This is a genomic window from Streptococcaceae bacterium ESL0687, from assembly GCA_029392475.1.
Classification (GTDB): Bacteria; Bacillota; Bacilli; order Lactobacillales; family Streptococcaceae; genus Floricoccus.
The window spans coordinates 1,094,204-1,151,874 of sequence record CP113940.1 but is presented as its reverse complement, the minus strand read 5'-3'; the positions used below and the strand labels follow the sequence as shown (position 1 = coordinate 1,151,874).

The following is a 57,671-nucleotide window of genomic DNA, read 5'->3' as shown; positions in this document are numbered from 1 at the left end:
ATATACTCCTTATTTTTGAAAGTGCGGATTTTCTTGTTTTTCCCTACCGATGGTGGTTTTAGGACCATGGCCCGGGTAGACTTCATAATTTTCATCCAGGGTGAAGAGTTCTCTTTCAATTCCAGCGAGAAGTTCCTCGTAGTTACCAGTATAAAGGTTAGTAACTCCGACTGTTCCCTTGAAAAGAGCATCTCCTGTCAGGACAAGATTCTCATCCTCGAAGATTAAACTAACACCCCCAATTGAATGGCCTGGTGTGGCTACAACCTTGAATTTAAAACCATCTATATCATAGTAGCCATTAATTTCATACTCGTAATCAGCTGGATCGACAACCACATCCTCCAGATTATTTTTAAAGCCAAACTGACGGGATAGATTGTATTCAGGAGTATAAAGCCAAGTAACCTCAGGAGTTGCCACATAGACTGGAACTCCAGGATATTTTTCCTTAACAGCAGGGATTCCAATGATGTGATCGTAGTGGGCATGGGTTAAAAGAATTCCCTTAAGAGGAAGATTAAGTTGGGCAAGTTTCTCTAGTATTTTGGGAGTATCGCTCCCCGGATCAACAAGAAGTAGACCCTGGTCATTGATCAGAAAATAGGTATTTTCACTCATGACCTCATTGATAATTTTTTCTATTTTCATGACTATATTCTAGCAGAAAAAATGGATTAGCCCAATAAATTAAATTAGTAATTTATGCTATAATTGGTAGAACAAATACAAATGTTACGGAGAAAGAAAGTGACCAAGTTTGCGATTGTGGATTTGGAGGCAACAGATGCCCACCTTTCACAGAATAAAATAATTCAAATTGGCCTTGTCATTTTAGAAGATGGTCAAATTAAAAAAAGTTACTCACAAAATATAAATCCCCATGAAAAATTAACCTCACATATCAGCAGTTTAACAGGGCTTACTGATGAAATTTTAAGCCAGGCTGTCGATTTTTCAGAGGTTGCTGAAGAAGTTTATGACCTTCTAGAAGGTTCGATTTTTGTTGCCCACAATGTAAAATTTGACTATAGCCTTATGAAAAAATCTTTCAGGGAACTAGGGATTGATTTTGAATTACCAAGTGTCGACACTGTCGAACTTTCCAGGGTCTTTTTCCCAGATTTTGAAAAGTATTCTCTTGAGTATTTGGGACAAAAATTAAATTTATCCCATGATAATCCTCATAATGCCCTAAGTGACGCCCTTGCCACTGCAAATCTACTTAAGCTTATCCAGGATAAGATTAAGGGTTTGCCAAAAGCTGTAGTTGCTGAGATTTTAAGGCATTCGGGTAATTTAATATATGAAAGTCAGCTGGTTATTAAGGATGCCTTTAATGAAATGACAGATAGTCCTTCTATAAAAGATAGTCATTTTATGGTTGAAGACCTTATAGCTACAAGGATTTTTCCCTTGACCAAGGAAAACTTGCAGCTGGAAGCTAGCTTTGATAAAAATATGGCAAAACTTGGCTTGAAAACAAGGAAAAACCAGGAAGAATTTTCTATAGTAGTTGAAAATAGATTAGCCCAAGATGAACCGTCCTTTATCCAAGCACAAACTGGAATGGGAAAAACTTACAGCTACCTGCTGCCCATCTTATCAAAAGGTGAAAAAATAATTGTTGCGACACCGACAAAGAACCTTCAAGAGCAGTTGGTAGCCGACTACCAGGAGGAGTTTAAAGACCGCCTTGGGGTAAATATTTCAAAACTACTAGGTCACAGAAATTATATAAAGCTTGAAAAATTCCGTAAGCTCTTGAAGGAGGTAAATTCAGGGGCCAACCATGAAATCTTCAAGATGAAGGTTTTGGTTTGGTTGTGCCAAACTGAAACCGGAGAGCTTGACGAATTAAGCCAGGTTATGACCAGCGAAGACTACTTAAGGGAAATAGCCCATGATGGAAATCTAGATCAAAAGTCAATTTTCTATCAGCAGGACTTTTTAAGAAGGGCCTATGAAAAAATCGAATTTTCATCTGTCCTAGTAATTAATCAGTCGCTTATGATTGAAAAACTAAAGACCAACCAAGGATTTTTTAAGGGGCGCGTTTTAGTGGTTGATGAGGCCCAGGAACTTTTTAAAAATCTAGAAAATTCTCAAAGGGCCAGTTTTGATTGGACAAGTGTAGGTGAGGAGTTAAAACTTCATAAGAATAAGTTGAACGGAGATCCTAATCTACTTAGGCGAGTTACTTCCAGCCTGAATTTTCATATCAATCACCTGCCTCAATCAAGGGAGAAAATTTTAGTTGATGCCCAGGAATTTGGCCTAAAAGACCTACTTGAATTTTTAGGTCAAACAGATGATTCCTATATTTGGAAGCAGGGAGACTACCTCTACAAGAGTCCCAAAGATTTTCTTGATTTCAAAGGGCTTCTACCGGACAAGCTAAAGGTTTACCTAATAGGCGCAACCCTAAGTGTTAGTGAAAAGAATCATAGGCTACCTGAACTTTTAGGTTTTACAGATTACACCTATGATGAGTTGGCAGCGCAAAGGGCTAAGAATCAGGAAGTGTATATGGTAACTGACGGTCCTAATATTGGTAACCTTTCTAATGCTAATCTGGCAGCTTATACCTTTGAAAATATTTCACAGCTGGTGCGTCTTGATCAGCCCATCCTTGTCCTTCTGACCTCAAAGGATTTACTAAATTCTCTTTCAGACCTCCTAGCCCAGGAAGATTATTCCTTCTTGGCTCAGGGTCTTCATGGAAGTCCCATGCAGATAAAAAAACGTTTTGACGAAGGTCGTGCTCAGATTTTACTAGGGCTTGCAAGCTTTTGGGAGGGGATTGATTTTTCTGAGCAGGATAAAATCATCCTCTTGATCCCAAGACTTCCCTTTTCAACTCCAGAAGATATTCTCATGAAAAAATATGCCGAGAAATTTGCTAATCCCTTTTATGATTTTAACTTGCCTTTGACTACTTTAAGACTAAGACAGGCTCTTGGCCGGGTTAATAGAAGGGCTGACCAAAAATCAGCTGTTGTTATTTTGGACAGGCGGCTTGCTGGGAAAAATTATGGTAAAAAGATGTGTGCTAATTTAAGTGAACTTGCACCCATTAATTTTGAGGAAATTGCGGGATTAGAGGGTAAAATCAAAAAAAATCTGTTATAATTTGATTAGAAAGTTTTGAAAATAATAGATTAATTTCAGGTAAATTTTATGAAAAAAAGTAATGAGTCTCTGGGTATTCAATTAACAATTGGTATCCTATCTCTTATAGCTGTCTCAATGCTAGCTGTAATCATTTTTACTAAGACATCCATGAGCCCCTATGACCAGGCCAGAAAGGAAGCAATTTCTCTTGCCAAGGCAAATTCATCAATGAAGGAAGCTACGGTTTTTGATATTGTGAATACTGATCAGACTGTTTATTCAGTCCGAGGAAAGACAGCTTCTAATGAGGATGTGGCTGTTCTAATAGCAGGTGGTGAGAAGAAGGATTCTCCCCTTGATATTCGGACAATCAATCTTTCTGAAGGCTTTAATCTGGATAATCTTCCTGATGCTTCCAATGCTAAATATATTAGACTAGGTTTATACAAGAATAAGGAAGTTTGGGAACTTATGGATTCACTTAATAACTATAAGGTGTATGATTTTAAAACAGGAGAAGAAGTATGATTTTGTCAAATTTTGTAAATGAGATCGAAGAGAGCGTGACCCTGGCTTCTGCTGCAAAGGCTAAGAAGTTAAAAGATGAGGGTCGGGATATCTTGACTCTAACGGTAGGTCAACCAGACTTTACCACCCCTGAAAATATTGACAAAAAGGCTAAGGAAGCTATTGATAATGGATCAGCAAGTTTTTATACCCCAGCTGGTGGTACCTTGGAGCTTAAATCAGCCATTGCTTCATATTTCAAAAAGTACTATGGTTACGAGCCACAAAATAACCATATAGTAGCTACCTCAGGAGCAAAATTTGCTATCTATGCCTTCTTTATGAGTGTTTTAAATCCTGGTGATCAAGTGATAATTCCTACTCCTTACTGGGTGAGCTATGCTGACCAAGTTAAGATGGCAGGAGGAGTTCCAATTTTTGTTGAGGGGCGTCAGGAAAATGATTTTAAAATCACTTTGGAGCAAGTAGCTGCTGCAAAAACTGATAGGACAAAGGTTCTTCTTTTAAATTCACCTTCCAATCCAACAGGAATGATTTACTCTAGGGATGAATTAGAGGCCCTTGGAAACTGGGCTATTGAGAATGATGTTCTTATTTTATCTGACGATATTTACCACCGTCTTGTTTACAATGGTAATGAAACAACTATGATTTCTAGTATTTCAGACCGTATTCGTGAGCAAACCGTTGTGATTAATGGAGTAAGTAAGACTTATTCAATGACCGGTTGGCGCCTAGGATTTGCCGTTGGAAATTCAGAGATAATCTCTGCCATGGCAAAAATTGCCAGTCAGACAACCTCTAACCCAGCAGCAATTTCTCAATATGCAGCTATTGAAGCCCTCACTGGTAGCCAAGATGCCGTTGAGGAAATGCGCCTAGAATTTGAAAAACGCCTTAATAGGGTTTACCCACTTTTAGCAGAAGTACCAGGCTTTAAGCTTGTAAAACCTAATGGTGCCTTCTATCTTTTCCCAAATGTTAGAGAAGCCATGGATTTAACTGGTTTTGAGGACGTTACGGAATTTACTGACGCTATCCTCAAGGAAGAAGGTGTTGCTCTGGTAACTGGAGCAGGATTTGGAGCACCGGATAACCTAAGGTTGAGCTATGCAACAGATATGGAGACCCTTCTTGGTGCTGTTGAAAGAATTAAAAGATTTATAAAAAATAATACTAAATAAGAAAGGTAGAAAATGAAAGACTTAATTTCTATTATTGATGTACCCAAGCATGTTGGGGAGACTGTAAGAATTGCTGCTTGGGTGGCAAACAAATCAGGTAAGGGGAAAATCGCCTTCCTACAACTTCGTGACGGATCAGCCCGTTTCCAAGCTGTTGCCTTCAAACCTAATTTCCTAGAAAAATACGGCGAAGAGCTTGGACTTGAAAAATTTGATACAATCAAACGTCTGACTCAAGAAACTTCAGTTATCGTAACTGGTGTGGTTAAAGAAGACGAGCGTTCTAAGTTTGGTTACGAGCTTGATCTTACTGATATTGAAGTTGTTGGTGAGTCAACTGACTACCCAATCACTCCAAAAGAGCACGGGACTGACTTTTTGATGGATAACCGTCACCTATGGCTTCGTTCATCTAAACAACATGCTATCATGCAGGTTCGTAATGCCTTAACTTATGGAACTTACGACTTCTTCCAAAAGAATGGTTTCATTAAATTTGATTCACCAATCCTTTCAGGAAATGCGGCTGAAAACACAACTGACCTATTTGAAACTGATTACTTCGGTCAACCTGCCTATCTTTCTCAATCAGGACAACTTTATCTTGAGGCTGGAGCTATGGCCTTTGGTCGTGTCTTTGACTTCGGACCAGTTTTCCGTGCCGAAAAATCTAAGACCCGCCGTCACTTAACTGAGTTCTGGATGATGGACGCTGAGTATACTAACATGACTCACGACCAGTCTTTAGATTTACAGGAAGCTTATATCAAACATCTAATCCAGTATGTTCTTGATACAGCAGACTACGCCCTTCAAACACTTGAACGTGATACTGACCTGCTTAAAAAATACGTGGCTGAGCCTTTCAAACGTATTTCTTACGATGAAGCCATTGACCTTCTTCAAGCCAACGAAGGAAAAGAAGGAGCTGACTACGAGCACCTTAACCACGGAGATGACTTTGGGTCACCTCATGAAACTTGGATTTCTAACTACTACGGTCTTCCAACTTTCATCATGAACTACCCAACAAGCTTCAAGGCCTTCTACATGAAAGAAGTGCCAGGAAACCCTGACCGCGTACTTTGTGCCGACCTTCTTGCGCCAGAAGGATACGGGGAAATTGTCGGAGGATCTGAACGTGAAACAGACTACGACAAACTAACTCAAAAAATCATCGACTTCGGTCTTGATCCAAAAGACTACGACTGGTATCTAGATCTTCGTAAATTCGGTTCAGTGCCACACGCTGGATTCGGACTTGGTCTAGAACGTATGGTAACCTTCGTTGCGGGAACTGCCCACATCCGCGAAGCCATTCCATTCCCACGTATGCTTCACCGTATCAAACCATAAAAAAGAATAAATTAAAGGAACTCCCACTTGAAAAAGTGGGTTTTTTTGTAGGTAAAAGGCTTGTTAAATATTTTAGTCGACTTGTCACAAAAGTTCATTTTCATATCACAAGTGAAAATGCTATGAAAATTTCATGAAATATGTTAGCGTTTAGATGTTATATTAATTTATCCTTTTAATTTTAATATAACATATCGGAGTTTCGTAACCATTGTTAAAAGTTAGGAGCGTGTTATTATGGTAAACGAAGAGAAAGATTTTAGAAAGCTAAAGCATGTAGTATGGAAAACAGCTGCAGCTGGCTTATTGGCCGCATCTTTTACACTAGCAACAGAGGTTAGTGCAAATGAATATGATGGTATTTGGCAGGCAAGGACGGTTGATCAAATTCAAAATGATTTGCATAGAGAACTTGCTAACGGAGGTACTGTTTATCTGATTGTTTGGGGAGATACCTTAGGAAATATTTCTCAAGCCACCAATATTACAGTTGAAAAGTTAGCCTCGATTAACAATATTAAAAATGTAAATCTGATTTATGCCGGTAATACCCTTGTATTTTGCGGGGATTCTGTCCAAGTTTATGGTCAAAACCAAGAAAAACTTGCTGATGTACCCATTGATAAGACAGATAAGATTAATCCCCAAGCACCAGTTGGAGCTAGTCCGAAGGCTGAAAATAAGGGTACAACAAATTCGGCAGATTCAAAAAATTCGACAGAATTATCGACTTCAACAAGTTCAAACTTAAATTCAAAAGATGCTAACAAATCAGAAGTTCCTACTAGTTCAAGTTCTGATGTATCTTCAGGGAAAAATGATACTTCAACAAGTTCAAGCTCTGAGGATCCTACAGATACCTTTAGTAACAATCCAAAACCTGCAGCCGACGGTTCAGATCCAGAGGGTCGTTACACAGTTTGGTATCAGGGTTACGGAAATAGTTCATATGATTTAGGTGCAAGGTCCCACCGTTTTACAAGTGCAAATGCTGCCTTAAATTGGATTAGAAACTATCATCTTGAAATTAAAAATGATCATTCAATTGATGGGGCTTACGGAACAATTGATTTAGGATCAGGAGTTGATTCTTCAGTACCTACAAGTTCTAGTGATTCAACTAGTAAGGATTCTTCAAATACTGGCTCTTCAACAAGTCCGTCAAGTGAAGATAACACCTCTACATCGACCCAGCCAGAAACTCCTAAAGCTTCTACAGCTGATAGATGGACTGTTTGGTGGTGGATTAGATGGGATGGAAGTAATGGAGATAAGGTCGGAAATGCCATAGTTCCAGGTAGTCATGTATTTGCAAGCTTTGAAGAAGCTCAAGCCTGGCTAAATGCTAATGGAAATCTTGCAGGAACTCCAGGTATAGGAGCTACTGCCAAATGGCCATCAGAAGCTACTGGTGAAAGTAGTCAAACACTTTATGCTCCCTTCTGGGTTGGTGACGTTAATCATTCACAAGATATGTTCCCGGGAAATGCTAGTGCCCGTTATTTCAACAGCCGTCAAGAGGCTCAAGACTATATAAATAATACCCTTTGGCCTTCGCTAAAAAGTCAGCAAGGTCAGGCAGGGATACTAACCTGGCAAGGTGGTGTAATCTATTAAAGTCAATTTGACATTATTTATTATTTTGTTAACATTGACTTTGTTTTCAAAAAAGACAAGTCTCAGATAAGATTTTTTGGATAACGATTAGTTGAAAGGACGAAAAATAATGGAGCAAAGCCAAAGTAAAGAAGGTAAAGAAAATAAAATAAGTTTAAAATTAGTATTTGCAGGACTTGCCGTCCTAGTTGCCCTCTTTTTCCTAACCAATAATTTTTTAGAAAAAATATCTTCTGGAAATCAGGAAGTTAAGAGTGGTCAGGTAGGTGAAATAGTAGCTGCAGGAAGTCCTGAGGGAGTCACTGACTACACTGGAAATCCAGCACAATCAGATACTGAAAGTAATTAGGAGCAGGTAATTTTTTTAAAAATTTACTTGCCAGTAAAAAATTAAAGGAGTTTCCACTTGAAAAAGTGGGGCTTTTTTTCTAGAATGAACCAACAGAAAAGGGAGGGAATAAATGAAAATTATAGAAACAGACCAAGCTCCAAAGGCAATCGGGCCTTATGTCCAAGGAAGAATTGCAGGCGATTTATTATTTGCCTCAGGTCAAATTCCACTTGACCCGCAAAGTGGCCAGATAGTTGGTGCTACTATTGAAGAGCAGACTGAACAAGTTCTAAAAAATATTGCAGGTCTTTTAAAGGCTGCCTCAAGTGACTTTAGTCAAGTAGTCAAAACAACCTGTTTTTTAAAGAATATGGACGATTTCCTTGCCTTTAACGAGGTATATGCTAAAGCCTTTAAGGATTCTTTACCTGCCCGTAGTGCAGTGGAGGTAGCAAGGTTACCTAAGGACGTTTTAGTTGAGATTGAAGTCATTGCCTATTTGGGTTAATTTTTAAATTGATATAGCTATATTTTTGTAAAGGCTTTAAATAAGAGGTATAATAAAGCCATAAAAAGAAAAGAGGTACTCATTATGATTAGTTTTAACATTCGTGGTGAAAACAGTGAAGTAACGACAGCTCTTCGTGAATATGTAGAAAATAAAATCGGTAAGATTGAAAAATATTTTAAAGACAGTGAAGATTTTACAGCTCACGTTAACCTAAAGGTATACCCTAATAAAAATGCCAAGGTTGAGGTTACTATTCCTATGAAACATCTGACTTTAAGAGCAGAAGATACCTCTCAGGACATGTACGGCTCAATTGATTTGGTTGTAGATAAACTAGAGCGCCAAATTAGAAAGTATAAAACAAAAACTAACCGTAGAAAAAATGTTAAGGGTCTAAAAGATTTACCACTCGAAGACTTTTCAGATTTTACTGTGACTGAAGATGATGAAGTTCCAACAAAAATCGTTAGAACAAAAGAAGTTGGACTTAAGCCAATGGACGCAGAAGAAGCAGTTTTACAGATGGAAATGTTGGGTCATGACTTCTACCTCTTTACAGACGCAGATACAAATTCAGCAAGTATCGTTTACCGTCGTGAGAGTGGGGATTACGGTTTAATTGAGTCTAAATAAGTGGCCGTTTTGTATACGTTTTCATTCCAGATTATAAGTATTAGTTCTTGAAAATAATCAATAATTGCGTTATGATTATACTATTCACAAACAGTGCTTCGGCACTTTAAAAATAAAGGAGAATTCTCAAATGTCATTAATTACTGATGTTTACGCTCGCGAAGTCTTAGACTCACGCGGTAACCCAACTCTTGAAGTTGAAATTTACACTGAATCAGGTGCTTTCGGTCGTGGTATGGTTCCTTCAGGAGCTTCTACTGGTGAACACGAAGCAGTTGAACTTCGTGATGGAGACAAGTCTCGCTACAACGGTCTTGGAACTCAAAAAGCTGTTGACAACGTAAACAATGTTATTGCTGATGCTATCATCGGAATGGACGTTCGTGACCAACTTGGAATCGACCGTGCTATGATCGCTCTTGATGGTACTCCAAACAAAGGTAAATTAGGAGCTAACGCTATTCTTGGTGTTTCTATCGCTGCTGCTCGTGCTGCTGCTGACTTCCTAGAAGTTCCTCTTTACAACTACCTTGGCGGATTCAACGCTAAAGTTCTTCCAACTCCAATGATGAACATCATCAACGGTGGATCTCACTCTGATGCTCCAATCGCATTCCAAGAGTTCATGATCATCCCTGTTGGAGCTCCAACTTTCAAAGAAGCTCTTCGTTACGGTGCTGAAATCTTCCACGCTCTTAAGAAAATCCTTAAAGACCGTGGTCTTGAAACAGCTGTAGGTGATGAAGGTGGATTCGCACCTAAATTTACTGGTACTGAAGACGGTGTTGAAACTATCCTTAAAGCTATCGAAGCTGCTGGATATGTTCCAGGTAAAGACGTATTCATCGGATTTGACTGTGCATCATCAGAATTCTACGAAAACGGAATCTACGATTACTCTAAATTCGAAGGTGAAGGTGGAGCTAAACGTACAGCTGCTGAGCAAGTTGACTACCTTGAAGAACTTGTTAACAAATACCCAATCATCACTATCGAAGATGGTATGGATGAAAACGACTGGGACGGTTGGAAAGCTCTTACTGAACGTCTAGGTGAACGCGTACAGCTTGTTGGTGACGACTTCTTCGTTACAAACACTGACTACCTAGCTCGTGGTATCAAAGAAGGTGCTGCTAACTCAATCCTTATCAAAGTTAACCAAATCGGTACTCTTACTGAAACTTTCGAAGCTATCGAAATGGCTAAAGAAGCTGGTTACACTGCAGTTGTATCTCACCGTTCAGGTGAAACAGAAGATTCAACAATCTCTGATATCGCTGTTGCAACTAACGCTGGACAAATCAAAACTGGTTCACTTAGCCGTACTGACCGTATTGCTAAATACAACCAACTTCTTCGTATCGAAGATCAACTTGGTGAAGCAGCAGTTTACGAAGGACTTAACAGCTTCTACAACCTTAAAAACAAATAATTTTTAAGACCATGTCTTGGTTTAAGTTTATTCTTAAACTAAAGATATAAAAAAGCCTCTCCATTAGGAGGGGCTTTTTTTGTTTTGCTTTCAGTCATGAATTTGTTCAAATCTGAGGCAAATTGGTTTGCCGTCCACCGGGTCTTGTCCCAGATGAACTTTGACATTGAAAAGTTCTTTTAAAATTTCTTCGGTCATCAGCTGCTGGGGACTGCCTTCATACATAATTTGCCCATCCTTCATACCAATCATGTGGTCTGCATATCTAGCTGCAAGATTTAAATCATGGAGAACCATGATGACTGTTAAATCATTTTTTTCCTTTAAATCATGGATTAAATTTAAAAGTTCAATTTGATGTCCCATATCAAGGTAGGTGGTCGGTTCATCAAGAAGGATAAGGGGTGTTTTTTGGGCTAAGGCCATAGCAATCCACACCCTCTGTTTTTGGCCGCCTGAAAGAAAATTAATATTTTCATGGGCAAGTTCAGTAAGGCCAGTATCAGCTAAGACCTCATCAATTATCCTTTCATCCTCAGGACTACTTTTTTGGAAAATGCCCTGGTGGGGATAGCGTCCGACAGAAACAAGCTCCCTGACCGTAACATCTTCAGGACAATTACTCTCTTGAGATAAGAAAGCCAGTTCCCTGGCAATCTCCTTGCTGGTCATAGCTGCTAAATTTTGCTTATTTAAGTAGATGTGTCCTTTTTTATGGTCGATAATTCGGCCAAGTCCCTTTAACAGAGTTGATTTTCCGCAGCCATTTGGTCCAACAATCACGGTGATTTTATTTTTTAAAAAATTTACATCAAGGGAATTAATAATTTTTTTCTTTTGATAGCTTAGGTCAAGATTCTGAGCCTTTAAAATTTCATCTTTCAAGTTATTAACCTCTTTAATGTTCATTTTTTAGGGGGCTATTTGAAAACCATCTGAGGCAGCGACTCATGACTGTAAAAACAACTGACATGTGGTTTTCATCAGGAGCAAGATAGTAGTCGCATGATTCAAGATCTTTTGAGTCTTTAAAAAAGTAATATGCCCTTTGAGATAGGGGAACCATCTCGCCCTCAAGGCCACCAATAGTAATGATAAGCCTTGGTTTTTTATGGATAGAATTATCAGCCTGCTGCTTATTACTGGCTAAGCGGTCATAATAAGATTCCTTATCCCACCAAAGAGAGGGACTGAGTGCTAGAAAGTTATTGATAAAGCTTAAATCAGGCCTTAAAAGTGCTTCAAGGACACAGAGACCTCCTAAGGAGTGACCAAAGAGTCCGATTTTTTCCTGGTCCAGAGGTAAGCTTTGAGCTAGGTCTTGGTGGATTTCCTTGAGTCTTTCAAAAAAGCTATCTATCTGTCCCCCTTGGGGCATATCAAATCTTTTGTCATTTGGATCTTTGGGATGAATCCTAGCTGGAGTGAAATCCTTAAATCTTTCCTCCCGGTTGAAGGGGGTGCGAGCATGATAGGATATGCCAACGATAATCATAGGAAGGACCTCCGTTTTAGGGGAATTTCTTGCCTGTAGTTTTACAGCCTGGGCCAGGCTAGATGCGAAGGCATCACCATCTAAAACGTAAAGTAGGGGTAAGGCTTCATCTGGATTAAGATTTTCCGGCTGGTAGATATCAAGATAGTACTTACCTACTTTTTTGTAGCTTACTTTCAAATTTTTCTCCTTTATTTTTGTTTGTTTTTTTGGAGGAACATTACTAAAAGGTTGGGTATTCCAAGAAGGCCCATCATGGCATTTAAAGGTAGTTCATTGGGGATAAAGGCAGTCTTTGCGAAGGTATCGCACAGGATAACTAGACTTCCACCATTAATGATGATTCCTGGCAGTAAGAACTTTGAATCATTTTTAAAAAGTTTACTCGTCAAATGGGGCACCAGAAGTCCTACAAAGGCAATATTTCCTGCAATAAGGACACTTGAACAGACCAGGCATGCTGCTAGGAGGATGAAGAACATTCTCCAGTAGCCAGTGGGAAAGCCAATATTTTTAAGCTGTAAATCAGAGTATTTAAGAAGCTTTAGCTGATTTTGAAAAAGCAAAATTACTGGTAGGATGATTAGAATAAAAGGTGCTACCTGTTTAATCAAGATCCAATTTCCCTGGCTGATTGAGCCTTCCAGCAGATTATTTATCCGGGAGTAGTCCTCACTATTAATTTTTAGGGAAAAGTAGGCAGTAAGGGCAGAAAAGCCAGTATTTAGGGCAATTCCATTAAGGATAAATCTAGGCATATTGACCCCACCAAAGCTTGATGAAAGAAGGAGGTTGGCCAAAAGGGCTAGGAGGGCTCCCGCCAGTCCAAATAATACTAAGGACAGGGACTGGATTTGACTGATATTTGTTAAATAACTTCCGATTAAAAAGTAGTAGAGGACACTTCCAAAAGATGCCCCGGCGCTAACTCCTAAAAGTCCAGAATCAGCCACTGGATTTCTTGTAATGGTCTGGAGGATATATCCTGCAAGGGCAAGACTTGCTCCTGCAAGAGCTCCTAAGATAAGTCGTGGAAGTCTAAATTCCCAAAGAATCAAGGCCGCCTGGCTATCTCTTGTGGGATCAATTAGAAGATCTAGTAATTTCTTCCCACTAATAAAGTAGGTTCCTGAAAGAAGGGAGTAAAAAATAGCTAGGAAGAAAATGAGGAGGATGATAAAAGTGGAGAGATGTTTTTTCATTGGTAGCTAGTCCTCCTGCGAATTAGATATAAAAAGACAGGGACCCCAGCCAAGGCTAGGACTAAGCCAATGGGAGTTTCAAAGGGGTAGTTAATGTAGCGGGATAGGTAGTCGCAGGCCATAAGAAATATCCCTCCTGTGGCGGGAATAAAGAGCACGGCCTGACTGTATTTTTGCCCGGTGACAAGTTTGACCATGTGGGGGATGATGAGTCCTACAAAGGCAATCCGCCCAACAATGGCTATACTTACACCTGTCAAAAGGACTACTAGAAGGGAGAAGAAGTTGTCCCAAAGTTTTCGGTTCATCCCAAGGCTTCTTGCCTTGTCTGGTCCAAAGGCATAGAGATCTATTTGCCTTCTGAAGAGGATGACTAGGATAAGGGCTAGTAAGAGGACCGGTAAAAAGTATATAACATCGAAAAATGATACCCTATAGAGCCTGCTGGTATACCAGGAGCTGACTGACTGGGCGATATGAAAGTAGGAGACAAGAAAGCTTGTTAGGCTACTTAAAAGCATGCTGGTAGCAATCCCAATCAGGGGTAGATTAAGTCTTGATTTTCCTGAGAATAAAACCTTGTAGAGGTAGGATATGAGCAGGTAGCTTAAAAGAGATCCTAGAATGGAAAAAATGATGCGCGTTAGGGTTGGCTGCTGGGGAAAGAGAATCATACCCATAACGATAGCTAGGGCTGATCCGTCACTTACACCCATTAAACTTGGATCAGCCAGATCATTTTGATACTGGACCTGCATGATGAAACCAGCCAGGGCAAGACTTGCTCCGACTAGAAAGCCAACAAGAATTCTTGCAATCCTCCCAAGAAGGATTAGATGATTTTGGTTTTGAGGATTATAGTCAAAAATCATACCCCTTAAAGTTTCCAGGGTATGATTCATTTCAAAGCTTAGGGAAAGGAGTGAGAAGATTAAAAATAAACCAAGTATTAGAAAGCTTCCCGCCACGTATTTAGCCTTCATTTAAGCCTTCCTAACCGATGTTATTTTCGTTAAGGGCCTTAAGCATAACTTCCTTACTTAGGTAAGTTCCCCCTTGGTAGCCGCCGTCAACGATATTGTAAAATACTTGTTTGTTTGAAACAGCAGGAACACTCTTCCAGATGGCATCTTCTTTCAGGTCATCTAAAGCATTAGGGAAGCTTTTATTTTCTGAGGGCATGAATTGAACCAGGATGATATCTGCATCAACCTTTGCCAGCTGCTCCTTAGAGATTGTTGTTTGCCCCTTAATGGCTGAAACCTCACTTGGAATTTGGAAGCCAAGATCCTTGTAAAGCATTGGATTATAGTAGAAATCAGGCCCGTAAATACATAATTCTCCCTCACGGATGCGGACAATTAAGATTTTTTTACTTGTTAAATCACTCTTGTCCTTTTTAAAGCTTTCAAGGTCATTTTGGTAGTCTGCAATTAACTTTTTAGCCTGATCTTCTTTGCCAGAGGCTGTTCCCATTAGGGTTAGGTTGTTGGCCCAGTCGTCAGATTTATGGGAAACATTAATTGTTGGTGCAATCTTAGTTAGGTTGTTTGTAACGTCCTTATCAAACTTGGTAGACCCTAAAATCAAATCTGGTTGAAGGGCAGCCACAGCTTCGACATTTGGCCCAAATTTATCACCAACATTGACCATCTTGTCGCCTAATTTTCCTTTTAGGTAGTCAGGCATCTCACCTCCGATTGTAACCCCACCAATGGGTTCAACAGAAAGGGCAGCCGCATCTTCCATGGACTCAAAGCTTGCTGTTACAATTTTTGAGGTAGGAAACTTAAGGGTATAGTCCTGTCCTAGGTAGGTGATTGTGCCTTCCTTGGCCTGAACTTCACTTTGTTGGGTAGAAGTACTTTCTTCACTAGAGGAAGTAGTTTTGTTTTGACTACATCCAACAAGAAGGATGCTAAGACTTAGGGCACTAAGGGTAAATAATTTTTTCATGGAATCTCCTAAAATATAGTTTTATATGTAAATTTTTCGTTAAAAGCTTAACTTAACTACCTAAGTATATCTATTTGCTCATAAAATGTAAATAGTTTTTTACATTTTATGAAAGATTTAAAAATAAATCATCTTTTGATAAAAAAAAGTTTATTGAATATTAATGTAATAAAAATGTAAATTCAAAGTATCTAGTAATTATATGTTGTCTGTGATATTATTAAGAAAGTGCTTGAATATGCAATGTATATTTTCATTTTTATGTACAAACTGATGTTTTATTTAATAATTAAATCACTAACTTTGTTAAAGAATACCGGAATTATTATATAAAAATGTGAATTAATTTCACTTATAAATTAAATGTCAAAAATCCATTTTTATGAAGATATAGGGCAGGCAAGCAGACGAATAAAAGTAAAGGAGAATACAATGAAAGGTTCAACTTTTATGAAGTGGGCAATGCTTCTAATATGCCTATTTACAAATGTGTTGACAGATGGTGCAGTCCTGGCAGAAAGTACGTCAACAGAAGCTTCAACGCAAGATCTAACAAGTCTTGTCAGCTCTAACAATCTAACAAGCGACACTTTAAGTTCATCAAATTTGGGCCAGGTCAGCTCATCTAGTAGCAGCAGTGAATCAACCAGCAGCACATCGAGCTCGTCTACAACAAGCTCTGAGAGCACTGTTAGTACAAGTAGCTCAGAAGACTCAAACTCAAGTTCAGATTCTGGGGAAGAGGTCTCAGAAGACGATTCAGACATCTCAACTAGGGCGAGTACGCAGGCAGATGCTCAAGCAAGTGTGGTTGATATATATACGTTTGATAGTCTAAAAACTACCTTGGAAGGGCGTAATCCTCCGACAAACGTAAGATTGATGTTTGATTTAAATTTTAAAACAGGCCAAAAAATATATATCGTAGCCAATAAAACTAAGACAGTTGAAATTGATGGAAATGGACATACTATTACCTATGACATGGGTCCGCTTAAAAACAATACTGATAAGGACAATGAAAAGTTAGATAATCAGGATAAAGCGGCAGCTGGTGAAACTGGTTTTGGATTTGGTGCAGATGGACTTAAAATTACTTTTAAGAATGTAACCTTTGGTAATAAGGATGCTTATTATTCTGCTAGTGGCGATACTAAGGCTAATAATTTTTATGGAATCATTAATCCTGGAAGGACAGTAGGAAGTAATGGTACTTCTTTGACTGTTGAGAATGTTAAATATTATTCTAAAAAAGGTGCTCAACCTTTTCATGTGTACGGGGGGGATACTAAATTAATCTTTTCTGGAACTAATGAGTTTTATATGAAGGGTAGTGATAGGCAGACTCAAGAATTTATTGAGGGTGGGAATATTGTCTTTGACGATAATAGTGTTACTAAAATTGTTGATGAAAAGACGGGAACCTATCAAACGGGTTTGATATGGGCTCTCTTTGATCCATTAAATTTAGTTGTGGGTAAAAATGCTACAGTAGATATAACTACTACGCATGATATTTTTAATGTTTACCCACCAGCGGTGGAAGACCCATCTGATGATGAAGCTGATTATACAGTGCCTACTATCAGTATAAAGGAGGGAGGCTCACTTAAAATTACTCAGAGTAAAGCTGCTTATAAAGGTGCGGGTAAAATTATGAATTCATATCCTCATACGAAAGGTTATCCGGATGGAGGTCTGTATGATTTAAATATTTCGTTAAATAAATCGGCAAATATTGAAATTAATACTCTGATACCTTCATCTTTTCCTACGGGAGAATACGCAGGGGAACATGGTCTTACTGTTACTCAAGCAAAAGATTCAAAAGCTACTTTCTCGACAGCTAGCGGAACATTCTTAGACAGTAAATCACCATCGATTTTCACGATTACTGATGCAGCACTACTTTCATTTGAATCCTTGGATAAAAATGTAAATGGGAAGACAGGCCCTCTTGGAGGAAGTACATCAAAAATAAACTTTAACCAGGGTACTTATGATTATGACGCTCTGACTAATGCTTCTAAGACTGATCGCAATTTAAAATACCTTTTGACCCAGCAGAATGGATCTAATACCTGGACTATTAATTCAAGTGGTTTTTCAAGAAAACCATCTTTTACTAGCAATGAAGCTTCAACACTTAATGCAAGTTCTAGGCTTGTAATTGTTAAAGGTATGATAACAGCCCTATCTTGGGATCAAGATAAATCAACTTCTAGCAAAATTGAAACCATAAATTCTAGCTCTACAGGAGCTGGGTATGATGGTAAATTTTATTGGACAGATATATATCCTGAAAATGATATAAAATTTGAGCTTTCAATGGGAGGTACTTCTGTGAGTATTCCAAAAGTATTAAACGCGACAGGAACTCAAGATACCTATGAGTTAGGTTTTACTATCCCAAAAGAGTATTTGCCAACTAAGAGCAGCGAGCCTAAAAATTATACTATTAAGGCCTATAAAAATAGGGGTAAGGGATATGTTGAACAAAGTTCCATTAACCTGACTATCAACTTAAAAGAAGATAATACCCTTGAACTCGTGACAGTACCTGAGTCCTTTAACTGGACCAACCGTCTTACATCCCAATCTAAAGGTATCCTTTCAAGAGATGCTGACAACAGTATGTCATTTAAGGTAATAGCAAGTGATAGTATTAAATGGAAACTTACTGGATACTCTCAATTGAAGTCCGGTGGTACAAAACGTCCTTACTCCTTCGTTTGGAAAGATAATGACAACAGTGATAAACTTCTTGACTTTGCTGGTGGTGTTGATGTTTTGACTAATGAAAATGCTAATAAAAATGGAAATGTTTATGAGAAAACTTGGGCAAACAACCAAGGGGTTCTTCTTAAAAGTGATAATTATTTAAATATCGGTGATTACACTGATTATATAATCGAATGGAATTTGACTAGAGTACCAACATTTTAATTAACTGAAAAAGAGAGCTGAGCTCTCTTTTTTTGAAATTATTTGTGAAATTTATTAAAAAAGGATTTAAATATTAGGAGGATTTAAGGTCGAGGTGATATAATGACAATACAAAATAATTTATTTTTTATAAAATCAATTACAACATAAGAATAGAGATTCTTGTGAAAAGAAAATTTATTGAGAGGTTTGCTTTGAGAGCTTGTGGTTGATAGAAGGGAGTTTTATTGTGAAAAAGGTTAATTTTGTAGGAAAAATCTGGCTAATTTTTTATGTCTTCACCCTCTTTCTAACAGTTGTTGGCGCCCAGGCTGAATCATCATCAACTAGCACCCAAACAACTAGCGAATCAACTACCACAAGTTCAAGTAGTCAATCAATTAGCCAGTCATCAGCAGATTCCACTAGTTCAAGCCAGTCAGAAGATCAGTCGACAAGTGGGACTGAAACGGATTCTTCAGAAATCGAAGAATCTAGTGATGAATCTGAAAATCCATCGGAGGAAAATCAAAATCCCACTACCTTTGCAGGACCACTTGAGGACGTAAGTGTCGCAACAATGGACGAGCTTAAGACAGCACTTGCTGACACTAATGTTGAAAACATAACTTTGACAGATGATATAAGTCTTGGTACTAATACCCTCCCAGTTAACCATAGCGTGGTAATTGATGGTGATAAGGGGAATGGTGATAGGTATACTATAACTTATGGTTCTACTTTATCTAGATTTAATGGAATTAGCTATGGTACTGATGGTATCACTATCCACTATAAAAATTTGAATTTCGGTAAAAAATCATCTCTTGGATCGCATGATTCTACTAACGCTGGGAATTATTTTGGTATTGCCCCACCGGGTGCAACAACTCGTACTAATAGAACCTTGATAATTGAGAATGTTGGTTATTATTCTGATTATGCTGCTCAGCCACTGTATTTAGATGGTTCCAATGACCAAATCATTTTCCGCGGGGATAATGAATTCATAATGGGAGGTGGATCCAGTTCGCAAGAATTTGCACAGGCCAATAATATTACCTTTGATGATGATAGTACAACGAATATAACTGACAGCAATACACTTCAGACCGGTTTTATTTCGTCCGGCACAGTTTCTCCGCAGTTAAAGGTTGGGAAAAGTGCAAAAGTAAATATAAGCACGTCGCATAACATATTTGCAACGTCAAATAGCACTGGATCCATTAGTGTAGCAGAAGATGGTGAATTACTTATTAAGCAAACAAATAGTAGTAGGGGGGCATACTTTGCTGCTAATAATAAAAATTTAAATATAGACTTACAGGCAGGGGCAAATTTTGAAGTCGAAAATGCCAGCCCGGCGGGTAACCGAAGTGTTAATATTACTGCTAATTTAGCAGAAAATTCCTCAGCTTTATTTAAGGCAACAAGCGGTACCACTTTGATGAATGGATCTTCCGGGACTTTTAACGTAGATAATACAGCAAAACTTGTATTTGAAGGAACTTTTGCAGGTGTTGTCAGAGGAACTGCTACTATAAACTTTTCATCTTTTTCAGCTGATACGACAAATTATGGAGTTTATACCGGTAGTCCAAGTACCCTCCTTTTAACACAAACAAGTAGTAGTGACAGTCCATGGACTGTTAATAATCGTACATTTTCAAGATCAGGTGATGATTTTTCATCTACGGATAAGACAACTCTAAGAAATACCACTAGGCTTGCTATTGAAAGGGAAACACCCGTTAACCTTTCTTGGTTATCAGGTAGTGCTCAACTTTCTAAGGATGAGCCTTCAATTGGGGGAGACTTTAGTGATGAATTCTATTATAAGGATCCAAATGATGGTGATGCCTTGACCTTTAGGATTTTTGACTCTAGTGATAATCAAGTAGGTTCAGACATAACTACAACAACTCCTGGAGATAGTGATTATCACCAAATGGTTTACAGTATTCCTGGTGCTAATCTTTCTACTGGTACCAATAATTTTACAATTAAAGCCTACAGGACAAGAGATGATGGCTCTAAACCGCAAGTTGGTGATACTCTTAATCTTACGATTACAGTTACTCCTCCAGCTTTGACGCTTGAGAGTGTGAGCAGTAATTTAAAGTGGACCAACCGGACAATGACAGAAACTCAAGGTATCCTTACAAGAGATTCGGGTAATATTCTTGAGGTGAAGATTAGTGATACAAGGATAGATGCGACTGATTGGTACCTCTATGCCAGTGTATCTGGATCTGCCCCATTCTCTCTTGTATGGAAAAAAGATGCCTCAATAACTACCCCTGTCGACCTTACTTCATCCAATAGTGAAATTTTAAGAAATACTGACGTCACAAAGGATGAAGATAACGTCTATACTAAGACCTGGAATGAAGATTTAGGGGTTCTTTTGAAGAGTTCTAACTACTTACCGATAAACGATTATACAGGTTTGTTAACAATTAGTTGGAATCTTTACAATGTACCCGTTTCCAATTAACAAACTTGAAATAATTTTAATCACATGTAACTCTATAAAAATGTAAAAATTGTTGAAACTTATATAATTTAGTGTTAATATATATTCAGTGCTAAAAATTAATTAAAATTCTCTAAAAAATTTATTTATTCAAAAATATTCGAAAATATGTAAAAATATACACAGGATATACATTTTAGAGAACAACATTCATATGGTATCTTAGTAATTTGATTTTTATCGGGTTACTAGTGGCTATGATAGTGATTAAAAGATCAATTTTTAGTGAATTATTTTATTTTTCATAATATTTATTTAACAAAATTTAGGAGGAGAATTCATAATGAATTTTAAAAAATTAGCCGGACTAGCCCTAGCTAGCTCAATCTTACTTTCTTCAGGAGCTGCAATCGTATCAGCTGACGAAATAAAAGAAAAAGAAACAGCAATCTCTAGTACAGCGGATGGTAATAAAACTACTACGACAAATATTGAGATTACAGACGACAATACAGATAAACCAGATCCAATTGATCCAACCGATCCAACAAACCCAATAACACCTGATCCAGGCCAAGAACACCTACTATTACAACACGTTCCGGAAGCTTATAACTTCAGTACTCAGATTAAAAACAAAAAATATATTTTAACTACTGGAAAAGTTGAAAAACCTTCAATTGAAGTTTTCAATGATAGAAGTACTCGTAATTGGAGAGTTAAGGCTTCACTTGGAAAAGATGTACTAGAACGTACAGTTGAGAATGGTGGGGAAGCTACATTCCCAATCGATTCATTCAGTATTACTACAGGTACTCATGCTGTTGATTTTGGTACTGGAAAAGAAGCAACAGTTTTTGAAAATCTTACAAATGACCTTTCTAATACAGGAACAGTTTCTACAGACGTTAAAAATATTGGTATTAGCTTCAATGACTCAGACAACAAACTTAAAGCTGGTCAACTTATCACAGGTACTATAAGCTATCAACTTTACCTTGTAACTAATGTATGATATAATAACATTAAAATAAAATAAAAACCTTAAGTAGGGAGAAGTAAGTGCTTCTCTTTACTTTTTTTAGGAGGAGTAGGTATGAAAAAAAGGATAATGTTGCTTGCAATTTTTATTTTCTCTATAATTGTAAGCCCTTTAACAAGCTTAGCTGAGACAGCGGAAAATAATGTTGGTTTTACCATCAACGCTGTTATTCCATCGAATCAGGTGGACCGTGAACAGTCATATTTTGACCTCAGGATGACTCCAGGTCAGGAACAAGAGATTGTTGTTCAGATTATCAACACCTCAACAGAAGAAAGCAAGTTTAAAGTTAATGTCAACCAGGCTTATACTAATAAATCAGGTTTCATCGACTATGCAGACTCTACTGTGACACCAGATTCAAGTATGGTTTACAAAATTTCTGATATCGCAAGTTACGAGCATGAGGTTACAGTTGCAGCCAATACAACTTTAAATCTTCCAATTACACTTAAGATGCCAGCTGAGCAGTATGATGGTACTATCCTTGCTGGAATCCAAGTTATTAAGGAAAAAACGGAAGCTGAAGAAGAAGAGAGTAAGGGCGGAATCACCAACCAATATGGTTATATCCTAGGTCTTAAACTAACTGAGACTGATACTGAAATTAAAAGGGAATTAAATCTTTTAAGCGTTCACGCAGCTGACTCTTTTAATAAGACAAGTGTTGTAGCTCAACTTCAAAATCCTACTATGGACCCTTATGGTCATCTTAAATACCAAGCTAAGGTAACCAATAAAAAAGATGGATCTATTGCCAAGGAAGTTTCTTACGATAACAACATGCAGATTGCACCAAACTCAACTTATGACTTTGCTATCGACTGGGATGGTAAAGCGCTAGTTGCTGGTGACTACAATCTTGATTTAGTAGTATCTGATGATAGAGGCAATGAATGGAAGTTTAACAAAGACTTTACCATTACTAAACAAGAAGCTAAGAAAATCAATGATAAGGTAATTATCAAAGGGAAACAGGAAAATCCTTATATCAAGTACTTCCTAATTCTTTTAGCCCTAGTTGTTATTCTAACTATTATCATGTTTGTTATTAAAAAGAGAAACAAAGATAAAGAAGAAGATGAAGAAAAATAAGCCTTAAATAATCCAAAATGGTATAATAGATTTATTCTAAAAAGCCATTTTGGTTATTTTTTTAAGTATATTAATCGTTTTTATTTTCCTCGTAGGATAAGTAGATAGGAGAGCTTGATGAATTTTTACGGGATAAATTTTTTAGAATCACAATCTAATATTAATTATTATTTGAAGTATTTTTTGGTTTTTGGTTCCTTGTTTTTAATGGTCTTGGTATTCATTCTTTACATGCGTCACCGGATGCAGACCAAGTACCGGGATTTGGGGATTATTTTCTTTTTAGTCTTGTTATTTTCTCTGGGAGTCCAGTATTCTGACTACCAGTCTAATCAACTGAAACACACCCAGTATCCTCAGATGATGAAATTTGTTCAGGATGTATCTAAAAATGAAAATGTTGATCAGAGTAAAATCTATGTTAATTCAACTCAGCTTGTAGACGGAATTATTATAAGAATTAAAGATACTTATTATAAGGTGAGTTTGACGACTAATCAGAAATTTTACAGTCTGACTGAGGTTCAGGTGACTGGAACCAACATTATAATTAAGGATTAGGGAGGGAATTATGCAAATCTATACTCCAATTATTATTAAACTTGCCCTGGGTATCTTGTGTTTAGTAGCTCAGATGAATCTTATGGGTAAGGGAAACCTTGCACCATCATCTGCCCTTGACCAGGTTCAGAACTATGTCCTGGGGGGGATCATCGGGGGAGTTATCTATAATGAGTCGATAACTGTTCTACAGTTTGTTATGGTACTAATTATCTGGACTCTTTTGGTTTTTATCCTAAAGTTTGCCAAGGAGTACAACCGCTACATTAAATATATCATTGACGGAAGACCAGTGAGCCTGATTCACAATGGTAAGGTTGATGTGACAGAGTGCTTGAAAAAGGGAATTTCAGCCAATGAACTTATGTTTAAATTAAGATCTAACGGAATATATGAGGTTGAAAGTGTTAAGCGGGCGGTTCTTGAGCAAAATGGTCAATTAACCATAACAGAGATTGGGGATGACAATGTTCGTTACCCAATAATTGTCGATGGTCAAGCCAATTTTGACGTTTTAGAGCTTATTCACCAGGACCAGGACTGGCTTGAGGAAGAGGTTAAGAAGCAAGGCTTTAATAAAATTAATGATATTTACTTGGGTGAATATGTTTCCAAGAAGCTTAATCTTATTGCCTATGAAGATTAATTTATGAGAGAAGGGACTTAATGTCTCTTCTTTTTTTGGTTCACAAACATTAACAAGCATATTTCTTGACAAATGTAAAATCATATTTACATTTTTTGTTAAATATGATTTACTTATTATAGAATGAAGGACGAAAATATGAAAACTTTAGATAATTGTATAGTCGGTCAAACTTATTATATTGACCATTTAAAAACTAGCAGTCAGGAGAAGCAGCTCCAAAATCTGGGTCTTGTTAAGGACAAGCAGATTATGCTTTCAAAGATTGAGGGTGAAAATGCTATTGTGCTCTTGCAAAATCACAGGTTGGCCCTTGATAAGAAGATTTTAAGTCAGATTGTTGTTAGTGATAGTTTGAATAAGGATTATGAGCTTGCGACTTTGGATGAGTTAGAGCCTGGTATGCAGGGGATAGTTGAACGGGTTGATTCAATCGGAGAGCTTAGAAGAAGGCTTATGGATATGGGGATAACTAGAGGGGTTAAGATCTATGTCAGAAAGGTCGCTCCCTTGGGAGATCCAATTGAAGTTCATTTAAGGGGTTATGCCCTAAGTCTTAGAAAGGCAGAGGCTCATTTGGTAAGAGTAAAGGTTCTTGATGAAGCTAGTGAGGTAAAATAATGACAACCATAGCACTTGCTGGAAATCCCAATAGCGGAAAGACGAGCGTTTTTAATATTTTAACTGGTTCAAGTCAAAGGGTGGGAAACTGGCCTGGAGTTACAGTTGATAAGAAGAGCGGAACCTATAAAAAGGACAAGGTAACGCAAATTCAAGATTTACCGGGGATTTATTCCCTAAGTCCTTATACGGCTGAGGAGATTGTTTCAAGGGATTATCTTCTAAAGGATAGACCGGATGCTATCTTAAATATTGTTGATGCAACTAATTTGGAGCGGAACCTTTATTTAACCCTCCAACTTTTAGAAACAGAAATTCCTTTGGTTCTTGGTCTTAATATGATGGACGCTCTTAAAAGGGAGAAAAAGGAAATTGACCTTGAAAAATTATCTTATGGTCTTGGGGTCAAGGTTGTTCCCATGACAGCCATTAAGGGGCGCGGGGTATTTGAGGCTCTTGAGGTGAGTAAGAAGGCTGAGGTCAGTGACAGTACTTTAAGTTATGATGCAAGGCTTGAGACCTCTCTTGCTGAAATTGATCAGATTCTTGGTGATTTACTACCGCCTAAGGGACGCAAGTGGTATTTAATCAAGATTTTTGAGGGAGACCAGGAGCTTTTAGAGTCTTTAAATCTTTCAAGTAATCAAAAGAAGGAAATTGCTGAAATTGTTGCAATAACAGAGAAGATTTTCCAAGAAGATGCTGAAAGTATTATCATTAATGAACGATATGCCCTTATCAATCAAATAACAGGGCTTGCTATGACCAGTAAGTCTAGTGACATTCGTTTTAATCTATCTGATAAAATTGACAAGTTTGTAACCAACCGTTTCCTAGGTCTTCCAATCTTTGCTCTAGTCATGTGGGGTGTTTACTACCTTTCCATCCAGACAGTGGGAACTATGGGGACGGACTGGATAAATGATAATTTATTTGGTGAAATTATTCCCAGTCATTTAGAAGCCTTCATGGGTTACCTGCAAATTGCTGACTGGCTTCAGGATTTAGTCCTAAATGGAATTGTGGCAGGTATTGGGGCTGTTCTTGGTTTCTTGCCCCAGATTGCAGTTCTTTTCTTGTGCTTGGGACTACTTGAAGATTGCGGATATATGTCGCGCGTGGCCTTTGTTATGGACCGGATTTTTAGAAATTTTGGACTCTCAGGAAAATCTTTTATTCCCATGCTTATTTCTACAGGCTGCGGAGTTCCTGGGATTATGGCTTCAAGAACCATTGAAAGTGAAAGTGACCGCAGAATTACCATTATGGTCACAACCTTCATGCCCTGTTCAGCTAAGCTTCCAATCATAGCCTTGATTGCTGGGGCCTTTTTCCCAAATGCTTCTTGGGTTGCACCAAGTGCCTACTTCTTAGGAATGCTGATGATTATTCTGTCAGGTATTCTCCTTAAGAAAACCAAGATGCTTTCAGGAAAATCTGCTCCCTTTATCATGGAGCTTCCAAACTATCATTTCCCAAGGATTAAGTCAGTCCTTCAATATAGTTTTGAAAGATCTCTAAGCTTTGTTAAGCGGGCTGGTACCATTATCTTTGTTATGAATATTATCATCTGGTTTACCTCAAGCTATAATTGGCATTTTGAGGCCAGTGAAGAAAATGAGTCAATCCTTGCTAGTCTTGGAAGTATCTTCTCCCCTCTTTTTGCACCACTAGGTTGGGGTAACTGGCAGGCGACTGTGGCTACTATTACAGGGCTTGTTGCCAAGGAAACGGTTGTTGGGACCCTTGGAGTCCTTTATACAGGGGCCAAGGAAACCAGTGAAAATGGTCAGGAGTACTGGATGGCTATGAGGGAGCAGTTTACTCCTCTTGCAGCTTATTCCTTCCTTGCCTTTAACCTTCTTTGTGCTCCGTGTTTTGCAGCCATTGGAGCTATTTACAGGGAGATGGGTGATATGAAATGGACCCTTAGAGCTATTTTCTACCAAACAACCCTTGCCTATCTAACAAGTTTTGTAATCTACCAGCTGGGAACATGCCTACTTGTAGGTCATGTAACTGCTGGAGCAGTTCTATCCTTCCTAATAATTTTAGCCTTTATTTACCTTTTGGTACGTAAGCCTAAATATTTAAACAATTCACCAAGTCTGGAGGTAGTATGATGAATATATCAACTTTAATTTTGCTTTTGATAATCCTATCTGTTTTTGCCTATGCCCTTAGAAAAATTATCAAATCAAAGGGTGCATGTGAAGACTGTAAATGTTCTTGCCCAACTAAAGTTACTCCAATGAATGCAGCAAAAAAACCGGGGAAATAATCCTCGGTTTTTTATTTTATTTTATTTACCTAGGCAGAATTGACTGAAGAGGGCTGTGATTAGTTCATCAGGAGCTGAATCTCCTGTGATTTCTCCCAGGATTTCCCAGGTTCTAGTCATATCAACTTGAACTAAATCTACAGGAAGTCCCATATCAAGTCCCTCATTTACAGCTTGAAGGGCTTCAAGGGCCTGTTCAATTAGTGAAATATGACGGGTATTTGATAGGTAGGTTGAATCGTATTCAGCAAGTCCTGAGTTTTCAAAGAAGAGTTGATTAATCTTGTCTTCAATCTTATCAATATTTTCATCCTTAAGGACTGAAATTTCAATGAAATCTTGTGGCAATTGATCCTTTTCAATCTTTCCTGGAAGGTCAGTCTTGTTTAAGATGATAATCCGGCTGGTATTTTGACTCAAATCAAGGAGTTGCTTGTCCTGCTCACTTAAGGGCTCACTGGCATTTAAAATCAGAAGGACTAAATCAGCTTCTTCTAGAGCTTTTTTCGATTTTTCAACACCGATTTTTTCTACCAAATCTTCAGTTTCCCTAATACCTGCTGTATCAATAAGTTTTAGCGGTACTCCGTTGATGTTGGCATATTCTTCGATTACATCCCGGGTGGTCCCTGCGATATCTGTAACGATAGCCTTTTCCTCTTGGAGGAGGTGGTTTAGAAGGCTTGATTTTCCAACATTAGGGCGACCGATGATGGCTGTTTTTATTCCTTCACGGAGGATTTTACCTCTTTTGGCTGTTTTTAGAAGATTATTTAAGAGACTTTCAAATTCCAGAGTTTTTTCTCGGAGCATTTTTGAGGTTAGTTCCTCAACATCATCATATTCAGGGTAGTCAATGTTAACCTCAACCTGAGCTAGGACTTCAAGAATTTCCTGGCGGGTATTATTGATTAAATTTGACAGGCTTCCGTCCAGCTGTCTGATGGCAAGATCCATAGCCTTATCAGTCTTGGCCCTGATAACATCCATAACAGCTTCAGCTTGGGACAAGTCCACACGACCATTCAAGAAGGCTCTTTTAGTAAACTCACCAGGTTCAGCCATGCGGGCTCCGTTTCTTAAGAGAGCTTGAAGGATTTCGTTAACGACTGCAATCCCCCCGTGGGTGTTAATCTCAACAACATCTTCTCTAGTGAAGGTTCTTGGAGCCTTCATAAGTCCAACGATAACCTCATCAAGAACCCTGTCCTTTTCTACAATATGGCCGTAGTTGAGGGTGTGACTATTAGCCTGTTTAAGGTCATTTCCTTTAAAAACCTTACTTATGATGTCTAGGGCATCAGACCCTGACATTCTTACAATCCCAATAGCACCTTCTCCCATGGGAGTAGAAATTGCTGCTATGGTATCAAATTCTTTTGTTAGCATATATTTTTACCTTTTCCTATTTTTATATTAGGATTTACCTTTAAGAACTATTATTTTATAACTTGCTTTAAAAAATCCACAGTACACCAATTGTACCCTCTTTTGAATAATTTTTCTATATACTTGCTTAGGATACTTTATTAAGTGTATATTAAAACCGTAACCAAATAGTTACGGCATATGATAGTAGTTTCCAGCGAGAATTTATTATCTTGCTTACCCCTAATTCGAACCATTACAAAGATAATGGAACCCCATCCATAAGTTAATAAATTAATAAAAATTGCTAGAATACTGATATTATAAGTTAATGCATTAACAAAGTCAATTACCTTTTTGTTCAAAATATGCTTATTTTGCGAAAAAATTGTGTTAAGATTTGAGATAGATTTTTAGATAGATAAAAGGAGATAGGATGAATAAAAAAGATACCCTAGCCGTTAATACTGGTCTTATAGCCGGGAGGATTTTAATTGAGGGTGGCTCTGAAATGGAGCGAATCAATAAGACCATTAAAGAAATTGTTAATAAGGCAAGTGACAAGGAAAGTCAAGTTTTCACAAGTCTTACAGCCATTATGGTTGGAGTCCAGGATTCTTCAACTATGATGTTTGAACAGGTTGAGGGCCGGGGGATTAATCTGGAAAAAATATACCAGGTGGATATCCTAGTCAAGATGTATCTCAATGATGAAATAAGCCTTGATGACCTGTATAAAAAGTTAAAATATTTGGAGAAAAATGTTATTGATTTTCCCTTTTTTACTAAGGTTCTTGCGGCAGCAGCAGAAAGTGCCTTTCTAATGATTATCTTTACTCAGTCAACAGCTTATTTAGATATGTTTTGGACGGCTTTGACAGGGGCAGCAGGTTACGCTCTTGCAATCTTTCTCCATAAGTATACAAATATTCCCTTCATCAGGGAGTTTTTGGGCTCTTTAATCCTTGGCTGGATTGCTCTTATAGGGGTCAGATTTAATCTGGCTTCCAACATTAATGATGTAATCATCGGAGCAGTGATGCCTCTTGTCCCTGGAGTTTCGATCACAAATTCAATCAGGGATTTGATAGAGGGAAATCTCATGTCAGGAATTGAAAGGGGAGTAGAAGCTACCTTGACTATTTTTGCTATCGTTTCAGCCCTAGCCCTCGTCTTACAGCACGTTCATTTTTAAGGAGAACCGGATGACTACTACTATCGCAATTCAAATTTTAGTTCAAATTGTTTTTTCATATATCGCAACCTTCAGTGCAGCCTTTGTGTTAAATGTTCCCAGAAAGATGCTTAATCTGACTTCCATTACTGGGATGATAGGCTGGCTTTCCTTTTGGTTGGTAAAATTAGTCCTTGATAATGGCCTTCTAGCTAATTTTACAGGGGGCCTTGTAGTTGGAATAATTGCCCTGATTTTTTCAAGAAAAACTAATATTTCTTCTATTATATTTGCAATTCCTGCCCTCATTCCTCTGGTTCCAGGTGCTGTAGCCTACCAGGCTCTTATGTTTCAAATATCTGGTCAAACCATCGCAGCTCTTAATAAGCTGTTCTTGGTTATTATGTATGCCGGATCAATTGCGCTGGGTTATATTTTATCTCAGTTTGTGACTGAACAATACATTAGGATTGTTGACGGGGTGACCATGACCGTTAACAATAAGTTCAAAAAGTAAATTTTTCACATAAAAAGAACAGTTTAAATCAAATTTTTAAAGCTATTGTATGATAAAATATTTTTATGGATGAATTAAAAAGAAAAGTCGGTATTGAGGCCGCAAAATTTGTTGAATCGGATATGGTTGTAGGCCTTGGGACAGGTAGTACAGCAAAATTTTTTGTGGAAGAACTTGGACGTAGGGTCAAGGAAGAAGGGCTTGATATTATTGGTGTCACAACGTCACATGTAACCCATGAACTTGCTAAAAGCTTAGGCATCCCTTTAAGATCAATTGATGATGTTGAATATGTCGACTTGACAGTTGACGGGGCTGATGAGGTTGATAGCAATTTTAATGGTATTAAAGGTGGCGGGGCTGCCCTTTTAATGGAGAAGATTGTGGCCAGCTATTCAAAAAAATGCCTGTGGATTGTTGATGAGAACAAACTTGTTGATAAACTAGGTAAATTTCCCCTACCAGTTGAAGTCATTCCCTATGGTCATGATCAGCTACTAAGAAAATTTGGTGAACTTGATCTTAATCCTAAGATTAGATTAAATATGGACGGTGAATTTTTACTTACAGACACCGGCCACTATATAATTGATCTTTTCCTAGAGGAGATTCCAAATCCTCATGAACTTGCGGCCTTTTTAGATTCCACAGTGGGAGTCGTTGAACACGGACTATTTATTGGCATGATCGATAAGGTAATTATCGGTACAAAAGAAGGAGTAAAAATCCTAGAAGCTTAACTCAAAGGCTTCTAATGTCGCTGTTTTTCTAGTGCTTGTATTTTCCCCAGTAGGAAAATAAGAAAGAGGTTGAAGGATGAAATCCCCTGAAGAAATTTTAGGATACATGGCAGATTTATCGGTGAAAAAGGTTGAAAAATCACTTATTTCAAAATTTATTTTATCTTTTATGGGTGGTGTAATGATTGCCCTAGGCTATATGGCTTATGTTAAGATTGAATCTTTGGTTGACGGAGGAGCAGGAGTTCTGCTTGGTTCCCTATTCTTCCCAGTTGGTTTGATTGTCATTTTATTAGGTGGTCTAGAACTTGCGACCAGTAATATTATGGTTGTAGCCTATGGCTTTATCAAAAAAAGAGTCCGTCTTAAGGAGCTCCTTGATAACTGGTTGATTATAACCTTGGGTAATATTTTAGGAGCAATCTTTGTCGCAGGTATTTTTGGAGTTGGAGCAAGAGTTATGATGGGTGGTAAGATTTATGATATGGCCATTCATGTAGCTGATGCAAAACTTTCTGCCTCTTTTATGACAGCTTTTCTTTCGGGTATCGGATGTAATATATTAGTTGGAATGGCAGCTCTTATTTCTTATGGAATCAAAGAAGCCAGCGGGAAGATATTAGCCATTTGGTTTATCATCTCAACCTTTGTAATCTTAGGTTTCCAACACAGTATCGCTAATTCCTTTATCATTCCTTTTGCAATTATGACTAAAGAAGCCAGCTGGCTTGATTTTATAAATAATTTTATTCCTGTCTATTTAGGAAATATTGTAGGTGGAGGGGTCTTTGTTGCCTTCTTCTACAGTTTGGGATATAAGAAAAAATAAAAGAGCCTGCGGGCTCTTTTTTACATGATTTTTTCTTGGTTACGCTCTCTCCATTCATACAGGCCCCACTTGTGGCTGCCCCTTTTTAATTTTTCAATGGCTGTATCAATAGGAAACCAGTAAATTTTATTAAAATCTTCTAGGGGATCACCGATAATTTCAAAGTTTGAAATATCATAAATATAGGCAGGATTATAGTAGTAAGTATCCCTGTGCCTAGAATAAAAGTATTCATCTGCCTGACCTAGATACTCACCTAGGTGTGCCTTGCCGCCAAGTTCTTCGTGAAGTTCCCTAAGTAGGGCCTCCTTGTGATCTTCTCCGGCCTCAATCTCACCTCCGGGTAAAAAAAATGCCCCATTCGGCGCCTGAACTAAACAAATTTCTTCCTGGCCCTTAAAGCGACTCACAATCCCGTAAACTCCTAAACGGGTCTCGTAAACCTTGCCAGGTAATTTATCTCCAAAAGTTGGGTTCATAAACTCTCTCCTTATATATAGTAAGTCATATATTATTTACTATAATTTTAGCAAAATTATCAAATAAATACCCAAATAAACACTATAAATTGCATATAAAATTTGATAAAATAATGAACAGATGCGGAGAGAATAGATGAAAAAATTAAATGTAAGTAAGTTAATAATTGTAACCCTTTTAATTGTTATTATCGCTATGGGTTCGATAATAATATCTGCGAAAAATTATAAGAATAATGTTAGACCAAGTCAGATGACTCAGGTTATTAATGATACAACTAGTGAGTTTGACATGCTCCTGTCCTCACCTGGTAAATTTTTAAGAGACCAGTATGTCAAACTACAAAGTTTTCTAGCAACCTACGAGGAAAATCAGGAGCTTAAGAAGGAAAACTATAGTCTTAACACCAAGGCTTCTGAAAATGAAAGCTTGTTGGCTGAAAATAAGGCCCTAAGAGAGGCTCTAGATCTTAAAACAAGTCTAGTTGGCTACCAGGAAACAACAGCCAATGTTATTAACCGTAATCCATCATCTTGGAATGATACTTTGATTGTTAATGTCGGAGAAAAAGACGGAATCAAAGAAAACATGGTTGTTATGGCCAACAGGACGGTTATAGGACGTGTCAGTCAGGTTAATGACAACAGCTCAAAAGTTTCCCTTTTAATCAGTAAGCAAGGTCTTGAAAATAAAATTCCTGTGCGGGTTGGAAGTGAAGACAAGGCTTCTTATGGTTTGATTTCATCATATGATGATAAGAAGAAGGTCTATATCATGAGCCAGGTGACAGGAAATAATGAAATCAAGGATGGTGATTTAGTTGTTACCAGTGGTTTAGGAGGAGATTCACCGCAGGATCTACCAATTGGTAAGGTGAGCGGTAGAAGAAATAGCTCAGACGGTCTTAGCCAGGAGTTGTTTATTGAACCTCTTACAGACTTTTATGATATTAGGGTAGTAAGTATTGTTGAAAGAAATAATGAGGCAAACTAATGACCAGGGAAAGAATCATTCAGTTTTTTATTCCGTTTATTCTTCTTTTGACAATCCTATTTGATGGGCAATTTTCAAATCTCCTGTTAACCCTCTTTAAGGCAACAATCTACCCAGCCTCACATATCTTTTTAATCCTACTTATATACGTGGTCCTTAAAAATTCTTACTTATATAATGTTTTAGTCAGTCTAATTTTGGGTATTATCTATGATAGTTATTTTATTGGTATCATCGGTATTGGGGCCTTGGTGTTTCCACTGATTGCTCTTTTTATCTATCATATTAGGGTGGTTGTTCATACCAATAGGTTGACTAGATTATTTACGCTAATTATCGTCACAACAATTTTTGAAATTGTAAGTAATCTGATAGTTTACTTGTTTGGCCTAGGAGACCTTGATTTGGTTGGTTTTATAACCCAAACCCTTGCTCCAACCTTAGTTTTAAATATTATACTATGGTATATTCTTCAATTTCCCCTAGAAAGAATTTTTATCCAAAAAAATAGATAGTTAGTCTTTTTGAAATATTTCAGTAATAAGAAAAGGTCAATCATAGCAAGTGAAAGGGCTTAAATTATCTGAAAATTAAAATTAGCTAGTAAAGTAAATTACAAATTGAAACCTTATGTAACATAATTGTAACATAAGGTTGTTTTTATTTTCGTATAATTTGGGGGTAGGTCTAAAAGGAGGATATCAGTTAGGCATGAAGAAGACAATTTTATCAATCGCATTATTAAGTTCGGTGGCACTAGCTACTTGCTCATCAAGCGCTTCAGCAGATGACATCGACTCCAAGATACAACAACAAGACAGTAAAATTAGCAATTTAAAGTCACAAGAAGATGCAGCAGCAGCTCAGGTGACATCAATTGAAAAAAATATTGCAGCTATCAACGAAAAACGTGACGCCCTTCAAAAGGAAAACGATAAATTACTAGCTGAATCTCAACAATTAAACAAAGAAATCGATCAACTGCAAAAAGATATTGCAGAACGTGAAAAATCTCTTCAAGAGCAAGCACGTAGTGCTCAGACTGATAACAGTGCGACAAGCTATATTTCTGCTGTCGTAAATTCTAAGTCTATTTCTGATGCTGTTAGCCGTGTAACTGCTATGCGTCAAGTTATGGGTGCAAACGATCAGATGATGAAACAGCAACAGGCTGACAAAAAGTCTGTTGAAGAAAAATTAGCAGAAAACGTTGAAAAAAGTGAGCAGGCGCGTAAGAACCAAGCTGAACTAGAAACTTCTGCTAAAACTTTAACAACTCAACAGGCTGAACTTAAGGTTGCCCAATTAAATCTAGCAGCTGAACGTGCTACTGCCGAAGGTGAGAAGGAAAGTCTTCTAACTCAAAAGGCTGAAGCAGAACGTGCAGCAGCAGAAGCAGCGGCAGCAGAAAAAGCACGTGTTGAAGAAGCATCAGCTCAAGCGGCCCAAGCAGCTCAAGCTCAAAAAGAAGCCCAAGCTGCAGCAGCAAGTGAGGCTAAACAACCTCAATCATCTTCTGCGTCTTCAGCAAGTAGCTCAAGTAGTGCCAGCTCAGCTGCAACAACACCAGCAGCATCAACTCCTGCTGCAACAACGCCAGCAGCTACTACACCATCAACACCAGCTGTGTCAACTCCAAGTGATACAACAACGACTACTCCTGTAGCATCGACATCAAACAAGTATTCATCAGCTAATACTTATCCATATGGTCAATGTACATGGGGAGTTAAGAGCTTCTTTGGAAGTCGTGTTGGTAACAACTGGGGTAATGCTATTAACTGGCCAGGTACAGCGGCGGCTCTAGGTCACCTTGTAGATGGAAATCCAGTTGCAGGATCAACAATTGCTGTGACAAGTAACCCTGCCTGGGATATGGGATATGGTCACGTTTCTGTTGTTATCGCCGTTAATGGAGATAGCATCACTGTACAAGAAACAAACTATATGGGAAGCCCTAACTGGCATACACAAACTATTTCACGTAGTTCAGTTATTGCCTTCATCCACGTATAATCAAAAACAAATAAAAAAAACCATAAAAATTATGGTTTTTTTATTTTAAAATGTTATGATATAACCTGTATCTAAATTTCAAACTTTAGGAGTTAATTAGAATGAAAAAAATAAAAAAGGTTTTAGTTGGAGAGCCCCTAAAATCTACTGATGATGACAGTCATCTGCTTACTAAACTGCAGGCTCTTGCCATGCTGTCTAGTGATGCTCTGTCATCAATAGCCTACGGTACTGAACAGATTGTTCTTGTTCTGATTACCTTATCATCTGCGGCCATTTGGTATAGTATTCCGATTGCCCTTTTGGTTTTGGTACTACTGGCTAGTTTGACCCTGTCATACAGGCAAATTATTAAGGCTTATCCTCATGGTGGAGGGGCTTATGTTGTATCGTCAGAAAATCTGGGTAACAATGCAGGTCTTGTTGCAGGTGGAAGTCTTTTAATTGACTATATGCTAACGGTTGCCGTTTCTGTTTCTGCAGGAGCTGACGCCATCACAGCTACCATTCCCTTCTTGCACCAGTACAATCTTTTAATCTCAATTGCCCTAGTGCTAATCCTTACGGTTATGAACCTAAGGGGACTTAGAGAATCTGCAGGATTTTTATTAATCCCTGTTTACACCTTTGTTGCTTCAACAATTGTCCTGATTTCTGTTGGGATTTTCCGAATCTTTACAGGTGGTCTTCCTTATCATGCGACAGCCCAAATTGGAACAGCTGTTTCAGGGATTTCAATTGTTATCTTGCTTAAGGCCTTTTCAAGTGGATCAGCATCACTTACAGGTGTTGAGGCCATCTCTAACGCCGTTCCTTTCTTTAAAAAGCCTAAGGCTAAGAATGCAGCAGCAACTCTTGCCATTATGTCTTTAATTCTTGGAGTTTTCTTCTCAGGAATTACATTTTTAAACTACTGGCTAGGAGTAACTCCTAAGACTGGTTCAACTGTCCTTTCGCAAGTAGCAAAACAGGTTTTTGATTTTTCTGGAGGAAACATCCTTTACTATGTATTCCAGATTGCTACAGCGATGATTTTAGCAGTTGCTGCCAACACAGGATTTTCTGCCTTTCCAATGCTTGCCTACAACTTGGCTAAAAATAAGTACATGCCTCATATGTACATGGAAAAAGGTGACCGTCTAGGTTATTCAAATGGTATTTTAAGTCTTGCAATTGGTGCCATTGTCCTTCTCATGATCTTTGAGGGAAATACTGAACGTCTGATTCCACTTTATTCAATTGGGGTATTCGTACCATTTGCTCTTTCGCAAACTGGTATGGTTGTTAAATGGCGCAGGGAATATGGAAATAAATTCCTTAAACATTCCCTTTCAAATATCATCGGATCAACCATCTCTTATGCCATTGTGTTAATCCTTGTGGCCCTAAGATTTAATGATATCTGGCCATTCTTCCTTATCCTTCCTGCTTTGATCTATATGTTTTATAGAATCAAGAGGCACTATGTCCATGTGGCAGACGAGCTTCGTCTAACAGAAGATATTAAGGTTGAGGAGTTCAATGGAAATACAGTAATTGTCCTTGTCGGAAATGTAACTCGTGTAGCTGTTGGTGCTATTTCTTATGCCCAGTCAATTGGGGATGAAGTTGTTGCCATGCACGTATCGACTAAGGAAACTAAAGAAAAAGACGAAGAGATTAAGGCTGAATTTAGGGAATACTTCCCAGACATGCGTTTTTCAGTTGTTGAATCAAGTTACAGGGACGTTGTAAAACCTGTAGTTCGTTATGTTGATTTGGTAAGTAAGGCCGCTCAGAAAAAAGGAAATACTGTAACAGTAATTGTTCCTCAGTTTGTACCTAATAGACGATGGAAAAATATTCTTCATAACCAGATGAGTATTAGGATTCGTTATTACCTTGGATTCCGTGATAATATTGTTGTATCAACCTATAGTTATCACCTTAAAAAATAATAGTTTTGAAGGCCTTCTGGCCTTCTTTTTTTGTTTGGATTGATACTAATTGATGCGCAAATATGGTAAAATAAAGCTAGTAAAAATAGCAAGGGAGACAATATGAAATTTAATCGTATTCATTTAGTTGTAATGGATTCAGTTGGTATCGGTGCAGCACCAGATGCCCATGAATTCTTTAACCATGACCAAAATGACACTGAAAGTGATACACTTGGTCACATCGCAGAAAACTTTGACCTGAAGGTTCCAAATATGGAAAAAATCGGGCTTGGTAACATCCCCCGTGAAACACCTTTAAAAGGCGTACATGCGGTAAAAGATCCAATTGGATATGCTACAAAGCTTGAAGAGATCTCACGTGGTAAAGACACCATGACTGGCCACTGGGAGATTATGGGTCTAAACATCCAAACACCTTTCCGTGTTTTCCCTGAAGGATACCCTGAAGATCTTCTTGAAAAAATCGAAGAGTTCTCAGGCCGCAAGGTAATCCGTGAGGCCAACCTGCCTTATTCTGGAACACAAGTCATTGAAGACTTTGGACCACGTCAAATGGAAACAGGGGAGCTTATCATCTATACAAGTGCTGACCCAGTACTACAGATTGCTGCCCACGAAGACGTTATCCCTCTAGACGAGCTTTACCGCATCTGTGAGTACGTCCGTGAGATTACTTTAGATGACCCATACATGATTGGACGCATTATCGCCCGCCCTTATGTAGGAGAACCTGGAAACTTCATCCGTACAGCAGGGCGTCATGACTATGCTCTTAGCCCATTTGGAGAAACAGTACTAGACATCCTTGATAAAAACGAGGTTCATACTTACTCTGTAGGTAAAATCAATGACATTTTCAATGGAGCTGGAATCAACCATGATATGGGACACACTGCCCACAACATGGCCGGAGTTGACCTCCTTTTAGACACGATTAAACTGCCTGAATTCAAGGAAGGTTTCTCATTTACCAACCTTGTTGACTTTGACGCCTTATATGGTCACCGTCGTGATATCGAAGGATACGGAATTGCCATCAATGAATTTGATGCTCGCCTGCCTGAAATCATGGATGCCATGCTTGAAGACGATCTGCTTCTAATCACAGCTGACCACGGAAATGATCCAAGCTATGCTGGAACTGACCACACTCGTGAGTATGTGCCACTTCTTGCCTACAGCAAGGCCTTCAAGGGTGCAGGAGTGCTACCAGTTGGTAACTATGCAGATATTTCAGCTACAGTTGCTGAAAACTTCGGTGTAGAGCAAACTGAAAACGGAAAAAGCTTCTTAAACGAACTAAAATAATAAAGGGGAAATATTTTGACTAAAACTGTTGCTGAACAAATTAAAGAAACTGTTGACTACCTAAAAGGGATTGGCTTTGGCCATGCTGACTTTGGTTTAATCCTTGGATCTGGTCTTGGAGATCTTGCCAACGAAATTGAAAACCCAGTTGTCGCTGACTATGCTGACATTCCAAACTTCCCGTCATCAAAAGTTGCCGGTCATGCTGGAAAACTTGTTTACGGAACTTTAGCTGGTAAAAAAGTTATCGCCATGCAAGGGCGTTTCCACTTCTACGAAGGTCATACTATGCAAACAGTGACTTTACCAGTACGTGTTATGAAATCTTTTGGAGCAGATAATTTAATCGTTACTAATGCTGCAGGTGGAGTGAGCTTCGGTCCTGGAACACTTATGTTGATTAGTGACCACATCAACTTTACAGGTGATAACCCACTAATTGGTGAAAACCTTGATGAATTTGGTCCACGCTTCCCTGACATGTCAGAAGCTTATAGCAAGGCCTACCGCGAAGTTGCTAAAAAAATTGGAGCAGAACGTGGAATTACACTTGCTGAAGGAGTTTACATGGGATTCTCTGGTCCAACTTACGAAACTCCAGCAGAAATTCGTATGGCAGAAGTAATCGGAGCTGACGCAGTTGGTATGTCAACAGTACCAGAGGTAATTGTTGCCAAACATTCTGGTATGAATGTTTTAGGAATTTCAGCTATTACTAACCACGCAGCTGGTAAACAGGCAGAACTTAATCACGAGGAAGTGGTAGAAGTTACAACTCGTATTAAATCTGACTTCCAAGAATTTGTTAAATCAATTCTTGCAGCCCTTTAATCGGAGGAATTTAAAAAATGTCAATCCATATTGAAGCAAAAAAAGGCGAAATCGCTGATAAGATTCTTCTTCCAGGAGACCCACTACGTGCTAAATTTATCGCAGAAAACTTTCTTGAAGATGTAGTTCAATTTAATAATGTTCGTGGAATGCTTGGTTTCACTGGAACTTACAAGGGTCACCGCGTAAGTGTTATGGGAACAGGGATGGGGATTCCATCAATTTCAATCTATGCCCACGAACTTATCACTGAATATGATGTGAAAAAACTTATCCGTGTTGGAACTGCTGGAGCTCTTTCAAAAGAAGTTCATATCCGTGATATGGTTCTTGCTCAAGCAGCTGCTACTATGTCAAGCTTTGTTAGAAATGACTGGCCTGAATACGACTTCCCGCAAATTGCAGACTTTGACCTACTGGATAAGGCCTACCACATTGCTCGTGACTTAGACATGACAACTCACGTTGGATCTGTTCTTTCAACAGATATGTTTTATAGCGACTTCTATGAAAAAAATGTTAAGCTTGGTACCATGGGTGTTAAGGCGGTTGAAATGGAAGCTGCAGCCCTTTACTATCTAGGAGCTAAATACGGGGTTCAGACTCTTGGAATTATGACAATTTCAGATAGTCTAGTAAATGACGAACCTGATACAACTGCTGCAGAGCGTGAAACTACCTTTACTAACATGATGACTGTAGGTCTTGAAACTCTAATTGCAGAATAAAATATTTAAGAACTTGGATCTTATATGATTCAAGTTTTTTCTTTTGTGAAAGAAAAATATAAAAGTATAAAAACCCTCTTCTTTTAGGTATAATTACTAGTGACATAAAGGAGATGGAAGATGATAAAAAAGACTTTATTTAACGATAATAAGGCCAGTTGGATTAACATTCAAGCTGACGGCATGGAAGAGGAGCTTATGGCAAAGCTCTATAAGGAATATGACATTGATGAAGAGATACTGATGTACTCTCTTGATAAGAATGAAAGGGCCCGGATTGAGTACAATGATAAAACCAAAACCCTAGTCCTCATCTATAATGTCATTAATGCCAGCAAGACTGACAATCACTATGAGACGATTCCCATGGTTTTTTTGGTCAAAAATAATAGCCTAGTAACCCTATCCAACCTTAAAAATAAATATATTTCTAGAAGAATGGAAGAATATCTGGAAGACTATCCTCATGTTTCCCTATTTAAATTTCTTTTTGCCAGTCTTTTTATGGTATCTGAAGCCTTCTTCCCCTTGATTGAAGAACTTGATAATGACCGCAGGCGCTTAAATGATAAAATTAGGGAAAAGACGACCAAAAAAAATCTTTTTGCCCTATCGGACTTGGAAACCAGTTTGGTTTATTTGATGTCAGCATCTAGGCAAAATGTGGTTCTTTTGGAGCAACTAAGGGCCCACTCTGTTTTCAGGACCTTTAATGAGATTGAAAAGGAGCAGTTTGAAGATGCTTTGATCGAAGCCAAGCAGCTGGTTGAAATGACCAAGATAATCTCTGAAATCTTACGTCAGCTTTCAGGGACCTATAATAATATTTTGAATAACAATCTAAATGACACCATGAAAATATTAACAGTTCTATCCATCCTTTTGACTATTCCAACTATTATCACAGGATTTTTTGGAATGAACATGCCCCTACCTTTGGAAGATAATCACCTGGGTTGGGTGATAACAATAGGTATTAGTATTGGTGTTTGGTTTGCTTTATTATGGATATTAAATAAGATAATGGAAAAATAATCCAAAAATAACGAACATTATAGTTCTAAAGAACATAAAAAAACTAAATTTAAGGGTAAAATATTAATTTTTTTGGTAAAATAAGAAAAAAGATTAAGGAGATGGTAATGGTAAAGACAGATATTGAGATTGCTCAGGAACAGGTTTTAGCCCCAATTGTGGAGATTTCAGAGAAGGCAGGTTTCCTAGATGAGGAAATCGAGCAGTACGGAAAGTATAAGGCTAAAGTTTCTTTAGATGCTTTAAAACGCATGTCTGATAAGGAAGATGGAAAATTAATCCTAATTACAGCCATTAGCCCAACACCTGCTGGAGAAGGAAAGTCAACAGTTACAATTGGTCTAGCTGATGCTTTAAATCGTAGTGGACATTCAACAATGATTGCCCTACGTGAGCCGTCTCTTGGTCCTGTTATGGGAATCAAGGGAGGAGCAGCCGGAGGTGGGTATGCTCAGGTTCTTCCGATGGAAGATATCAACCTTCACTTTACAGGTGATATTCATGCTATTACAACAGCAAACAATGCTATTGCAGCCCTTTTAGACAATCATATCCACCAAGGAAATGAACTTAACATTGATGCTAGAAGGGTTATCTGGAAGCGCGTGGTTGACCTTAACGACCGTGAACTGCGTCATATCATTGCAGGTCTTGGAAGCCCAATTAACGGGGTGCCACGTGAGGATGGTTTTGATATAACAGTTGCTAGTGAAATTATGGCTGTTCTATGTCTGGCAACAAGTATCGACGATTTGAAAGAGCGCCTTTCAAGAATTGTTGTTGCCTATACCTATGACCGCAAACCGGTATCAGTTGGTGACCTTCAAATTGAAGGAGCAATCACAGTTCTTCTAAAAGATGCCATTAAACCAAATCTGGTTCAAACAATTGAGAAGACTCCAGCCTTAATTCACGGAGGACCATTTGCTAATATCGCCCATGGATGTAACTCAGTTCTTGCAACTCGTTTAGCCATGAAGGCTGCTGATTATGTTGTTACAGAAGCTGGTTTTGGAGCGGATCTTGGTGGGGAAAAATTCCTTGACATTACAAGTCGTGAGCTTCCTAAAAATCCAGATGCAGTTGTAATTGTAGCTACTGTTCGTGCCCTTAAAATGCATGGTGGTGTAGCCAAGGACAAACTTTCTGAAGAAAATATTGAAGCCCTAAAAGAAGGTTTTGCCAACCTAAATAGACATATTGATAATATTTCATCTTATGGTCTACCAGTTGTTGTTGCCATCAATGAATTTATAACTGATACTGAAGGTGAAATTAAGGCTCTAACTGAACTTCTTGACCAAAAAGCTATTCCATCAAGTTTAACTAGCGTTTGGGCCAACGGGGGAGCAGGTGGTCTTGATCTTGCTGCTAAAGTAGTCGAAGCCAGCCAAAGTGAAAGTGACTTTACCTACCTTTATGACTTAGATCTTCCAATCAAGGAAAAGATTGAAAAGATTGCTAAGAATATCTACGGGGCTAAATCAGTTAACTTTGATAAAAAAGTTCTTAATCAAATCCGTGATTTTGAGAAAAATGGTTGGGATAAAATGCCAATCTGTATGGCTAAGACTCAATATTCATTCTCTGATAATCCAAACCTTTTAGGGGCACCTAGTGAGTTTGAAATTACCATTCGTGACCTTATTCCAAAACTCGGAGCAGGATTTATTGTGGCCTTAACTGGTGCTATTATGACCATGCCAGGACTTCCTAAAAAACCTGCAGCCCTTAATATGGACGTTGACTCAGAAGGTAATATCAGCGGACTTTTCTAAAAAATAATAACAAGTAAAAAATTGGCTGAGGCCAATTTTTTTGTTATATTGGAGCTAAAGAAAAAGAATATAACAAGGAAAATGAAAAGGAGAAGTAATGGGAAAATTAGGGGTTTCTATCTACCCAGATTTAGCTAAGTTTGATCAGGATAAGGCCTATTTAGACCTGGCACATTCCTACGGTTTTAAGAGGGTATTTACCTCCCTTTTAGAGATTGAAGGGGATCAAAAGGAGGTGCTTGATAATTTTAAGGGAATCATCGAGCATGCAAATAGCCTGGGAATGGAGGTCATGGTAGATATCAATCCAAATTTATTTGGTAGGTTAGGGATCTCCTACGATGACTTGTCCTTCTTTGCAGATCTTGGTGCCTGGGGTATAAGACTTGACCTTGGTTTTACGGGGATTGAAGAAGCTAGAATGACTAGAAATCCTTACGGCCTTAAAATTGAGATAAATATGAGTTCAGGGACTAACTACCTTGATAATATAATGAGTTATTCACCAAATCCAGATAATTTGCTTGGTAGTCATAATTTTTATCCCATGCGCTATTCAGGTCTTAGCCTGGAACATTTCCTTCAAACCACCGAGAAATTTACCCAAAATAATATTAATACCATGGCCTTTATCAACTCTCAGGGGGCAGAATTTGGTCCCTGGCCCTATAATGACGGCCTAGTAACCTTAGAGATGCATAGGGACTTGAGTTTAACCAATCAGATTCAACATTTGAAGCTTCTAGGTGGAATTGATGATATTATTATTGCCAATTGTTACGCCCAGGAAGAGGAGTTAGCAGAGGCGGCCAGGGTTTTTAATCAGGTAAAACCAACCCTAAGAATTGTTACGGGTGGAGAAATTACAGAAAATGAAGAAAAATGTCTCTTTGAAGTTGACCATAACTATAGGGGAGATAGAAGTGCCTACATGCTAAGAAGTACCCTAACAAGGATTATTTTTAGGGATTCTGATTTTGAACCTCATGACAATGAAAGGGATATTAAGCGGGGGGATATTCTGATTGGTAATGACCGCTTTGGCCAGTACAAGGGGGAAACCCAAATTGCCCTAGCTCCAATGGTAAATAGCGGGGAAAAAAATATTGTAGGTCATATTTACGATGAAGACCTTTTCCTACTTGATTATTTAAAGCCATGGACAGATTTTGATTTTGAAAGGGTTAATCTCTCAGAAAGTTAATCTCAATTTGACAAGGCATTTTATAAAAATTATAATAAACTGATGTGTATTCTATAAAGGATACAGCTATCGGTTAATTTAATTATAGATAATATGGAATGTTGGCATGAAAAATAATAAGATAAGTTGGTTTTCTTTAATTAGAGTCTTGGGTCTTGTAATGGTACTTGTTTACCATTTTTTCAAGAATTCTTTACCAGGGGGATTCATAGGGGTTGATATTTTCTTTGTTTTCTCTGGTTACTTGATAACCTGTTTGGCCCTCAAGGAACTTCTAGAAAGTAATGATTTTCAACTTGTAAGTTACCTAAAAAGGCGTTTTTTAAGGATTTATCCCCCACTTTTACTAATGGTTGGATTTACCCTGCCCTTATCTCTTTTGCTTCCAGGTGAATACCGGGCAAATATTGGTAACCAGGCCATGGCAGCCTTGGGTTTTGTGACTAACATTTTTGAGATGAAATCAGGCAGCTCCTATGAGAGCCAGTTCTTCCCTCATTTTTATGTTCACACCTGGACCCTGTCCCTTGAGTTTTTATTCTACTTGAGTCTTGGCCTTGCCTTTTGGCTATTAACTTCTTTTTTAAAGAAGAGTAAAAAAAGAGGAAAAATCCTCAACGAGATGAAGGTCATGATTTTGGCCATCTCAGTTATAGGCATTCTAGCAAGCATTTTGGTCTTGGAACTTACTTATAATCCGGCAGACCCAAGTGCAACTTATTACGGGGGATTAAGTCATTTTTATCCCTTCTTTATTGGATCCTTAACAGCAGTTTTCTACGGGATTCATTTGACAGACGGCCAGAAGAAAAGTATTTCCAAGTTTAAGAGGAAAAAAGTTTTTCTTTTGATGCTTGCATCAATCTGCGGGCTTGTCTTTTTGGCTAAGTCTTTGACCTTTTCAAACTCCTTTACCTTTAGGGGCGGGTTAATTTTAACTTCAGCTTTAACAGCACTTTTAATTATTACAACTAGGGTGATGAGTCTTTTGGGTAGGCCAAGAAACTTTAAATTCTTTACCTATCTGGCAAATATTTCTTATTCCATGTACCTGTGGCATTGGCCTCTGTGGATTGTTATTTCCTTTTTCCTTAAAAATGAACTTCTAGCTGGTGGCTTGACCTTACTTGTGACAGTTATCATTTCAACCTTTGTTTATTACTTTGTTGAAGCATGGATTCACGGAAAAAACTTGGCTCAGTTTACAGGCCTATGGAATAATCGTGTCATTAGATACGCAAGTCTCGTTTTACTATCTCTTATTTTAGCAGGGGACGTGATGACGGCTGTAACGGCCAAGCCGATTTCAGACCTTGAGGCTTCAGTTAATGCCGGTGAACTTGTCCAAACAACCAATAAAATCAAAGATATTGGGCGGGCAAGCATTCAAATGGATACCATTTTTTCAAGTATCTATCAAACAAGCGATTTTAATAATCCAGCCAGCGGTCTTATTTCAGATACGGAAATTGTTGAAAAAAATGTTAAGTATTCTGACTATGCAATCGCAAGTAGTGATATTAAGGGCGGAGTTACTCTAATTGGAGATTCAGTCATGCTTGGAGATGCCCAGGAGCTAAGTGACAATATACCTGGCGCTGTTGTTGATGCCAAGGTAAGTAGGAATTACAAGGCTGGAGAAGAACTCTATGAAAGTCTTCTTAAAGAAGGTAAACTCGGTAAATATGTTGTTATTGGTCTAGGAACCAACCCGATGGGCGGAAGCGAACCTGAATATATCAATAAAATTATCGAAGATCTTCCTGAAGGAAGTCGCCTGGTCTTTATCGTTCCCTACAATGCTAAAAATCCAACAGATGTTTTAATCAACACGCAAAATTACTTAAAGAGTCTGCCTGAAAAATATGACTTTGTAACGGTCTATGATTGGCCAGAGGATGCTAAGAATTACATTAATGAATTAGAAGATGGAATTCATTTGGTTTACGGTAAAAATTTAAGAAGGGTCTACACAAGTGGTCTCATTAAAACCTTAAATAAATCAGCCAGCCAACCAGCCAAATAAAAATAAATAATAAACCGATTAATCAAATCTTTTGCTTAATCGGTTTTTCATTTACTGGCAGGTTTTCATGCTTCTAGGAAATAATTTTCAATATGGTATAATAGTAATTTAGATAAATTAGGTAGGTTATAAAATGGCAAGTCAAAGAAGAACAAAAAATAAAAAAATGAGCAAGGCTGAACTTGCGAAAAAACAGGCAACCAAGCGAATGATAATTTTTATTGTTAGCCTATTTTTGGTCTTTTTAACCATGCTCAGATTAGGGGTTATGGGGATGGTTCTCTATAATCTAACTAGGATTTTAGTGGGGTCTTTAGCCTATGTCCTTTTACTTCTAATAATTTTAGTCATGTTTTCAAAAATAAAAGGTCAAAAATTCATAAAATTAGATAGGAAGAAAAATATAGCTTTAATTTTAGGATTTATTGGTCTACTTTTACTTTATCAATCAAGATTTGATAGCCTCTTTACCAGTAAAAATCTATGGAGTATTTTATCCTCAGATTTTAAGCAAATGAGAGTCACTAACTTTGCCGGAGGTGGACTAATAGGTTCCCTTTTGTATGATCCAGCTAAAATTCTTTTTTCAAAACTTGGTGTTAATGCCATTGCTTTAATTTTTGAAATGCTTAGTCTTTACCTATTAATTCCAAACTCAGGTCAGTTTTTAAAGGATAAGTGGCAAGGAATTCATGAAAGTTTGAAGGAAAAGCTTGAGCAGAGGAAAAAACAAAGGGGGGAAAGAAAAAGGCAGAAGCTTGAAGAAGAGGAAGCAAAAAGACTTGAACAGCTTAGCCAGAAAAGCACACCAGAAGATTCAGCCAGTCCAGTAGATATTTTAACTGACAAGGATCCAATCTTTATCAATGAAGATTATGATCAAAAGATAGAGCTGCCAAGTTTTGATCCAGAAACAGGTGAAATCACAGAAGATGATGTCTTATCTTCTTCTAACAATCAGGAAGAAGTAGCACATAAGGATGAAGACCTGCTTGATTTCAAGACAAGCAGTCAGAAAAACCTTTCCTACAATCTGCCGTCAATTGATTTACTGGCAAAAATTCCTGTAAAAAATCAGTCCAACGAGAGAAAAATTGTTCGCGATAATATTAAAATTTTAGAGGAAACCTTCCAAAGTTTTGGAATTAAGGCTTCTGTTGAATCTGCTGTTGTGGGGCCAAGTGTAACCAAATACGAAATCAAGCCAGCAACAGGAGTTAGGGTCAATAAAATTGCCAATCTATCAGATGATTTGGCCTTAGCCCTTGCGGCCAAGGATGTTCGTATTGAGGCCCCAATTCCTGGCAAGTCCCTAATTGGGATTGAGGTTCCAAATGGTGAGGTTGCTACTGTAAGCTTTAGAGAAATGTGGGATAGTGGAAAGACTAGTCCTGAAAAACTTTTAGAACTTCCCCTAGGTAAGGCAGTTGATGGATCAATTAGGACCTTTGATTTGGCCAAAATGCCTCATTTACTTGTAGCAGGATCAACAGGTTCCGGTAAATCCGTTGCTGTGAATGGACTTATTACAAGTATCCTAATGAAGGCTCGCCCTTCTGAGGTTAAGTTTTTAATGGTGGACCCAAAGATGGTCGAACTATCAGTTTATAACGATATTCCCCACCTACTAATTCCTGTTGTAACAGATCCTAGAAAAGCCAGTCGTGCCCTACAAAAAGTTGTTGATGAGATGGAAAATAGGTATGAGTTGTTTTCTAGATTTGGGGTCAGAAATATTGAAGGCTATAATAATAAGGTTGAAGCCTTCAATGCAACAAGTGATACTAAGGAGCTAACCCTCCCTCTAATTGTTGTGATTGTCGATGAGTTAGCTGACCTTATGATGGTTGCCAGTAAAGAGGTGGAAGATGCTATCATTCGTCTGGGTCAAAAAGCGCGTGCGGCAGGTATTCATATGATTCTTGCCACACAGAGGCCCTCTGTTGATGTTATTAGTGGTCTAATCAAGGCTAATGTTCCAAGTAGGATAGCCTTTGCTGTTTCAAGTGGGACGGATTCAAGGACCATTCTTGATAGTAATGGGGCTGAAAAGCTTCTTGGCCGAGGGGACATGCTCTTTAAGCCGATTGATGAAAACCATCCAGTCAGACTTCAAGGTGCCTTCTTAAGTGATGATGATGTGGAGAGAGTGGTGACCTTTGTAAAAGACCAAGAAGAGGTTGAATACAAGGAAGAATTTGATCCTGGTGAGGTTAGTGAGAGTGATTCATTTAGTCAGGCAGGAAGTTCTGAAGGAGATCCACTTTTCAATGAGGCTAAAAATTTAGTTATTGAAACTCAGAAAGCCAGTGCATCAATGATTCAAAGGAGGCTATCAACTGGCTTCAACCGGGCAACAAGGATTATGGATGAGTTAGAAGAAGCAGGGATTATAGGCCCTGCTGAGGGGACAAAACCTCGGAAGGTCCTTGTAAACAAAGGTGAACTGGCAGATTAGAAAACTTATTATCAAGGTTTCAAGGAAATGGATGAGCACCTTGATAAAATTGAAATAAAATAAAATTTAGGGTAAAATTAAAAGTATGAATGGAATATTTATCTCACTGGAAGGTCCTGATGGGGCCGGTAAAACAACAGTATTACAAAATATATTAAAAGACCTCAAAGAGGGTAAAAGAGAGGTTGTGACCACTCGTGAACCTGGAGGCAGTAAGGTTGCAGAAGATATTAGAGAAATCATACTTGATCCTCAAAATACTTCCATTGATGGACCAACTGAGTTGCTTTTATACATTGCAGCCCGTAGGCAGCATCTAAATGAAAAGGTTAAGCCAGCTCTTGCTCAAGGGGACATGGTTTTAGTGGACCGCTTTATCGACAGTTCAGTTGCCTATCAGGGATATGGCCGGGGCATTGACATTGATGCCATTGACTGGCTAAATGCTTTTGCAACTGATGGCTTAAAGCCTGATCTGACAATATACTTGGATGTGGATAGCAAGACTGGTCTTAAAAGGGTCATGACAGGAGACCGTGAGGTTAACAGACTTGACCTTGAAAAGGAAGAGATGCATGAAAAAGTTCGCCAGGGATATCTGAAAATAGCTTCAGAAAATCCTGAGAGAATAGTTACAATCGATGCCTCAAAATCTTTTGAAGAGGTAAGTGACGCAGTTCTGAGTCTTATAAAAACACGTTTTCCAGATAATTTTTAAGGACCAATAAATAGTTTAGGGAATCAAAATGAATATAAAAGAAATTCAACCAGAGATTTACAAGCGTTTTGAAGTTATTTTACAAAAGAATAGACTTAGCCATGCTTACTTGTTTTCTGGAGGATTTGGTTCATTAGAAGTGGCCATTTGGCTTAGCCAGGCCCTTTTTTGTGAAAAAAAGGAGAATGGCCTGCCCTGTGGGACTTGCCGTAACTGTAGACTCATTAAGGATAGGGATTTTGCTGACCTGCATATAATAGAACCTGATGGTCAAAGCATCAAAAAAGAGCAAATAAAAAACCTGCAGGAGACTTTTAGCCAAACAGGTTTTGAATCAGACACTCAGGTTATTATTATCGATGGTGCTGATAAAATGAACCCAAGTGCTACCAATGCCCTTTTAAAATCAATTGAAGAGCCAGAAGGTAATATTTATATCTTTTTAATTACTGAAAATGAAAATTTGGTCCTTGATACTATAAAAAGTAGGAGTCAGATTATTGCTTTTCCTAGACAGGAAACTTACTTAAAGGAGTATTTAATCCAAGAGGGAGTTCTACCAAAACTTGCAGCTTTTGTTGCCAAGGTGGCTAAAAACCCCCAAGATGCTTCAGAGTTGGCATTAGACACTTGGTTTGATGAAGCCTTAAAGCTTTTGAAAAAATTTAGTGATTTACTTATGGAAAATCAGGTGGAGGCCTTCTTATTTATTCCAACAGTTCTTGAAAGATTTAAAGATAAGAAGCAGGAGGAGATGGCTTTTAATATCCTCCAAATATACCTATCGGATTTTCTTCCACAAAATCCAGCAGCTTCTTTACTTGATACAAGTTTTGAGGCCTACAGGATGTGGAAAAGCAATGTTAAATTCCAAAGTTGTTTGGAATATATAATATTAGATGAAATGGTAAATATATGATATATGAATTAAAATTTGACTATGGTCAGGCAAATATGTTTTTTTCAGCTAATAAGGAATATGATTGCCAGGACCTTGTTCTTGCTAAGACAAAGTCAAACAAAGTTGTAGGTAGGGTTGTAAAAAAACTCGACCAAGCCTCTCAAGAACTTACCATTGATGGACGGATTCTCTCAAAGCTTTCACCCCAAGACGAGGAAGAACTTGAAAGAATTGAGGCGGATTCTTTAAGGGCCCGCAAAAAGGTAAAAAAATTAGTTAGTAGCCATAATCTTGGAATGAAGGTTGTTGGAGTTTCCTATACCTTTGACCGCAGGCAACTTTTTATCTCCTTTGTTGCCGAGCACAGGGTTGACTTTAGACGCCTTTTGAAGGATTTAGCTGAAGAGTTCCGAGTTAGAATAGAGCTCAGACAAATTGGTGTAAGGGATGCCGCAAAAAACTTTGGTGGCTTGGGACCATGTGGTAGACCCCTTTGCTGTTCGAACTTTGTTGGTGATTTTCCGGTTGTTTCAATCAAGATGGCCAAAAATCAGGCCCTATCTCTCAATCAAAGTAAACTTTCAGGTCTTTGTGGCCGTCTCCTATGTTGCCTGTCTTATGAAGATGAATTTTACCGGGAAGCTAAAACAAATTTTCCTGATTACGGCGATATTCTAAAAACAGAAGATGGTTCAGGTAAGGTAATTGGGATGAACATTTTAAATAATACAGTAAAATTAAGAATGCAAACAAAAACAGTTTCTACTGTAAAGGATTATCTCTTAACAGAGGTGGAGGTTGTAAATGGATAAAGGTGATTTATTCGATAAATTTGATGAATTAGAGCATGTTTTGTCAAAGACACTAGCAGACGTTAGTCTAATAAAGGGTGAACTTCAAGCAACCCTTGAAGAAAATGCCATTTTAAAGGTTGAAAATAGCCGTTTAAGAGATCGCCTGGGTGAACTTGATAGCAAGGAGAAAACACCGATTTCTAAGTCGCAATTAAATCTTGAAAAGATATATGACGAAGGATTTCATATTTGTACAATCTTCTACGGGCAAAGGCGTGGTCAAGATGAGGCTTGTGCCTTCTGTACGGAATTAATTTACAGGTAAGAATGATGGAAATTCAAAAATCTTTTAAGGATACAAGTGGCTTTGGAACCCTTTATTTGGTACCAACTCCCATCGGAAATATGCAGGATATGACCTTTAGGGCTGTTACAACCCTCAAGGAAGTTGATCTAGTAGCCAGTGAGGATACTAGGAATACTAAAAAATTACTTAATTTCTTTGATATCGATGCCCATCAGGAAAGTTTTCATGAACATAATGCTCTGGCTAAAATTCCAGGACTTCTTGAAAAATTAAAGGATGGTCTTAATATCGCACAAGTTAGTGATGCGGGTCTTCCTTCAATTAGTGATCCTGGTCATGATTTGGTAAGAGCTGCCATCGCTGAAAATATCCCTGTTGTAGCCCTTCCAGGGGCAAGTGCTGGAATTACGGCGCTGATTGCAAGTGGTATTAGCCCGCAACCCCACATTTTTTATGGTTTTCTACCTCGTAAAAGAAGTGGGCAGGTTGCCTTTTTCGAAGAAAAAAAAGAGTACCCTGAAAGCCAAATTTTTTATGAGTCACCTTTTAGGGTAGCTGATACTCTAGAAAATATGCTTGAAGTTTACGGGGACCGTGATATTGCCCTGGTTCGTGAGCTGACAAAAATCTATGAGGAATACCGCCGTGGTCCTATTACTGAGGTTCTAGCATCTTTGGAAGACCAGCCCATTAAGGGTGAGTGCCTGATAATTGTTGAAGGTTTTTCAGGTCAGCCTGCAGCTAAGGCAGATCTTGACGGTTTGACCATCAAAGAAGAGGTCGAAGGCTATATAGAAGAAGGACTTAAAAGTAAGGAAGCCATTAAAAAAACGGCTAAAAGACGGGGTCTTTCCAAGCAAGAGGTCTACAAGGACTATCATGATTTTTAAAGATTAAAATTATCAAAACTGCCTAGGGGCAGTTTTTTTGTGTACAAAAAAGCACCCTCTGGGGATGTAGCGGGTGCGATTTTCTTAGTTTAATTATTTAGAATGGAAGGTTTTTTGCGAATTTACCCATCTTGCTTTCAGTAGCCTTATCTACCTCAGTTAGGGCCTTATTAATGGCATCAGCAATCATGTCTTCAAGAGTATCTACATCTTCAGGATCTACTAATTCTTCCTTGATTGAGATGTTTTTAAGTACCTTGTCACCAGAGAATTCAACCACAACAAGGTCCTGAGCTGAGCTTCCTGTAAATGTGGTTTTAGCAAGCTCCTCTTGCGATACTTGCATTTGCTTTTGAAGCTTTTGAGCTTCCTTCATCATCTTTTGCATGTTCATCATGATAGTTTTTCTCCTTTTAGTGATGGCAAAACTAGTTGCCCAATGTTTATTTCAGGACCAAATACAAATTAATTTAATTTTCATCAATTTCAATATAATATATTCAGTCAAATACCATCCTATTCTATCATTTTTATGGCCAATCTCAAATCCTAAATTGTCTCCCAGCATTCATATTTTACTTGAACAGCAAACGTTTACATGATACCATTAAAGGAAATTTACCAGCTATAATTATTTATTAATAGCTATAAAATGACTTTTGAGGAGATGACATGAAAACAGAATATGAAAAAATGATTACGGGGCAACTTTACTATGGAAGAAATTTAGAGCCTGAGTATTCTTCGGCCCCGGGACGCGCCCTAGCCCAACAAATAAATCAAACTTCCATTCTTGATACTGAAGAGATTGTCCGCCTAGAAAAAGAACTTTTTGGTTCAACGGGTGAAAAACTTTATGTCAATCCTCCCCTTTATGTGGATTACGGTTTCAATATCCATATTGGAGAAGGTTTTTATGCCAATCTGGACTGTGTTTTCTTAGATGTTGCACCAATCAAGATTGGAAAAAATGTTATGTTTGGCCCAAGGGTCAGCCTGATTACGGCAACCCATCCCCTTGACGCTGGAGTACGCAATCGTCATCTTGAACTTGCTCACTCAATTGAAATTGGGGATGGTTCATGGCTGGGAGCAAATGTTACGGTAAATCCTGGTGTAAAAATTGGTAAAAATACCATTATTGGATCAGGTTCTGTTGTAACAAGAGACATTCCAGATAATGTGATTGCTGTAGGAAATCCAGCCCGAATTCTTAGGGAATTAACTGAAGAGGACAAGGAGTTTTGGGAGGAAAAAGAGAGGGACTACCATGAAAAAAACAAGGAATGATTTTAAATCTCTAGTCGGTTATCAGATTTATCCCAAATCCTTTAAAGACAGTAATGCAGATGGGATGGGGGATATTTCAGGAATTATTGAAAAACTTCCCTATCTGAGTGACTTGGGGATTGATTTTATCTGGCTTAATCCCCTTTATAAAAGCCCGCAAGTAGATGGGGGCTACGATATATCTGATTTTTACCAGGTTGACCAAATGTTTGGGACTTTAGATGATTTGAAAAAACTAATAAAAGAAGCCCACGCGCTTGGAATTAAGTTAATCATGGATCTTGTCATTAATCATACCTCTGACCAACATCCCTGGTTTCTTGAAAGTAAAAAATCAAAGGATAATCCTTACAGGGACTATTACCACTGGGAGGATGCAGAGCCTGACAAGATGCCCAATGACTGGAAATCCTTCTTCGGCGGTAGCACCTGGACCTATGATGATCAGACTGGGCAAGCCTATTTTCATGTTTTTGCCAAGGAACAGCCGGACCTTAACTGGAAAAACCCTAAACTAAGGGAAGAAATCTATCAGATGATTCGTTGGTGGCTGGATCTTGGGATTGACGGTTTTAGACTTGATGCCATAAGCCATATTCAGAAGGAGGACTGGTCCTTTGAAATCAAAGGACCTCACGGAAATGATCCCTGGGAACCTTTTATGAATGTACGCGGGATTGAAGAGTACATGCTTAAGATTAAGGAAATTTTTGATGATTACGGGGCCCTTACCGTTGGTGAAGCAAGTGGGGTGACCAGTAAGGCTGCAAGAAGCTGGACTGGTTCAAAAGGCTATATTGATATGATCTTTGAGCTGGAACATAATGCCAAGGAAGAAAATAATCCCAATAATAAGATAGACCTTAAAGTCTATAAGGAGACCATCATTCGCTGGCAGGAGGACCTATCAGAAGAAGGTTGGAACGCCCTTTACATTGAAAATCATGATAACCCAAGATCCATTGATGTCTTTGGCGACGGAAGCCTACAGTCGGCCAAGGCCCTAGCCGTGCACTACATGCTTTTAAGGGGAACCCCCTTTATTTATCAGGGACAAGAAATTGGGATGACTAATTTTCCCTTTGAAAATATCAATCAATTTGAAGCTCCTGAATCTCGCAACTACTATGAAGCCCTATTGAAAGAAGGCTTGGATCCAAAAGATTCCCTAACTCGTGTAGCTGTAGTCAGCCGGGACAATTCAAGGACTCCCATGCAGTGGACTAACCAGCTAGAAGCAGGATTTACCAGCGCCAAACCGTGGTTCCCTCTTAACCCTAACTACCGGGAAATTAATGTGGCAGAAAATGAACATGATCCCAAATCTCTTCTAAGTCTATATAAGAAATTAATTTCCTTAAAACACGAAAGAAAGGAAATTTCAGAAGGAAGTATCGAATTTTATGACCGGGAAAATCCACAAATTTTTTCTTACAAGAGAAGCCATGAGGGACGGGAACTTCTGGTTCTAGTCAATCTATCAGCTACCCCTACAAGTACTAGTTTTAATGATTTTGAAGGTTTTAAAGAATTGACCCTTGATCAGACAGGTCTAAAGCCCCTATCTTCTAAGATGGATCTTGATCCTTTTGAATACCGATTATATGAAAGATGACCTAGGTCATCTTTTTTTAGTTAGATATTTGAAATTTATTGTGCTAATTGATAGGATAAACTTATCACAAAGATTTAAGGAGGGGCTTATGAAAGAGATCAAGGGAATAATGGAGGTAAAACCGTGGGATGTGAGTTCAAGGAGGATTGAAAAGACCAGGAGAAGACTTCAGGAAAGTTTGACCTCGATTGGTAACGGTTACATGGGGATGAGGGGGAATTTTTCTGAAAAATACTCAGGAGACATGCACCAAGGAACTTACATTGGAGGGGTCTGGTTTCCTGATAAAACACGGGTTGGTTGGTGGAAAAATGGTTATCCAGAGTATTTTGGTAAGGCCATTAATGCCTTAAATTTTAGCAAGCTAAACCTACTTATTGATGGTCATGAAATTGATCTTTATAAGGACTCCTTGGATGATTTTTCCCTTAATCTTGATTTAAAGAAGGGAATCTTATCTTATAGCTATATTTTTTCAGGCCTTAGAATTAGTGTTGAACGATTCTTTTCTTTAGCAACCAAGGAATTTGCAAGTTTTGCCTTTAATTTTGAGGTTGTTGATGACAGGGAACATGATCTTAAGCTTGAAAGTTCAATCGATGGTGATGTGACAAATGAGGATTCAAACTATGAAGAGAGCTTCTGGCAGATTCTTGGTCTTGGAAGTGAGGGTAGGAGTTCTTGGCTGGCTACAGAAACCAAGGAAAATCCTTTTGGAATTGAACAATTTACCGTGATTGCCAGTCAAAGTTACCAGGGAGATTTTACCCTAACTAGGCAGGATAGCAAGGAAAAAGAGGTGGTTGATTATTTTGCCCAAAAAATTTTTCCTGGAGAAAGTCTTGTTTTTGAAAAAAGGGTTGTCCTAACAACTAGCAGGGATTACAAAAACTTTAATGATAATCTACTAGCCAATAAGGCAATCAGTCAAAAAATCAACCAGGTCAGTTATGATCAACATTATGAAGACCAAGTCAAGGCTTGGGAGGAGCGCTGGCGGCATGCTGATGTGACCATTAAGGCTTCTGATGATAGGGCCCAACAGGGTATTCGCTTCAATCTCTTTCAACTTTTTTCTACTTATTACGGGGATGATGACCGTTTAAATATTGGTCCCAAAGGTTTTACCGGTGAAAAATACGGGGGAGCAACCTACTGGGATACAGAAGCCTACGCCATTCCCCTCTATCTTTCACTAGCAGATGAAAAGGTAAGCCTTAATCTTTTAAAATACCGGAGGAGGCAACTTGAGGAAGCCAAGCATAATGCGCGGATGCAGGGACTTGCTGGTGCCCTTTATCCGATGGTTACCTTTAACGGGGTTGAGTGCCACAATGAATGGGAAATAACCTTTGAAGAAATTCACAGGAATGGTGCCATTGCCTATGCTATTTATAATTACAGTAATTATACTGGAGATGAAAATTATTTGGCCCATGAAGGTCTTGAGGTATTGGTTGAAATCTCACGCTTTTGGGCAGATAGGGTCCACTATTCTAAGAGAAAAGACTGCTACATGATTCACGGAGTAACAGGACCCAATGAATACGAAAATAATGTTAATAACAACTGGTATACCAATACCTTGGCCCGCTGGGTTTTAAGCTATACCATGGAAGCCCTTGATAAGTATCCGAGGCCAGATCTTGCAGTAGAGCCTGGTGAGCTTGAAAAGTGGCAGGATATTATTGAAAAAATGTATCTGCCTTCTGATGAAGATTTAGGTATTTTTGTGCAGCATGATACTTTTTTAGACAAGGATTTACGTCCGGTATCAGCCCTTGATCCAAAGGATTTACCCCTTAATCAAAATTGGTCTTGGGATAAAATACTAAGAAGTCCTTTTATTAAGCAGGCCGATGTGCTGCAAGGAATTTACTTTTTTGGTAATAAGTACAGCCTGGAGGAAAAAAGAAGGAACTTTGCCTTCTATGAGCCTATGACAGTCCATGAAAGTTCTTTGAGCCCTTCAATTCATAGTATTTTAGCGGCTGAACTTGGCATGGAAGAAAAAGCCCTCCAAATGTATGAACGGACAGCCAGGCTTGATCTTGATAACTTTAATAATGACACAGAAGATGGCCTTCATATAACCTCAATGACTGGTTCTTGGTTGGCCATTGTACAAGGTTTTGCCCAAATGAAGACCTGGGAGGGAAGACTGTCCTTTGCTCCTTTCTTACCAGCTGGCTGGGAGGGATATTTCTTCCACATCAACTACCGGGGGCGTCTTTTAAAGGTTGAGATTGCTGAAGATTTAAGACTTAGTCTTTTAGGCGGTGAACCCTTAGAACTTGAGTTATATGGTGAAAAGATTTTCCTTGAGGATTATTATAAGACTGAGCTAAGAGAAAATTTGAATAATAAAGAGGGTTAATAAAGAAGGTTAGTAAAGAGGGTTAGTAAAGAGGGTTAAAATTATGTTTGAAGGTGTATTGTTTGATTTAGACGGGGTCATTACCGACACGGCCCACTACCATTATTTAGCCTGGAAGGAGCTTGCTGATAGGCTGGGAATTAAGATTGACGAGGATTTTAATGAAGAACTAAAGGGCATATCAAGGGAGGATTCCCTAAGGCTTATCTTAAAAAGAGCTGGCCTGGAAAATTCCGTTTCTCCTGAAGAATTTAAAAAGCTTACCTGGGAGAAGAATGAGATTTATGTAAGCCTGATTGAACAAATTGGGCCTAAGGATGTCTATCCTGGCATTCTCCCTCTTTTAAA

52 protein-coding genes (1 of these 52 cut by a window edge) are annotated in these 57,671 nt (G+C 38.3%); 43 read left to right on the top strand and 9 right to left on the bottom strand.

Translation table 11 applies throughout. The annotated features are described in order from the left end of the window. Positions 1-9 precede the first annotated feature (9 nt). The gene (locus OZX60_05660; protein ID WEV44924.1) at positions 10-651 is read right to left on the bottom strand and encodes an MBL fold metallo-hydrolase; all 642 of its coding nucleotides are present in this window, start codon (positions 649-651) and stop codon (positions 10-12) included. Positions 652-750: 99 nt separating this feature from the next. Between OZX60_05660 and OZX60_05655 the strand changes: the two genes are divergently transcribed. The 9 genes from OZX60_05655 (at position 751) to eno (ending at position 10,706) form a co-directional block, all read left to right on the top strand. Continuing rightward, positions 751-3,132, top strand: a complete 2,382-nt coding sequence (locus tag OZX60_05655; GenBank protein ID WEV44923.1) for an exonuclease domain-containing protein — start codon at positions 751-753, stop codon at positions 3,130-3,132. A gap of 48 nt (positions 3,133-3,180) precedes the next feature. Next, positions 3,181-3,642, top strand: a complete 462-nt coding sequence (locus OZX60_05650; GenBank protein ID WEV44922.1) for a DUF5590 domain-containing protein — start codon at positions 3,181-3,183, stop codon at positions 3,640-3,642. Next, positions 3,639-4,826, top strand: a complete 1,188-nt coding sequence (locus OZX60_05645) for a pyridoxal phosphate-dependent aminotransferase (protein WEV44921.1) — start codon at positions 3,639-3,641, stop codon at positions 4,824-4,826. The genes OZX60_05650 and OZX60_05645 overlap by 4 nt, the downstream gene beginning before the upstream one ends. Before the next feature lie 12 nt (positions 4,827-4,838). Further along, entirely contained in the window at positions 4,839-6,182 is a 1,344-nt protein-coding gene (gene asnS, locus OZX60_05640) for an asparagine--tRNA ligase (GenBank protein ID WEV44920.1), read from the top strand. Positions 6,183-6,419: 237 nt separating this feature from the next. Then, a complete protein-coding gene (locus OZX60_05635; protein ID WEV44919.1) occupies positions 6,420-7,799 on the top strand; it encodes a LysM domain-containing protein in 1,380 nt (459 codons plus the stop codon). 109 nt (positions 7,800-7,908) lie between these two features. After that, positions 7,909-8,148, top strand: a complete 240-nt coding sequence (locus tag OZX60_05630; GenBank protein WEV44918.1) for a hypothetical protein — start codon at positions 7,909-7,911, stop codon at positions 8,146-8,148. 112 nt (positions 8,149-8,260) lie between these two features. Beyond that, positions 8,261-8,638, top strand: a complete 378-nt coding sequence (locus tag OZX60_05625; protein ID WEV44917.1) for a RidA family protein — start codon at positions 8,261-8,263, stop codon at positions 8,636-8,638. An 87-nt stretch (positions 8,639-8,725) separates the two neighbouring features. Then, positions 8,726-9,274: a ribosome-associated translation inhibitor RaiA gene (raiA, locus tag OZX60_05620; GenBank protein ID WEV45889.1), complete on the top strand. Its 549-nt coding sequence runs from the start codon at positions 8,726-8,728 to the stop codon at positions 9,272-9,274. Positions 9,275-9,404: 130 nt separating this feature from the next. Next, positions 9,405-10,706: a phosphopyruvate hydratase gene (gene eno / locus OZX60_05615; GenBank protein ID WEV44916.1), complete on the top strand. Its 1,302-nt coding sequence runs from the start codon at positions 9,405-9,407 to the stop codon at positions 10,704-10,706. A gap of 90 nt (positions 10,707-10,796) precedes the next feature. Here the strand turns inward: eno and OZX60_05610 are convergent, their stop codons facing one another. From OZX60_05610 to OZX60_05590, 5 genes are read right to left on the bottom strand one after another with little or no spacing between them, the layout of a single operon-like run. Beyond that, positions 10,797-11,591, bottom strand: coding sequence for an ABC transporter ATP-binding protein (locus OZX60_05610; GenBank protein ID WEV44915.1), 795 nt, complete (start codon positions 11,589-11,591; stop codon positions 10,797-10,799). Between the two features lie 13 nt (positions 11,592-11,604). After that, on the bottom strand, positions 11,605-12,381 hold the full coding sequence (locus OZX60_05605; GenBank protein WEV44914.1) for an alpha/beta hydrolase-fold protein: 777 nt from the start codon (positions 12,379-12,381) through the stop codon (positions 11,605-11,607). An 11-nt stretch (positions 12,382-12,392) separates the two neighbouring features. Then, a complete protein-coding gene (locus OZX60_05600) occupies positions 12,393-13,403 on the bottom strand; it encodes an iron ABC transporter permease (GenBank protein ID WEV44913.1) in 1,011 nt (336 codons plus the stop codon). Further along, positions 13,400-14,386 (bottom strand): iron ABC transporter permease, encoded by a 987-nt coding sequence (locus OZX60_05595; GenBank protein ID WEV44912.1) that lies wholly within the window; start codon positions 14,384-14,386, stop codon positions 13,400-13,402. The genes OZX60_05600 and OZX60_05595 overlap by 4 nt, the downstream gene beginning before the upstream one ends. 10 nt (positions 14,387-14,396) lie before the next feature. After that, entirely contained in the window at positions 14,397-15,359 is a 963-nt protein-coding gene (locus OZX60_05590) for an iron-siderophore ABC transporter substrate-binding protein (GenBank protein ID WEV44911.1), read from the bottom strand. Positions 15,360-15,791: 432 nt separating this feature from the next. On the opposite strand from OZX60_05590, the gene OZX60_05585 reads away from it, so the two are divergent. The 9 genes from OZX60_05585 (at position 15,792) to OZX60_05545 (ending at position 27,006) form a co-directional block, all read left to right on the top strand. After that, on the top strand, positions 15,792-18,305 hold the full coding sequence (locus OZX60_05585; protein ID WEV44910.1) for a hypothetical protein: 2,514 nt from the start codon (positions 15,792-15,794) through the stop codon (positions 18,303-18,305). A 229-nt stretch (positions 18,306-18,534) separates the two neighbouring features. After that, positions 18,535-20,781 (top strand): hypothetical protein, encoded by a 2,247-nt coding sequence (locus OZX60_05580; protein WEV44909.1) that lies wholly within the window; start codon positions 18,535-18,537, stop codon positions 20,779-20,781. Positions 20,782-21,103: 322 nt separating this feature from the next. Beyond that, positions 21,104-21,775, top strand: a complete 672-nt coding sequence (locus OZX60_05575) for a hypothetical protein (GenBank protein ID WEV44908.1) — start codon at positions 21,104-21,106, stop codon at positions 21,773-21,775. An 81-nt stretch (positions 21,776-21,856) separates the two neighbouring features. Next, a complete protein-coding gene (locus tag OZX60_05570) occupies positions 21,857-22,897 on the top strand; it encodes a DUF916 and DUF3324 domain-containing protein (protein ID WEV44907.1) in 1,041 nt (346 codons plus the stop codon). Between the two features lie 117 nt (positions 22,898-23,014). Next, the gene (locus OZX60_05565) at positions 23,015-23,458 is read left to right on the top strand and encodes a DUF3290 domain-containing protein (GenBank protein WEV44906.1); all 444 of its coding nucleotides are present in this window, start codon (positions 23,015-23,017) and stop codon (positions 23,456-23,458) included. Between the two features lie 10 nt (positions 23,459-23,468). After that, positions 23,469-24,104: a DUF421 domain-containing protein gene (locus OZX60_05560; protein WEV44905.1), complete on the top strand. Its 636-nt coding sequence runs from the start codon at positions 23,469-23,471 to the stop codon at positions 24,102-24,104. 138 nt (positions 24,105-24,242) lie between these two features. Beyond that, positions 24,243-24,725 (top strand): ferrous iron transport protein A, encoded by a 483-nt coding sequence (locus OZX60_05555; protein WEV44904.1) that lies wholly within the window; start codon positions 24,243-24,245, stop codon positions 24,723-24,725. Continuing rightward, positions 24,725-26,848, top strand: a complete 2,124-nt coding sequence (gene feoB, locus OZX60_05550) for a ferrous iron transport protein B (protein ID WEV44903.1) — start codon at positions 24,725-24,727, stop codon at positions 26,846-26,848. Before OZX60_05555 ends, feoB begins: the two co-directional genes overlap by 1 nt. Beyond that, positions 26,845-27,006, top strand: a complete 162-nt coding sequence (locus OZX60_05545; GenBank protein WEV44902.1) for a FeoB-associated Cys-rich membrane protein — start codon at positions 26,845-26,847, stop codon at positions 27,004-27,006. The genes feoB and OZX60_05545 overlap by 4 nt, the downstream gene beginning before the upstream one ends. A 21-nt stretch (positions 27,007-27,027) precedes the next feature. Here OZX60_05545 and mnmE read toward each other — a convergent pair whose 3' ends face one another. Continuing rightward, positions 27,028-28,395, bottom strand: a complete 1,368-nt coding sequence (gene mnmE, locus OZX60_05540; protein WEV44901.1) for a tRNA uridine-5-carboxymethylaminomethyl(34) synthesis GTPase MnmE — start codon at positions 28,393-28,395, stop codon at positions 27,028-27,030. Positions 28,396-28,810: 415 nt separating this feature from the next. On the opposite strand from mnmE, the gene OZX60_05535 reads away from it, so the two are divergent. From OZX60_05535 to OZX60_05520, 4 genes are all read left to right on the top strand, one after another. Next, complete coding sequence (locus OZX60_05535) at positions 28,811-29,569, top strand: threonine/serine exporter family protein (protein ID WEV44900.1); 759 nt, start codon at positions 28,811-28,813, stop codon at positions 29,567-29,569. A gap of 10 nt (positions 29,570-29,579) precedes the next feature. After that, positions 29,580-30,065, top strand: coding sequence for a threonine/serine exporter family protein (locus tag OZX60_05530; GenBank protein WEV44899.1), 486 nt, complete (start codon positions 29,580-29,582; stop codon positions 30,063-30,065). A 65-nt stretch (positions 30,066-30,130) separates the two neighbouring features. Beyond that, complete coding sequence (rpiA, locus tag OZX60_05525; protein ID WEV44898.1) at positions 30,131-30,805, top strand: ribose-5-phosphate isomerase RpiA; 675 nt, start codon at positions 30,131-30,133, stop codon at positions 30,803-30,805. 76 nt (positions 30,806-30,881) lie between these two features. Continuing rightward, on the top strand, positions 30,882-31,634 hold the full coding sequence (locus OZX60_05520; protein ID WEV44897.1) for a formate/nitrite transporter family protein: 753 nt from the start codon (positions 30,882-30,884) through the stop codon (positions 31,632-31,634). Between the two features lie 20 nt (positions 31,635-31,654). On the opposite strand, the gene OZX60_05515 is transcribed toward OZX60_05520, so the two are convergent. Beyond that, on the bottom strand, positions 31,655-32,113 hold the full coding sequence (locus tag OZX60_05515) for an NUDIX hydrolase (GenBank protein ID WEV44896.1): 459 nt from the start codon (positions 32,111-32,113) through the stop codon (positions 31,655-31,657). A gap of 136 nt (positions 32,114-32,249) precedes the next feature. Here OZX60_05515 and mreC point away from each other — a divergent pair, with 136 nt between their 5' ends. The 17 genes from mreC to rsmI all read left to right on the top strand — a co-directional run bounded on the left by mreC (position 32,250) and on the right by rsmI (position 52,041). Continuing rightward, positions 32,250-33,107 carry a rod shape-determining protein MreC gene (gene mreC, locus OZX60_05510; GenBank protein WEV44895.1) on the top strand — a complete coding sequence of 286 codons (858 nt, stop codon included), beginning with the start codon at positions 32,250-32,252 and terminating at the stop codon, positions 33,105-33,107. Next, the gene (gene mreD / locus OZX60_05505) at positions 33,107-33,622 is read left to right on the top strand and encodes a rod shape-determining protein MreD (GenBank protein ID WEV44894.1); all 516 of its coding nucleotides are present in this window, start codon (positions 33,107-33,109) and stop codon (positions 33,620-33,622) included. Before mreC ends, mreD begins: the two co-directional genes overlap by 1 nt. A gap of 196 nt (positions 33,623-33,818) precedes the next feature. Next, on the top strand, positions 33,819-35,123 hold the full coding sequence (locus OZX60_05500) for a CHAP domain-containing protein (protein ID WEV44893.1): 1,305 nt from the start codon (positions 33,819-33,821) through the stop codon (positions 35,121-35,123). Positions 35,124-35,224: 101 nt separating this feature from the next. Continuing rightward, positions 35,225-37,060: an APC family permease gene (locus OZX60_05495; protein WEV44892.1), complete on the top strand. Its 1,836-nt coding sequence runs from the start codon at positions 35,225-35,227 to the stop codon at positions 37,058-37,060. 102 nt (positions 37,061-37,162) lie between these two features. Continuing rightward, positions 37,163-38,371 carry a phosphopentomutase gene (locus OZX60_05490; protein WEV44891.1) on the top strand — a complete coding sequence of 403 codons (1,209 nt, stop codon included), beginning with the start codon at positions 37,163-37,165 and terminating at the stop codon, positions 38,369-38,371. A gap of 15 nt (positions 38,372-38,386) precedes the next feature. Continuing rightward, positions 38,387-39,202 (top strand): purine-nucleoside phosphorylase, encoded by an 816-nt coding sequence (locus OZX60_05485; protein WEV44890.1) that lies wholly within the window; start codon positions 38,387-38,389, stop codon positions 39,200-39,202. A gap of 17 nt (positions 39,203-39,219) precedes the next feature. Next, positions 39,220-39,930, top strand: a complete 711-nt coding sequence (deoD, locus tag OZX60_05480) for a purine-nucleoside phosphorylase (protein ID WEV44889.1) — start codon at positions 39,220-39,222, stop codon at positions 39,928-39,930. A gap of 120 nt (positions 39,931-40,050) precedes the next feature. Continuing rightward, positions 40,051-40,965 (top strand): magnesium transporter CorA family protein, encoded by a 915-nt coding sequence (locus OZX60_05475; GenBank protein ID WEV44888.1) that lies wholly within the window; start codon positions 40,051-40,053, stop codon positions 40,963-40,965. A gap of 107 nt (positions 40,966-41,072) precedes the next feature. Beyond that, positions 41,073-42,743, top strand: coding sequence for a formate--tetrahydrofolate ligase (locus OZX60_05470; protein WEV44887.1), 1,671 nt, complete (start codon positions 41,073-41,075; stop codon positions 42,741-42,743). 97 nt (positions 42,744-42,840) lie between these two features. Beyond that, positions 42,841-43,947, top strand: a complete 1,107-nt coding sequence (locus OZX60_05465; protein WEV44886.1) for a MupG family TIM beta-alpha barrel fold protein — start codon at positions 42,841-42,843, stop codon at positions 43,945-43,947. A 106-nt stretch (positions 43,948-44,053) separates the two neighbouring features. Then, a complete protein-coding gene (locus OZX60_05460) occupies positions 44,054-45,973 on the top strand; it encodes an acyltransferase family protein (GenBank protein WEV44885.1) in 1,920 nt (639 codons plus the stop codon). Positions 45,974-46,106: 133 nt separating this feature from the next. Further along, complete coding sequence (locus OZX60_05455; protein WEV44884.1) at positions 46,107-48,431, top strand: DNA translocase FtsK; 2,325 nt, start codon at positions 46,107-46,109, stop codon at positions 48,429-48,431. Positions 48,432-48,516: 85 nt separating this feature from the next. Continuing rightward, complete coding sequence (gene tmk / locus OZX60_05450; GenBank protein ID WEV44883.1) at positions 48,517-49,149, top strand: dTMP kinase; 633 nt, start codon at positions 48,517-48,519, stop codon at positions 49,147-49,149. Positions 49,150-49,177: 28 nt separating this feature from the next. After that, a complete protein-coding gene (locus OZX60_05445) occupies positions 49,178-50,068 on the top strand; it encodes a DNA polymerase III subunit delta' (GenBank protein ID WEV44882.1) in 891 nt (296 codons plus the stop codon). Then, positions 50,065-50,862 (top strand): regulatory iron-sulfur-containing complex subunit RicT, encoded by a 798-nt coding sequence (gene ricT / locus OZX60_05440; GenBank protein WEV44881.1) that lies wholly within the window; start codon positions 50,065-50,067, stop codon positions 50,860-50,862. The genes OZX60_05445 and ricT overlap by 4 nt, the downstream gene beginning before the upstream one ends. Next, entirely contained in the window at positions 50,855-51,169 is a 315-nt protein-coding gene (locus OZX60_05435) for a DNA replication initiation control protein YabA (protein WEV44880.1), read from the top strand. The genes ricT and OZX60_05435 overlap by 8 nt, the downstream gene beginning before the upstream one ends. Positions 51,170-51,174: 5 nt before the next feature. Further along, on the top strand, positions 51,175-52,041 hold the full coding sequence (gene rsmI, locus OZX60_05430) for a 16S rRNA (cytidine(1402)-2'-O)-methyltransferase (protein WEV44879.1): 867 nt from the start codon (positions 51,175-51,177) through the stop codon (positions 52,039-52,041). Positions 52,042-52,138: 97 nt separating this feature from the next. On the opposite strand, the gene OZX60_05425 is transcribed toward rsmI, so the two are convergent. Further along, positions 52,139-52,438, bottom strand: a complete 300-nt coding sequence (locus tag OZX60_05425; GenBank protein ID WEV44878.1) for a YbaB/EbfC family nucleoid-associated protein — start codon at positions 52,436-52,438, stop codon at positions 52,139-52,141. A gap of 275 nt (positions 52,439-52,713) precedes the next feature. On the opposite strand from OZX60_05425, the gene OZX60_05420 reads away from it, so the two are divergent. The 4 genes from OZX60_05420 to pgmB form a co-directional block, all read left to right on the top strand. Then, a complete protein-coding gene (locus OZX60_05420) occupies positions 52,714-53,331 on the top strand; it encodes a sugar O-acetyltransferase (GenBank protein WEV44877.1) in 618 nt (205 codons plus the stop codon). Next, a complete protein-coding gene (locus OZX60_05415; GenBank protein WEV44876.1) occupies positions 53,312-54,946 on the top strand; it encodes an alpha-glucosidase in 1,635 nt (544 codons plus the stop codon). The genes OZX60_05420 and OZX60_05415 overlap by 20 nt, the downstream gene beginning before the upstream one ends. Positions 54,947-55,034: 88 nt before the next feature. After that, on the top strand, positions 55,035-57,323 hold the full coding sequence (locus OZX60_05410; GenBank protein WEV44875.1) for a glycoside hydrolase family 65 protein: 2,289 nt from the start codon (positions 55,035-55,037) through the stop codon (positions 57,321-57,323). Positions 57,324-57,366: 43 nt separating this feature from the next. Further along, positions 57,367-57,671, top strand: partial view of a beta-phosphoglucomutase gene (gene pgmB, locus OZX60_05405; GenBank protein ID WEV44874.1) — the 5' end (the start) only. It continues 364 nt past the right edge of the window; only the first 305 of its 669 coding nucleotides appear in the window; it begins with the start codon at positions 57,367-57,369; the stop codon falls past the right edge of the window.

What these genes read in the sequence shown, in the direction of transcription:
- mnmE (WEV44901.1), bottom strand. Translation starts at nt 28,395, where the DNA reads ATGCTAACAAAAGAATTTGATACCATAGCAGCAATTTCTACTCCCATG.
- OZX60_05415 (WEV44876.1), top strand. Translation starts at nt 53,312, where the DNA reads ATGAAAAAAACAAGGAATGATTTTAAATCTCTAGTCGGTTATCAGATT.
- OZX60_05420 (WEV44877.1), top strand. Translation starts at nt 52,714, where the DNA reads ATGAAAACAGAATATGAAAAAATGATTACGGGGCAACTTTACTATGGA.
- eno (WEV44916.1), top strand. Translation starts at nt 9,405, where the DNA reads ATGTCATTAATTACTGATGTTTACGCTCGCGAAGTCTTAGACTCACGC.
- OZX60_05535 (WEV44900.1), top strand. Translation starts at nt 28,811, where the DNA reads ATGAATAAAAAAGATACCCTAGCCGTTAATACTGGTCTTATAGCCGGG.
- OZX60_05555 (WEV44904.1), top strand. Translation starts at nt 24,243, where the DNA reads ATGAAAACTTTAGATAATTGTATAGTCGGTCAAACTTATTATATTGAC.
- OZX60_05575 (WEV44908.1), top strand. Translation starts at nt 21,104, where the DNA reads ATGAATTTTAAAAAATTAGCCGGACTAGCCCTAGCTAGCTCAATCTTA.
- deoD (WEV44889.1), top strand. Translation starts at nt 39,220, where the DNA reads ATGTCAATCCATATTGAAGCAAAAAAAGGCGAAATCGCTGATAAGATT.
- OZX60_05490 (WEV44891.1), top strand. Translation starts at nt 37,163, where the DNA reads ATGAAATTTAATCGTATTCATTTAGTTGTAATGGATTCAGTTGGTATC.
- OZX60_05425 (WEV44878.1), bottom strand. Translation starts at nt 52,438, where the DNA reads ATGATGAACATGCAAAAGATGATGAAGGAAGCTCAAAAGCTTCAAAAG.
- OZX60_05545 (WEV44902.1), top strand. Translation starts at nt 26,845, where the DNA reads ATGATGAATATATCAACTTTAATTTTGCTTTTGATAATCCTATCTGTT.
- asnS (WEV44920.1), top strand. Translation starts at nt 4,839, where the DNA reads ATGAAAGACTTAATTTCTATTATTGATGTACCCAAGCATGTTGGGGAG.
- OZX60_05515 (WEV44896.1), bottom strand. Translation starts at nt 32,113, where the DNA reads ATGAACCCAACTTTTGGAGATAAATTACCTGGCAAGGTTTACGAGACC.
- ricT (WEV44881.1), top strand. Translation starts at nt 50,065, where the DNA reads ATGATATATGAATTAAAATTTGACTATGGTCAGGCAAATATGTTTTTT.
- OZX60_05625 (WEV44917.1), top strand. Translation starts at nt 8,261, where the DNA reads ATGAAAATTATAGAAACAGACCAAGCTCCAAAGGCAATCGGGCCTTAT.
- OZX60_05460 (WEV44885.1), top strand. Translation starts at nt 44,054, where the DNA reads ATGAAAAATAATAAGATAAGTTGGTTTTCTTTAATTAGAGTCTTGGGT.
- OZX60_05455 (WEV44884.1), top strand. Translation starts at nt 46,107, where the DNA reads ATGGCAAGTCAAAGAAGAACAAAAAATAAAAAAATGAGCAAGGCTGAA.
- OZX60_05500 (WEV44893.1), top strand. Translation starts at nt 33,819, where the DNA reads ATGAAGAAGACAATTTTATCAATCGCATTATTAAGTTCGGTGGCACTA.
- tmk (WEV44883.1), top strand. Translation starts at nt 48,517, where the DNA reads ATGAATGGAATATTTATCTCACTGGAAGGTCCTGATGGGGCCGGTAAA.
- rpiA (WEV44898.1), top strand. Translation starts at nt 30,131, where the DNA reads ATGGATGAATTAAAAAGAAAAGTCGGTATTGAGGCCGCAAAATTTGTT.
- OZX60_05585 (WEV44910.1), top strand. Translation starts at nt 15,792, where the DNA reads ATGAAAGGTTCAACTTTTATGAAGTGGGCAATGCTTCTAATATGCCTA.
- OZX60_05435 (WEV44880.1), top strand. Translation starts at nt 50,855, where the DNA reads ATGGATAAAGGTGATTTATTCGATAAATTTGATGAATTAGAGCATGTT.
- OZX60_05495 (WEV44892.1), top strand. Translation starts at nt 35,225, where the DNA reads ATGAAAAAAATAAAAAAGGTTTTAGTTGGAGAGCCCCTAAAATCTACT.
- OZX60_05595 (WEV44912.1), bottom strand. Translation starts at nt 14,386, where the DNA reads ATGAAGGCTAAATACGTGGCGGGAAGCTTTCTAATACTTGGTTTATTT.
- mreC (WEV44895.1), top strand. Translation starts at nt 32,250, where the DNA reads ATGAAAAAATTAAATGTAAGTAAGTTAATAATTGTAACCCTTTTAATT.
- OZX60_05445 (WEV44882.1), top strand. Translation starts at nt 49,178, where the DNA reads ATGAATATAAAAGAAATTCAACCAGAGATTTACAAGCGTTTTGAAGTT.
- OZX60_05560 (WEV44905.1), top strand. Translation starts at nt 23,469, where the DNA reads ATGCAAATCTATACTCCAATTATTATTAAACTTGCCCTGGGTATCTTG.
- OZX60_05590 (WEV44911.1), bottom strand. Translation starts at nt 15,359, where the DNA reads ATGAAAAAATTATTTACCCTTAGTGCCCTAAGTCTTAGCATCCTTCTT.
- OZX60_05410 (WEV44875.1), top strand. Translation starts at nt 55,035, where the DNA reads ATGAAAGAGATCAAGGGAATAATGGAGGTAAAACCGTGGGATGTGAGT.
- rsmI (WEV44879.1), top strand. Translation starts at nt 51,175, where the DNA reads ATGGAAATTCAAAAATCTTTTAAGGATACAAGTGGCTTTGGAACCCTT.
- OZX60_05465 (WEV44886.1), top strand. Translation starts at nt 42,841, where the DNA reads ATGGGAAAATTAGGGGTTTCTATCTACCCAGATTTAGCTAAGTTTGAT.
- OZX60_05630 (WEV44918.1), top strand. Translation starts at nt 7,909, where the DNA reads ATGGAGCAAAGCCAAAGTAAAGAAGGTAAAGAAAATAAAATAAGTTTA.
- OZX60_05565 (WEV44906.1), top strand. Translation starts at nt 23,015, where the DNA reads ATGAATTTTTACGGGATAAATTTTTTAGAATCACAATCTAATATTAAT.
- OZX60_05600 (WEV44913.1), bottom strand. Translation starts at nt 13,403, where the DNA reads ATGAAAAAACATCTCTCCACTTTTATCATCCTCCTCATTTTCTTCCTA.
- OZX60_05650 (WEV44922.1), top strand. Translation starts at nt 3,181, where the DNA reads ATGAAAAAAAGTAATGAGTCTCTGGGTATTCAATTAACAATTGGTATC.
- mreD (WEV44894.1), top strand. Translation starts at nt 33,107, where the DNA reads ATGACCAGGGAAAGAATCATTCAGTTTTTTATTCCGTTTATTCTTCTT.
- OZX60_05520 (WEV44897.1), top strand. Translation starts at nt 30,882, where the DNA reads ATGAAATCCCCTGAAGAAATTTTAGGATACATGGCAGATTTATCGGTG.
- feoB (WEV44903.1), top strand. Translation starts at nt 24,725, where the DNA reads ATGACAACCATAGCACTTGCTGGAAATCCCAATAGCGGAAAGACGAGC.
- OZX60_05660 (WEV44924.1), bottom strand. Translation starts at nt 651, where the DNA reads ATGAAAATAGAAAAAATTATCAATGAGGTCATGAGTGAAAATACCTAT.
- OZX60_05475 (WEV44888.1), top strand. Translation starts at nt 40,051, where the DNA reads ATGATAAAAAAGACTTTATTTAACGATAATAAGGCCAGTTGGATTAAC.
- OZX60_05570 (WEV44907.1), top strand. Translation starts at nt 21,857, where the DNA reads ATGAAAAAAAGGATAATGTTGCTTGCAATTTTTATTTTCTCTATAATT.
- OZX60_05635 (WEV44919.1), top strand. Translation starts at nt 6,420, where the DNA reads ATGGTAAACGAAGAGAAAGATTTTAGAAAGCTAAAGCATGTAGTATGG.
- OZX60_05645 (WEV44921.1), top strand. Translation starts at nt 3,639, where the DNA reads ATGATTTTGTCAAATTTTGTAAATGAGATCGAAGAGAGCGTGACCCTG.
- OZX60_05470 (WEV44887.1), top strand. Translation starts at nt 41,073, where the DNA reads ATGGTAAAGACAGATATTGAGATTGCTCAGGAACAGGTTTTAGCCCCA.
- OZX60_05530 (WEV44899.1), top strand. Translation starts at nt 29,580, where the DNA reads ATGACTACTACTATCGCAATTCAAATTTTAGTTCAAATTGTTTTTTCA.